Raw genomic sequence first — 57,671 nt, 5'->3', positions numbered from 1 at the left:
TAGGAGATTGCACCACTTTTATGGCTAATTCAGCAACGCCTTCATTCAAATAATTGATATAAATTGGCTCTCTTAATCCTATAAAAGAGGGGAGGTTCTTCGGCTCAGTGGCAGAAGTTAGAATCTTTTTATGGACATTAGGCAAGTTCCAGATAATCTCTTTCATCTCGCCTTCAAAGCCTACTTCCAGAGATTTATCGAACTCATCCAGCACAAGCGTAAGTATATCTGTAACCGGAAAAGTCTCTCGTCTCAGGTGATCTGCAATCCGTCCGGGCGTACCGATTAAGATGGCCGGTCTGTGTTTTAAATCTTCTTTATCTTTAGCACCGGCTCTGCCACCGTAAATGGCATTGGCTTTATAGCCTGTACCCATTTCACGAATTACCTGCTCAATTTGGATGGCCAATTCCCTGGAAGGTACTAAAATTAGAGCTTGCACCTCAGGATTTTGCGGATTGAGCTTTTTTATAATAGGTAATAAAAAAGCAATGGTTTTACCGGTGCCTGTAGGTGAAAGTAGAATAGTTTCTTCAGCATTAGCTATTACCTTCAGGGCTTCCTCCTGCATGGGGTTTAGCTGGGCAATACCCATTTTGGTTAATATTTCCTGCTGATTTTTTACCGATTGTACCATAATGCAAAGCTAGGCTAAATTGGGGAATAGTTATTATAAATATGGTAGCAATGGTTTAAATCACCTATCTATAACTATCCATGTTTATAAGTTGATAGGCTTGTTTGATCGAAAATTATTTTAATAAAGGAGTGTCAAGTCTAAATTATTTGAAAAAGCCTTTAGATTGATGCCTGATTTCTATTTAAGTCAATTTGTCCCCATGATAAAAACTAAAATATATCGAGCAGTTGAAAAGGGCTCACACGGAAGAAGAATGAATGTGGTTTTTGATTATATAATCATGTCATTGATTCTCCTAAGCGTTATTTCTATTATTCTTGAATCTGTTCCTGAAATCAATAGCAAGTTTGGATATCAATTAAGAATATTTAATATTTTTTCAATTGTAGTTTTCTCAATTGAATACTTAATGAGATTGTATGTTTCGGATTTAACTCATCCTTCCACTACAAGATTCAAATCGTATTTGAAATTCATGTTTTCTTTGCAAGGTTTAATCGATTTAATGGCCCTTATACCTTTTTACCTTCCAATGTTAATTAAAATAGATTTGAGATTTTTGAGGGTTCTAAGATTGACAAGGTTCTTGCGTGTTCTTAAAGTCAACAGGTATAATAATTCTTTAAATTTAATAGGGGCGGTCATCAAAGAAAAAAAGCCGGAACTACTTGTTACTGGTTTTGTCACATTTCTGGTACTCTTATTTGCTTCTTTTATCATGTATTATGTTGAAGGAGAGAAACAGCCTGAAGCATTCCCGAATATTTTGGCAACCTTTTGGTGGGCAATAGCCACCTTGACAACTGTGGGATATGGGGATGTATATCCTGTTACCGGCTGGGGGAAATTTATAAGTGGAATAATTGCAATTTTAGGAATTGGAATAGTTGCTTTACCAACAGGATTAATAAGTGCGGGTTTTATGGATAAGATAGGAAAAACCAAACAATCGAACGAATGCCCACATTGCGGGAAAGATATTGAAAATCGAATTCCCTAACTTACATTTTTAAATCAATGCTTATTCGCCAATTGCCCACAGGCTGCATCAATATCCTTACCACGGCTTCTCCTTACATTCACAGTTACATCCTTATTTTCCAGGTAAGAGGCAAATGCATCTAATTTATCGGCTTCAGTATTTACAAAGTCTGCCTGATCAATCGGGTTATATTCAATGAGGTTGACCTTGGCCGGAACATATTTAGTGAACTGCCACAATTCACGGGCGTCCTCTAGTGAGTCGTTGAAATTGTTAAATACACAATATTCAAAAGTAACTCTGTTCTTCGTTTTCTGGTAGTAGTACTGCAAAGCTTCTCTCAGTACCGGCAGGTTATTACTGTCATTAATGGACATGATGGTACTTCTTTTTTCGTCATTGGCGGCATGTAATGATAAAGCTAAATTAAACTTTACATCATCATCAGCCAGCTTTTTAATCATTTTTGAAATGCCGGCAGTTGAAACAGTAATTCGCTTAGGAGACATATGAAGACCTTTTTCAGAAGTAATATGCTCAATGGATTCCAGCACATTTTTGTAATTCAAAAGGGGTTCTCCCATTCCCATATATACAATATTGGTTAATGGCATTTGATAGTGTTCTTCGGCCAGTTCTTTAATCATCACTACCTGATCATAAATTTCGGCAGCCTCCAAATTACGCATTCGCTTAAGATAGCCTGTAGCACAAAATTTGCAGCTTAACGAGCAACCTACCTGTGAAGATACGCAAGCCGTCATTCGGTTTTCGGTAGGAATAAGCACGCCCTCTACTTCATTGCCATCATGCAATCGGAAAGCAACTTTTATCGTACGGTCTCCACTTATTTGTTTTGATGCAATCGTGATTCTGTTAATGCAATAATTAGCCTCCATCCATTCCCTTAAATCTTTTGAAAGATTAGTCATGTCCTCAAAAGTAGCTGCGGATTTCACCCATAGCCATTCATATATTTGTTTGGCACGAAAGGCTTTTTCTCCTTTTTGTGTCAAATCAAGGGCAATTTCTTCCACAGACATCTTTCTGATGTCCTTCTTTGAAAGGTTAACCTCTATAATTTCTTTAGGTAGATGTTGTGCTTTATCCTGCATATGCATTTTGCAAATTTACATTATTAAGCTCACATAAGCAGAAGAGAGAATAAATAGTTCGCAAGGAAGTAAGGAAAGATCAAAATTAGGCAAACAGGTTGATTTCTTTGGCTAAACCCTCTTTATCAACAATGCTTATTTTTTTACCCTTTATCTCAATTAAATTGTCTTTTTTAAATTCTGAAAGTAACCTGATGACTGTTTCAGTTGCAGTGCCCACCATTTGAGCCAGATCTTCACGTGTAAGAGCTATGTCTATTTCAGTATGTTTTTCACCATCAATTCCATATGTGTTTTTTAGCATCAGTAAAGTAGTGGCCAACCTTTGACGCACATTTTTACTGGCCATATCAGCCATTTTTTGTTCCATAACTCCTAAATCATGGCATACGGCCTGCATTAATTTATTTTGAAAGGAAATATCCTTCACAACAAGTTCTGTAAAACTACTTTTTGGGATAAAACACACTTTTGCTTCTTCCAGAATGGTGGCAGAAGAGTTGTAATTTTCTCCTGATAATAGTGCTCTGTAACCTAAGAAGTCACCTGCCTGGGCTAACCTTACAATTTGTTCACGTCCGGAATCATCCGTTTTAAATACCTTCACCTTGCCTTCACTTATGCAAAAAAGCCCCATGGGTAAGGTGCCTTCTAAAAATAATATCTGGCCTTTATTATGGGAGATGGTACTTTTACGCTCTGATAATGCGCAAAGTGCTTCCTGGGGGAGTTCATTAAACATTGATTTACGTCTGCTCAGGCATAAATCACAGGGAATGTTTTTAACTTTTTTTGACATGTCGAGAAAGCTTTTTTTTTCTAAATAAGACAAGTTTATCTTATTACATAAATGTAGCCATATTTTTAAACATATAAAAGGGTGAAAACATTCTCTTCTTAAAGAATTTATGAGTGTGTTTATTTCAAAAGGGGAACTAAACAGGTTATATCAGGCTTCCATGGAAAACAACTATCTTATAAGGCATCAATAAAGTAATTATGAAAAAAGGATTGATTTCAGGAATATTATTAGTGGCAATCGGCACTTTTGTTGTTTACTGGAGTGTAGACCATAGTCCCTATGCACCTTTAGGCGAGCAAGTAAAGGATGTATTTGACTCTAATTCCTATAGAATGAGCGAATTCTGGTACTATACTTCTTTAGTAGTGGGCACTATCATAGCCTTACTTGGTTTGAGAAATATATTGAGAAAGTAATTCTTATGAATGCCTCAATAGTAAAACAGTCTCTCATGGTTAAACCAGGAGATTTCCCCTTATGTTGTATATTCTAAAGCAGCTAATTGAAGAGAGTTAGTGTTTTATTATTAATGGGTTATCTTATTGTGGTGCTATTCTACATTTCCATAAGCTTTGATTATAGCTTGTTTTAAATAAGGATTATCCAGATAAAAATTGATGGTTTTGGCAATTTCTTCCGGCTTTACCCAGGCAGAAAAATCCATGTCAGGCATGCTCTTCCTATTAGAAGGGGTATCAATTATACTGGGGACAATTACCGAACAATTGATACCGTGATTTTTACTATCAGCATTAATTACTTCAGCCAGTGTGAATATTAATTGCTTGGAAAGCCCATAAGCCAACTTGCCTTTTAGTTCATCAATATTAAGAACAGGTTTTGCACCAATCAAAAAGATCTGACCACCTTTTTTCATTTTCGTTAAAAGAGGTTGCACCAAATGATAAGCCGTATCAAAGTTGAGTTTAATTTGGGAATGAATTTCATCGGAGGACGTTTCCTGCAACTTGCCCATGGCAAACCCACCTACAGTCAATACAGCCCCTTGTATAGCCCCCATTTTTGAATACATTTTTTCTACTACATCCTTTGCTTTGTCTGGTTTTGTCAAATCGATGGACTCTTTCTGAATGGGGCGCTTATCCTTCCTGAGTTGATCTTCATTGGCATATAGACCAAATATTTGTTTGCCGGAATTAAGCAAGGTGTCAACTACGGCAGTTCCGAGATTCCCATTTGCTCCACTTACTAGTATATTCATGGTTTACTTATCATTGAAAAAAAACTATATAAAATTTACATTGACTATTAGCTAAATACAGGCTCTAATGAATTTACATAGTAGGCTCTATTTAATATTTTTCAAACACAATTGCATCCGCACGAGCTCCTAAAATTTTCAATAATTCACTGATATCCTTTACCATCTCCTCTGGTCCACATAAATAGAAATTTTGCGAAAAATCCTCAATATGTTTTTTTAAAAACTCCATTCCAATTTTATCATTTTCATGTCCTTCCACATTTTCTTGAGTTAAAGTTGAAATGAAATTATCGTCAAAAATATCCTGCCAATAAGACTCCAATATAACATCTTTAGAAGTTTTATTAGAGAAAATAAGGCTATTTCCGTTAAGCTTGTTCTTTTTTTCCAGATCCTTAAAAATGGAAATGAATGGCGTGATGCCTGCTCCACCTGCTATAAAAGTACCATTTCCTTTATATTGAATAGTACCCACCGGATCGCCTATCTTAAGTTCATCACCAGCTATTAGCCCATTCACCTTATCGGTTACACCATTGTGGTCGCGGTATGATTTGATGGAAAACTGTAAAAAGTCGTCTTCTGGCAGCGAAGTAAAGCTAAAAGGCCTTTTCTCTTCTTTCCAACCTTCTTTATTGATAGCTACTTCGGTAGATTGCCCCGGTTCAAATGCATATTCTTTAGGCTTTTGAGTAGTGATTTCTGTCACATTATGAGTCAAAGACCTAATGTTTGTGATTTTAACTGTATTTGCCATGGTATTTAATTTTTGATAAGAAATAAATAAGGCTTTCACCTGGATTTTCTTTTTTAAAACGTAACAAATGGAAAATGTTTTACAGCTAAAAGGGATATAAGTACAACCGTCTGATTATGAAGCCTAAAGAAATGAAGTGGGTTTTTAGAGAGTAAAGTCAAAAGAAATGAGTATTATTATAATCTGCTTGGGTCAGAAACTAAGTAAATTTACTGTCAAGGAAGAGGAGTTAAAAGGTGGCTAGAGAGATACTAAAAAGCGGTTTGAAAGAGTTGGCCAAAGTTATAGAAGGATGAAGGACAATGAGTACAAAAAAATATTGGATCAATCTCCTGATATCATATGCAGTTTAGATGAAGAAGGAAAGTTCATTTATGTAAATAAAGTGGCACGAAGGGTGCTGGGCTATCAAATAGAAGAAATGATTGGGAATCTTTTTGAAAACTTTGTTTTTGAAGAGGATATAGTAAAAATTCAGGCTGTATTTAATAATCTTAAGAAGGGGGTTCAGGAAGCAAATTCCAAAAACCGGTTTTTACATAAAAATGGCTCACATATTTCACTTTTGTTGTCAGCTCAATGGGATCAGCATGAGCAGATAATGTATTGTGTAGCTAAAGATGTCACAGATACGAATCTTGCATCCTCACAAGCTAATTTCAATAATTTATTTAATTCAAGCCCCAATGCTAAGTGGATATTTAGTCTCATTTCCAATAAAATATATGATGTAAATGAAACAGCTATTGAAAGCTATGGTTACACCAGAGAAGAATTTCTCCAAATGTCAATCACAGATTTCCGATCAATTTCTGAGATTACCAAAGCAAGAAAAGCCTATAGAAGAATAAATAACAAAGCTTCTATTTCACTTGGAGTCTTCACACATCATAAAAAGAATGGCACGGCTATGCGAATGGATGTCTCTGAGCAGATTGTTTGGTACAATGGAGAAGAATGCCGGATGTTGATTTGTAAAGATGCCACAGAAAAGCAACTGATCCGCGATCTTGAAGTGCTGGAAAGGAAAATCATGGAAGATTCCATTCATATTGATTTCAACCTGGAATTGTTGTTGAAAACCTATGTAAAGGGACTTGAAGAGCTTTTTGTTGAGATGAAGGTTTCTGTATTGAAAGTAGAAGACAATAAAATATGGAATCTTGCATCTCCCACATTGCCTCAGGAATATGTAGCATCTATTCAGGGGTTAACAATTGGCCCGGCTGTTGGTTCTTGTGGAACTGCTGCATTTACAAAAGAAAGAGTAATTGTAACTGATATTTCCACTCATCCTTTATGGAAGGATTACAAAGCAGTGGCACTCGCTCACGATTTGAAAAGTTGTTGGTCCCAGCCAATATTTAACTACCAAAAAGAAGTGATTGCTACTTTTGGTATTTATTATGATTCTGTTAAAAAACCCGGAAAATTGGAGTTGGAGGTTTTTAACAGGTCGGCAACTCTTTTGAGTTTGATTCTTGAAAACCATCAAAAGAGCAAAGCCCTCCTTGCCAGTAATGAGCGTTTTAATTATGTGCACAGAGCCACAAATGATGCTATTTACGATTGGGACGTGGAGAACGATTGCTTCTACTGGGGAGAAAGCTTTCAAAGAATATTTGGCCATCAGATGGATACAATCCTGGAATTAAAGGATTGGGTAGCATTAATGTACCCTAATGAACATGAGGAAGCGCAGCCAAAGTGGGATGCATTTATTGCGGATCCTGAGCAAACCAAATGGGCCAGGGAATTCCGTTTGAAAAGGGCTGACGGTAGTTATGCTTATGTGGATGAAATAGGGCATCTCATTCGTGATAAGCATGGGAAACCCAAACGGATGATAGGAGTGCTGAGAGACAGGTCCCAGCAAAAATTGGAAGAACACAGGCTTAAATTAATGGAAAGTGTTATCACCAACACCAATGATGCAATTCTGATTACAGAGGCGGAGTCTTTTGATGAGCCGGGTCCCAAAATTATATTTGTGAATGAAGCCTTCTCTAAAATGACAGGTTATAAAGCCGAGGAAGTAATTGGGAAATCCCCGAGAATACTACAGGGTCCCAATACAGACAAAGCCAAATTAAAGGAGTTAGGAGAGGCAATCCGGAATTGGCAATCATTCCAAATTACCACTATTAATTACAAAAAAAGTGGAGAGGAATTCTGGATTGATTTTTCCGTGAGTCCGGTAGCTGATGAATCAGGAGCGTTTACACATTGGATTGCTATACAGCGTGATGTGACAGAAGAGAAAAAACTTCGTGATCTATTGGAAAATGCTACAAGTATGGCCAGAATAGGCAGCTGGGAGATAGATGTAAAAGCTAAGAAGTTGTATTTCTCAGATATGACGAAGGAAATTCATGAAGTAGCCCGGGATTTTCAACCTCCTTACAATTCCGGAATCGGGTTTTATAGAGAAGATGTAAGGGGAATTGTAAAAGCCCACACTGATGATGCTATTAAAAATAAGTTGTCCTGGGATTATGAACTACCCATTATTACTGCTAAGGGAAATGAAAGATGGATTAGAAGTATTGGAAAGCCGGAATTCAAGAATGGAGAGTGCATCAAAATATTCGGTAGTTTTCAGGATATCCACCAACGGAAAATGGCTGAATTGGAACTGCATAAAGCTTTTGATGATAAAAAGGCCATACTGGAAAGTATAAGTGATGGCTTCTTTTTAGTGGATAATAAATGGATAGTCACCTACTGGAACAAAGAAGCAGAAAAGTTACTGCAAACTCCTAAGAAATCCATCATCAATAAAAACCTGTGGGATGTGTTTAATGATGCAGTTGACCTCCCCTCTTACAATTACTACCACAAAGCCATGCAAGAGCATGTTTCTGTGGAGTTTGAGGATTATTATGACCCAATTAATAAATGGTTTGAAATTAGCGCCTACCCTTCAGGGAAAGGATTGTCGGTTTATTTTAAAGACATTACTGAAAGAAAACAGTCTGAAGCACTTCTTAAACAATCCAACGAACGCTTTGAGAAAGTAACCGAAGCCACCAATGATGCCATTTGGGATTGGGACATTGAAAATGACTCCTTGTATAGAGGTTCAGGATTTAACAAGATTTTTGGTTATGATGTCAGTAAAAAACTACACTCAAAGGATTTTTGGACCGATAAATTTCATCCTGAGGACATGATTAAAATTAGTAGCAGTATTGAAGAAGCAATTGCAGATGAAAATACTAAAAACTGGACTCAGGAATATAGGATTATTAGAGATGACGGACAGACCGCCTTTGTGATTGACAGAGGGGTTATTATTCGTAACTCTACAGGAAAGGCCATCAGAATGGTAGGTGCTATCACTGATGTTACCCACAGAAAGGAGTATGAAAAATCACTTAAGCAACTTAATGAAAAACTTTCCATGAGGGCAAAAGAACTTGCCTTATCAAATATTGAGCTTGAACAGTTTGCATTTGTAGCTTCTCATGATTTGCAAGAACCACTTAGGATGGTGACTAGTTTTTTAACACAATTGGAGAAAAAATACACAGAAGTATTGGACGAGAAGGGGAAGCAGTATATTTACTTTGCTGTGGATGGGGCTAAAAGAATGCGGCAGATTATATTAGATCTCCTGGAGTTTTCCAGAGCAGGCAAGAAAGCTGAAAACAGTGAGAAGGTTGATGTAAAAGAATTAATTGAAGAAGTTTGCCAATTGCAACGTAAATCTATAGAAGAGAAATCTGCCAAGATAATCTCACATAAATTACCCAATGTTTTGCTTAATAAAGCTCCCTTTTTACAGGTGTTTCAGAATCTGATTGGCAATGCACTAAAATATTGTCATCCCGAAATAGCCCCGGAAATTGTTATTTCTGCGAAAGAATCAAAAAACCAATACACCTTTTCCATTAAAGATAACGGAATAGGTATTGAAACTGAATATTTCGATAAAATATTTGTTATTTTCCAAAGGTTACATGCAAGTGAGGAGTACAACGGAACAGGAATGGGGCTTGCTATTGTCAAGAAAATTATTGAACAAAATGGCGGGGAGATTTGGTTGGAATCAATTGTAGGTAAGGGTAGTGTGTTTTATTTTACAATAAGCAAAAAATGATATGAAAAATGTACATCTTTTATTAGTTGAAGATAATGAAGGCGATATCCTTTTGACCAGAGAAGCACTTGAAGGAAGCAAGATCATTAATAAGATAAGTGTGGTGAGAAATGGAAAGGCAGCACTGGATTTCATCTTTAAAAAAGGGGATTTTGAAAATGCCGATACCCCTGACCTGGTGCTGCTTGATGTAAATTTGCCTTTAAAAAACGGACATGAAGTGCTTCAGGCAGTAAAAGAAGATAAATCTACTCAACATCTTCCTATAGTAATGCTAACTACTTCCTCATCTGAGAATGATATTCAGCTTTCCTATAAACACCAGGCAAATTGCTATATTACAAAACCAGTAGATGTAGAAGATTTCTTACATGCTATTCTATCCATTGAAGATTTTTGGCTTAATTTAGTTACTTTGCCAAGGTCGGAATAGTGACTATAACCATTCATGCCAAAGAACAATGCCCCATATAAGCAATAGTTTATATTTTTTAATAATTTATCTGACCATCATCTAATGGGGAAGGATCCATATCCATACAGAATTCTTGTTATTGAGGATAATCCCGGGGATTATCTACTGATACAGGATTATTTGGATGAACACATCCTTTCCCCTAAGATAAAGAATGTGGGTACTTTCAGAGATGCTTTGATGCTACTGTCAGACCCTGAAGCCACCTTCGATATTATTTTACTGGATTTGTCATTGCCTGATAAGAGCAGTGAAGAGTTGATTAACGAAATTGTAAAAATTTCCAAAAAAGTTCCCATTATAGCCCTTACAGGATATAGCGAATTGGCCTTTGCAGTAAAATCCCTTTCCCTGGGCCTGTCCGATTATCTGGTAAAAGAAGAACTCAGCCCCATTATACTTTATAAAAGTATAGTGTACAATATTGAGCGGAACCGCTACATCAAGAAAATTAGATCTTCGGAAAAGAAGTATATGGACTTGTTTCAGATGAGTCCTTTGCCCATGTGGGTGTATGATTCCGAGACTTTAAAATTTTTGGACGTAAATGAATCGGCTGTCCGGCATTATGGCTATTCGGTAGAAGAATTCACTTCCATGTCAATAAAGGATATCAGGCCTAAAGAAGATATGCCTGATTTGGAAAAGGCACTGGAAATTTCAAGAGGAAAAAAAACAGGCTTTTATTATCAGGGAGTATTCCGTCATGTGTTAAAGAATGGTGAAATTATATATGTGGACATACAAAGCAATGTCATCAAATTCAATGAAAGAGATGCCAAAATAGTTTTAGCCAATGATATCACAGACCGGATAATTCATACAAAGACCATAGAGGTGCAGAATGAGAAATTAAAGGAAGTAGCCTGGCTCCAGTCGCATATAGTAAGGGCACCTTTATCAAGGATTATGGGCCTGCTGAATGTTTTGTCTTCCGGTAAGTTAAATGAAATTGAAAAAAAACAATACCTTGGATATGCTATAGATTCAGCCAATGAGCTTGACAGTATTGTGAGGGATGTCGTAAGCAAATCGCAGCAAATCCACTTAGACCCAAAGAAAAATGAGCTTTAGATTGTTATTGATTGATGATGATGAAATCTTTATCATGATGTCCAAATTCATGATTAAGGAGAGTGATTTTCATCCTTCCCCATTGTCATTTGAAGATGGCCTTGCAGCCGCGGACTTCCTGAAGAATAATTACCAACCGAATGATAGATATGTGATATTTTTGGACATTAATATGCCAAAAATGGATGGATGGGAATTTTTAGAATCCATAAAGGAATTTGCCAATCCGTCTAACACTTTTGTTTTTATGGTTTCTTCCTCCACTGATGATGAAGATGTAGCCAAGGCTTGTAAAAATCAATTTGTGCTAAAGTTCATGTCGAAACCCATCTTGACCGACACTTTGATCCAACTTAAGGAAATGCCGGAACTAAAGCAGTTATTTAAAGATGGGAAATAAGATGGGAAATAAGATGGGAAATTGCTATTGAAATAGGTAAGCACTAATTTCAAATTAGATATCCATTGCTCCTTTGAGTTATTATTTATTAATACTATCTTTTATCAAATTTAGAAACCATGTCAAAGGAAAAGTCAGTAAAGAAAGCCGTGAAGAAAGAGCCCACCAAGAATTTAAAGGAAAAAAGGGCTGATAAAAAAGCTAAAAAAGATAGTAAGAAAAGCAATTTTTAAGAATTGATCTCCTTCATTAACAGTGGCCCAAAAAGTGCCCGTATAATTTTATTAAGTTGAGTTCGGTTATTAAGCCAGCTTAATAAAAGGAAAGCACTATTTTCCACAGAGATGATGCAAAACTTTCCAAATTTCAGGAGATTAGACTATTCGATTGTTGGTGTATTTCATCATCAATAGGCAAACACCAAATTTGGAAAGTTTAAGGTTTAAATTAGGGATCCAACTCATTATTAAGCTGTCGATGTTTATTCGGCAGCTTTTTTTCTTCCTCAAAATTCCATCAAGGCAGTAAATCTATGCCGGTTAATAAATAATTCCCTCTTTGCGCACAATAAATTACTATATATTTTAGTTTTTACTAAAAATAGTAGTAATTTTAATGATGGATTCACAACAACATATCAGAGGGAGAGGAGCACAACATCATCCGTCTAACCAGTTCTTAAAACAAGCCATAAGCCTTGAAGAAGATACTGCGATCGATGAATATACTCATTTGGACAAACCGGCCACCCAAATCTTTTATGAATCACCCAGAAAAATTGTCAACAAGGTGACCAGTCCTGATGTGGGGATGGACTACTCCCTCAACCCTTATCAAGGATGTGAACATGGTTGTGTCTACTGCTATGCCAGGACCACCCATGAGTTTTGGGGTTACGATGCAGGACTGGACTTTGAATCAAAAATCATTGTAAAGAAGAATGCGGCATCTTTACTTGAAAAAGAGTTATTGAAGCCCGGTTGGAAGGTGAAGCCAATCGTATTATCGGGCAATACTGATTGCTACCAGCCATTAGAGCAAAAGTTAAGAATCACACGAAGTCTTTTGGAAGTGTTTGCCAAATACCGGCATCCCGTAGGTATCATCACCAAAAATGTTGCGTGTTTAAATGATTTGGATGTGCTTAAAGATTTGGCAGCAGATAATCTGGTACGGGTGATATTTTCCATCACCAGCTTGGATGAAAACTTAAGGGCAAAACTGGAGCCAAGAACAGCCTCAGCCAAAAAGAAACTTGAAGCAATTGAGATACTGAGTCAAAACAATATCCCGGTAAGTGTGATGACCGCTCCCATTATACCTGGTTTAAATCATCATGAAATACCCTCCATAATTGAAGCGGCTACTCAAAGAGGAGCCATAAATGCCGGTTATACGGTAGTCAGATTAAATGGTGCTATCAAAGATGTGTTTTCCAAATGGTTACAAACCCATTTCCCCGATCGTTATCATAAAGTTTGGGCAGGGATTGCCTCCTTGCATGGAGGCGAGGTGAATGATTCTGTTTGGAAAAGTAGAATGAGGGGAGCCGGTCCTGAAGCAGATATTATTAAACAATTATTTGAAGCAGCGAAGAAAAAATATATGGATGGAGGAAAGGAGATCAGGCTGGACACGACAAAATTCAGAAAGGGAGGTAACTATAAGTTGTTTTAAGTTATATGAATTTCAGTTTTTGTTTTCCTGAAAACTGTTGATTGATCTTAAGGATTATTTTATTGAGTTGTTCTTTATCTAATTTGTTGTCATAAAATTCTGCAGAGCATTCAATTACATTTTGGGCAAATTCGTGGATTTCGTCATAATACAATTTCTTTTCATCATCCACATACAGCATTTTTTCCAGGCTTGACAATAAATGCATTAAAACCAAAACATCCTGCTGTCCATATTTTCTAATAGGAACAAACGTTTGATATAAGGTGGCTTTGAAAGTTATAGGTTTTAGGTAAACGCATATATTGGCATTTTCATCCCTTAATACGAGTTGCTGTTTCACCATCATCAATTGAATAAACAAATCAGAAAGTAAATCTATAGCCCTGATGGCGGTTCCGGGATCATTAATTCCGGGGCTTAATGCTTTAATAGCAATTTCTGAAATTTGTTGAAATCCAAAAGAGTAATGATCGGTAATATGCTCTTCAGTATACAAAATAAAATAGGATGCCAACTCCTTCTTTTGTTCATCGTTCAATCTTTTGTTGGTTTTAACATACGGATAATGCTTTACTAAATAAGTACCTACGCTGATCTCTAGTTTAACTATGATCTTGTTTTTATTGCAAAAATCCTTTAAACTGTTAAGCTTTATATGTTTTAAGAAACCTGATGCGTAAGCTTTCTGACTATACCAACCTTCATCTTTAGGTGGACTTATAGGTTCTGTTTCCTCTTTTTTCTCACTTTGATTTCCCTCCTCAATATTAGCTTTTTTAAGTGCTTTACGAGTACTCTCCTTAATATCATTCATTATATTGTCCACCTGTATTTTTTGAGAAATAGAATGAATAAATGAAACAAAAAATACGAGGCAAATTATGGCTAAAATCATGCTAATGAGAATACCAAAGGAAGGAACATGAAAATTTTGCTGAGGAGAGTTAATATTCACTATCATTAGTAAACTATAAATAACAGTTCCCAAAAAGAAGCCCAGTACTATTTGATGAAAACGATTTGATATTAAGCCGGGTAAAACCCGAGGAGATAAGGTGGCTGTGGCTCGGTTTAATACTACCATTACCATAGAGAAACTAAATACCATTAAAGATATAATACTCGCTACTATTGTGCCCAATACTAAGCGTCCATTTTCGGCATCATGCACCAGTGAAATTGATAATTCTTCTTTTATATCCATTAAGAATGGTGAATATTCTATTTGAATAATCAGGATAGAGAAAAGTAAAAAAACAATGGCAAGCATAGCAGGATAAAATGCGATGCTATTAAATATTTTTTTATAAAAAAGCACGAAATAATTAGTCCATCTTTTCATTTGGATAAGTTTAGTTTCACCCCGATATGGTAAGGGCAGGCCATCCCTCGGTTTGGTTCCGAGCACTCGGATGCTCATTTCATATTAATTCCATCACTTTAGTTTTATTCATTTTTTCTCAAAGATATAGGTATAGGGCTTTCTTCCTGATAAATTTTTAGTTCCAGAATGTCAGCTGGCATATTAAAGCCTTCTTTCATGAGCTTATTAATAATGGCTTTCATCACATTGCTTTTCAGAACGGTGATTGACCCCACAAAATCATAGGTGTTAATCCAGAAGAAGATTTTCAAACTGATTGTGCTTGATCCGAATTTGTCTATTGTAACAAAAGGAGTAAAATTTTTTAATTGTACTATGTTATCTAGTGATTTAATGGTTTCCAGGATGACATCAGTTGCTTCTGATATGTCCACGCCATAATCCATCCCTATTACAAATTCATGGCGCATATATCCGTCCTTAGTATAATTAGTAAGAGGGTTTTTAATCATAATAGAATTGGGGATGTAAATGTCGCGGCCATCAATAGCTTTAATATGGGTGTTCCTGAAGCTCATGCTTCTTACTCTTCCCATCATGCTGTTGACTTCAATAATATCCCCGGTATTGAATGGCCTGCTGAAAGCCAGGAAAAATCCTGCTATAAAATTCTCGCCAATATCTTTAAAAGCGAAACCTAAAATTAAAGCTGAAACTCCTGCTCCTGCCAGTAATCCGCCCGCAGCTCTTCCCAACCCCACCTGATTGAAGAAAATAACTATTCCAATGATCAGAAAAAAAAGGAAAATGACCCGGCCAATGTAATTAATGAGCAGCAAATCCTTTGATTTCTTTTTTAACCTGTTCACCACCACTTTTCGAATGGCTATACCAACGGCAATAAAGATTAAGAGCAAAATTACGCCTACAGTAACTTCAGGAAGTCGGTCAAGAATATTAGCCCAATAGCGTTCAAAAGAATCTAAAATTGTTTCTCTCATATATAACTATACTTTTACGAGATAGAAATTAAATAGATAGCACTATTTTCCCAATATGTTCACTGCTTTCCATTAACGCATGGGCCTGGCTAGCTTCTTTCAATGGGAAAGTTTTATAAATAACAGGTTTAATTGCACCGCTCTCAATGTGCGGCCATATATGTTTTTCAAGCTTTTCGGCAATTTCTCCTTTAAAATCTGCAGATCTTGCCCTTAAGGTAGAGCCGGTAATTGTGAGCCTTTTCACCATCACCTTTTTCATATTAATTTCAGATGAGGCATTCTGCATAGCATTAATAATCACCAACCTTCCTTCCGGATTTAATAAGTCAATATTTTTGGCAGTATAATCTCCACCTATCATATCAAGGATAACATCTATGCCCCCTGGTTCAATGGCCCTGATTTCTTTAAGAAAATCATACTTTTTGTAGTTGATAGCTCTTGTGGCTCCGATTTTCTCCGTAAATGCACACTTTTCATCTGTCCCGGCTGTAGTATACACTTTTCCGCCCATAGCTTTCACCATTTGAATGGCAGCCACTCCAATGCCGGAGGTTCCTCCATGTACTAAAAAATGCTCACCTTTTCGGAAAGCAGCTCTGTCGAACACATTCGTCCATACTGTAAAGAAAGTTTCTGGTAGGGCTGCTGCTTCTTCAAAGCCAAGTCCGGCAGGAATAGGCAAGCACTGTTGTTCGGGCGCTGCCACCTCAGAGGCATAACCTCCTCCTGCCAATAATGCGCAAACCTTGTCACCCACTTTCCATCTGCTTACTTTGTCTCCGATCTTGGTGATGATGCCAGCTACCTCAAGGCCGGGAATGTCAGGATCCACACCTTCAGGAGCAGGATATTTGCCTTCTCGCTGAATAATGTCCGGACGGTTAACTCCGGCAGCTTTTACCTCAATTAATACTTCTGATTTACCCAAAACAGGGCTGGGCCGTTCCTGTAATTTTAATACTTCGGGTGCTCCTGGTTTGGTAATGATGACTGCTTGCATGTGGGTAAATTTAGTGAATATATAGTTTAAGGGGAAGTTGAAAGAGTAATATATACGGGTGAGCCATGCAGCATAAATCTCCCCTGAACCTTCTTTGGTTTTGAGCCTGATTCTTTGGCAGACCATTCCCACATGCTCTTTAGTTAATTCAGCATACTTGTATCCATCTTCTAATACTTACATCCGACCATTTTGTTGGTATTTTTTTCCTATCTTCATTAATTGATCGGGCAAACAATATTTTTTGTTTATGAATAGCAACAATTTTTGGGCACTATTTAATCATAGTTCGGATATTATATTTGCTCTCTCAGCAGATCATAAGTTTAAGGCTGTCAATCCAGTATTTGAAAACATCTTAGGCTGTCAAAAAAAGGCTGTTCTTAATCATTATTTGTCAGATTTTATCCCTCAGAACAAGACAGAATCACTCAATGAAATTTTTCAGGAATTATTGCGAAATGACGAAATCAATGAACTTACTCTTGAATTTATAGTACAAGGACACGATCGATATGAATTAAAGGGATGTGCATTTTTCAATAGAATAGACAAGGAATTTTACTTTCTCCTTAAAAAGACACATTTACCACAAACTTCTTATCCTATTGGTGCATTTAGTGAAGAACTTATTCGGCAATTGCCCAATCCATTTTTTCTATTTAATCAATCAGGTAAATTCCTGTTATGGAATGAAGCCTTTGAAAAAGTAACTGGCTATACCCCTGAGGAAATAAATAGCTTACCTCTATTAAACCTTTTTCCACCTTCATACCAACTACTCATTCAGGAACATATACAAATAGCCCTTGAGAAAGGGGAAACCACTTTAAATGCTCCGGTTTTATCAAAGAAAGGTGAGAAAATCCCTTATTCTTTTACAGCTGCCAGCATCCATTATTATGGAGAAGCCTGTGTATTTGGTACAGGTTTAGATATAAGTGAGCATCATAACCTCTTACAGGAGAGAAGTTTGTTAATTAACAATACAGATGAAGCGTTTTTACTCATTGATGACCAATTGAAAATTGTTACTTACAATCACCGAATGGAATTTCACTATCATCAATTATATGGTAGTCCCATAGAAAAAGGAGCCACCTTTAGAAGCCTTCCTTTACCTGGTCATTCTGAAGCTCTAAAGAAAATTGTTGAAAATGTATTTAAAGGCAAACCACAAATTGCCCGATTTGCAATTCCTGAAAATGAGGGAGGGGAAAAGATATTTGAGCTTCGCTTTAAACCCATTAAGTCAGATGCTATAAATGGTATATTTTTAACCACAACGGATATTACTGCTGAACATCAGGCTAATAAAGCCCTGAAGGAAAGCGAAAAAGCTTTGAAGGACAGCAATGAACGTTTTGAGTTGATTATGCAAGCAGGTTCAGAATGTATTTGGGATTTCAACCCCTTGACTAATGAACTTTTCTTAGGGGATGGGTACCGAAGGATGTTTGGTCTGGAGCCTCAAACTTTGCAGGAAAATAAAAGCTTGAACGATAGTTTTATTCATCCTGACGATCGGGATGCTTTTATCCAAAGTTTAGACAATGTATTAAATAATCCACAAATCAATAGTTGGGAGGGCACTTATCGTTTCCGTAAGAAAGATGGCGCCTATGCCCATGTGAAAGACAAGGCGATTATCCTTCGTGATAAAAAAGGGAACCCGACCCGAATGCTTGGTGCTATGCAAGACATAAGCACCCAATATTTCCATACTCAGTTAGAGGAGTTGGAAAAAATAGTCATGGAACAAAGCATGGCTACCAATATTGAAATAAGGGAGGTGCTTGAAACTTATATACATGGTCTCCAACTGCTATTTCCCGGAATGAAAGCTTCCATTATGGAAATCCGCGAAAGTAAATTGCAGAACCTGATATCCCCTTCTTTGCCAAAGGCCTATATTGAAGCGATTAGTGGAGAGGAAATAGGGCCAAATGGAGGATCTTGCGGGACCGCAGCATTTTTAAAACAGAAAGTGATAGTAGTAGATATTCAAAATGATGAAAGATGGAGCAATTATAAGGAGTTGGCATTAAAATATCAATTAGGTGCTTGTTGGTCCCAACCAATTTTCAATATAGAAGGAGAGGTAATTGCCACTATTGCCAATTATTACAGCGAGCCACGTACCCCTACCGAAAAAGAAGAACATTGTATAGAACGTGCTCAGAGATTGATCTCCATTATTTTCCAAAAGTTTTCTTACCTCGAAAAAATACAGCAAAGCAATGAACGGAATGACATCATCAACAAAGCCACAAATGATGCCATTTATGATTGGGATGTAAAAAAAGATATCTTCTACTGGGGAGATGGATTCCAAAAAATCCTTGGTTTTCAGCCGCACAAAGAAAACTTTAAAATAAAAGATTGGGTAGAGCTAACCCATCCTATTGACAGGGAAAGAAATAAAATTAAATGGGAAACCTTTTTGGCAGATCCGGATAGAAACAAATGGCAAAAAGAATTTCAGTTCAGGCGCAATGATGGTTCTTATGCCTATGTTGAAGAAATCGGATATTTAGTAAGAGATAAGGCAGGAAAGCCAAAAAGAATGATAGGGGCTTTACGGGACAGGAGCAAAGAAAAACTGGATACATTGCAAAAACAAATTAATGCAGATGTTGCCCTTCTTTTTAAATTAGAAGGAGCTTTGGATACCATCTTACCAAAAGTTTTAAGTTACCTGGCCAGAATTGGCGAGTTTAGTATGGCTGAAATTTGGCTTAAAAGCCAGATAGATAATGAGCTCAAATTATATGCAAAATATGCAGCCAACAAAAAAGCGGAAATGTTTTACCGGAATGTGAAAGATTTAGTTAGCCTTGATGTTAATGAGGGCTTGCCAGGCCATGTGTTCAATAATAAAGCCACTACAATCTTAGATCAACTAGAAAGCAACAAGACTTTCGCAAGAAAGATAGCAGTGAAAAATACCGGCTTAAATTCTGCTATTGGGGTACCTCTATTCCATAACAATGACATTATTGGAACATTAGTTCTTGCAAGTGAGCTCAGTGCCAAAAAACTGGAAATTTTTAGACGTGTGTTCTCATCACTGGAAAATAATTTAGGAGCCGAAATTAAAAGAAAGCAACAAGAAGAAGAGCTTCATGCTTTTTTTGAGTATGCCCCTGATATAATAGCTATTGCTACAACTGATGGATATTTTGCTAAGGTAAACCCTGCTTTCTGCAAATTGTTGGGCTATTCCGCAGAAGAACTTACTTCACAACCTTTTTCTAATTTCCTACACCCAAATGACTTGGATGGTACCATTAACGAATATATTGAGACAATCACCGGTGCACGGAGGGTTAATAATTTTATTAATAGATACAGCACAAAATCAGGAGCTTATGTATGGATTTCCTGGAATTCATCTTCTGCCTTTGGTGAGGACAACTATGTTTTTGCTTATGGAAGAGATGTGACAGCCTTGTTGGAAATACAGGAATCGTTGGAAAATGCCACCAAGCTGGCACGGGTGGGGAGCTGGGAGGTGGATTTAATAAATGACGTGACATTCTGGTCATCCATGACCAGGAAAATCCATGAGGTGCCGGAAGATTTCAAAATCAATATGGAATTGGCTATGAATTTCTATAGAGCTGACATTCGGGATCAAGTGAACAGTATAGTATCAGAGGCCATGGAAAGTGGTAAATCGTTCGATTTTGAGATGCCAATTATTACAGCTAAAGGACGTGAACGCTGGATTAGGTCAATAGGTAATGTTGAACTTGTAGAGGGAAAGTGTGTGAGAATATTTGGTAGTTTTCAGGACATTCATGAACGGAAAGTAATAGAACTACGGCTAAAAAATATCTCTAACAATGTTCCGGGCGTATTGTTTCAATACCATTTACGCCCGGATGGAAGTGATGAATTGAATTTTGTAAGTGAAGGTTCTAAAGAGGTGTGGGGCTTTACTCCTGAAGAGTGTATTGCTGATATTGATAATGTTTGGGGAGGGATTAAACAAGGCGGAGAGGTTGAGATGGTAAGACAATCTATTATGGAATCTGCCAAAAACCTTACTAGATGGCGTGCAAGATGGCGGTATGTGAAGCCAGATGGAGCTATCTGTTTCCATGAGGGGTTTGGTAATCCTTATAAAATGGCCGATGATACTATAGTCTGGGATTCTATTATTACAGATATTACTGACTTGCATGAATTGGAAAGGTTGGCCGAAAGAACTTCAAAAATAGCCCGAATTGGAAGCTGGGAACTGGATTTAAAACAAAAAGACCAGCAGGAAATGTACTGGTCCTTAATGACCAGGCAAATACTTGATGTAGATGAAAAATATAATCCTTCTTACACCGGTGGACTCGAGTTTTGCACTTCAAAAAGCAGGAAAATACTACGGAAAGCAGTTGATAAAATAATTGCCACAGGAGAAGAGTTTGATTTGGAACTATTGACCAAAACAGCTGGTGGCAATAGTAGATGGGTTCGTTGTATAGGAAACTCCGAAAGAGTGGGAGGCAAGTGTACAAAGATATTCGGAAGTATTCAGGATATACATTTACAAAAATCTGCGGAAGAGCAAATTCTAAAATCTAATTTAGTACTTGAGAAACATGCCAAAGAATTAGCCCATTCCAATGCTGAACTGGAACAATTTGCCTATGTAGCTTCTCATGATCTGCAAGAGCCTCTAAGAATGGTCACAGGCTTTTTGACACAACTTGAGAAAAAATATGGCGACCAACTAGATGACAAAGCACTTCAGTATATTGATTTTGCTGTGGATGGAGCTAAAAGAATGAGGCAGATTATTTTGGATTTGCTAGATTTCTCAAGGGCAGGTCGTTATGAGGGAAAATTGGAATCCGTTAATATAAAAGAAATTATTGAAGAGGTGAATCAATTACAACGTAAAGTAATTGAGGAGAAGAAGGCCACAATATATTTCGATAAACTACCTACTATTGATGGACATCGTCCCCCTTTATTGCAGGTATTTCATAATTTGATAGGCAATGCTTTAAAATATTCTGAAGCGACTGTAGCTCCTGAAATTAATATTAAGGCAAAAAAACTACCAGCTTACTGGCAATTTTCAGTAGCAGACAATGGAATAGGGATTGATCCGGAATATTATGATAAAATATTTGTCATATTTCAACGATTGCATAATAAAAACGAATATGGTGGCACGGGCATGGGGTTATCAATCGTTAAGAAAATCATTGAAAACATGGGAGGTAAAATATGGGTGGAATCCAGACGGGGGAAAGGAAGTACATTTTATTTTACTGTACCTAAATTAATTCAACCATGAAAACTATACAAATATTGCTAGTAGAAGATAATGAAGGAGATGCTTTCCTTGCTAAGGAAGCAATGGAAGACAGCAAAATCCCCAATGTGCTATACGTGGTTGAAAATGGACAGGAAGCACTGGATTTTGTATTTCAAAGAAGTTTATTTGAAAACAGTCCGGTGCCTGATTTGATCCTGTTGGATATCAATTTACCCATTAAAAGTGGGCACGAAGTTTTAAAGGAGGTAAAAACAAGTTCTACCAAAAATCACATCCCTGTTATTATCCTCACTACCTCTTCCGCACAAAGAGACATAGATCTGGCTTATCAATACCATGCCAATTGCTATATTACCAAACCTGTAAACGCTGAAGAGTTCATCATGGCTGTTAACAAAATAGAGCAATTTTGGAATAACATTGGTACACTTCCTCCTAAATAGTATAAATGGTGTTTCCCGTCAGAGGTAATCCCTGATTTCCAGGAGGGGATAAAGCTTTCTTTTTATTAAATTAAGAGTAATATCTGTCGTAAAACAGTTTTAAGGAATTTATCTTTCTTCAGATTTTATTACCCCTGGTTTGTTAAAAAAGCTGTTTAATCGAAAAAAGACCTTTTCTCATGTAAGGTTTTCATTAATATTTTCGCTTATTTTGTGTGTTTTTCATCGAAATAATTAACTTCCCTAGAATTTAATACAAACAATAAGTAAAAACTGATAAAATGGCTAAACTCAAGAATATTATCATGCAACTTTCTGATGCTGATTATCAAGCAATTTATGATTCTCTTTCCACAGGAGGTGCTGATAAATCCGCCTATTTATTAAAATCAATGCGTGAAAGCTATTCCGGTGATCATACACTAATGAATGAGCTTGAGGTGAATACAAATGCCTATTATACTTTGCGCTCCCGCCTAAATCAAAAAATTGAAGAGTACTTACTCCAACAAATGGAGAACCCACGTACTGATATTCTTAAAAAAGTAGCTAATATCAATGAAATATTGTTTACCAAAAAGAAAGCTATTGCTATTGCCACTCTTAAAAAATTGGAAAAGGAGTTAATAGATTATGATTTGTCCAATGAACTGACAGTAGTATACAAGGCCTTAAAAAAGCTACATCATAATACAGAAGAGTACTTCCAATATAGTCAATTGTACAATAAGCATGTGGCTTATATGTTGGCTGTTGACAAAGCAGAGGATTTGCTTAGTAGCTATTTTATAAAATTTGGAAATTACTCGCTCACAGGTGACAGCGTAAATAAGCTTGAGCTCGAACTTCTTAACAAAGAAATGGCAAATATTTGCCGTTTATATGACTCTCACAGGCTTTACATTTATAAAAACTGTATGAATGTATACCACAGGTTATTTGTTGAAGAGGATGAATCAAATGCTGATCTCGAACCGATAGAAGACATACTAAACAAGGCAGAGGAAATATTTGCATTGTATAGCCTTGACTCTATCTACTTCCACCTAAAATTGGTATATGAGTTTCTCAAGCTGGAATATTATAACCATTACACATTATATAGAAAGGCAGACAATTATTATGAAGAAGTAAATGAATCTTGTGATACTTTCCTGTCCAATTTTACACTTTATACCTACCCTGCCCAATTTTTAATTACCAAAATAGAAAGAAAGAAAAGACAGCCAGAAGGATTGCCATTATCAGAAGAGAATCAAGCTATTTTCCAGGATTTTGAACCTGACAGAGATAATTTACCACAGTATATCACTTATGTCACCTATCGTGCTTTAAGTTGTTATTTCGATAATAAATTTGACGAGGCGGCCAAATGGTTTAATAACCTGCTCAATGATGTGAGCCTGAAAAAATACCAGAACTCACAATTGGAGATTAAGACACTTTTGGCACTGCAGTATTGCCTGGTAAAAGATTATGAATTATTCAATCAACTCATCAACAGCATACAGCGTCAAATCAGGATTTTAGGAAAAGATAATTGCGTGAATATCCAGTTATTGAATAAAATCATGAAAATATCACTCAGTGAGTCAAAGCGAAATAAGCGGGAGAAAATTGGAGAAATGGCAAAGGTTTTCAATTCTTTGAAACCCGAGCAACATTTCTCTCCAACTTTGTTAATAAATATTAATGATGAACTAATTAATAAATTAGTATAGTGAAAGCGGACTTATTTTTATATTGATAAGTCCGTTAAGCTTTCCTGTGAAAGTGGTTTGTTTAAATATTTTTTAACAGCTTCGTATTTTTTAGATTTGCTTACATCCTGAGGGTTGATAGAAGAAGTAAGCATAATGATCTTACACTTATTGATGGTGGTATCTTTTAATTTGTTGAACTCTTCCAGAAACTGGAACCCATCCATTAATGGCATATCAATATCTAAAAATATCACATCAGGAAGAACACTCTCTACAACATCCTTTTCCAACTGCTCAATATTTTTCAAAAACTCAATAGCACTTTTTGCACCTGTATGGGTGTAGATATAATCAGATAGTCGAGCTGCTTCAACCATTTTTTGATTTATCAGATTATCAATTTCATTGTCATCAATCAGCATGACGGAGTGATATTTACTCATAATTAAGAGGTTTTATTTAGATGCTTTAATTTAGTAAAAAAACAACAAAGGATAAAAACATTTCAATATATGAAATGCACCTGAATATTCAGGTGCATTTTCAAAAAAAAATTATAAATCAAATTTTATGCCTTGTGCCAAAGGTAATGAATCCCCATAGTTCAATGTGTTGGTTTGACGCCTCATATAAGCTTTCCAGGCATCAGAACCTGATTCTCTTCCTCCACCAGTCTCTTTTTCACCACCAAAGGCTCCACCAATTTCCGCACCGGACGTACCAATATTTACATTGGCAATTCCACAGTCGGAACCAGAACCTGATAAAAATTGATGTGCCTCGCGCATATTGTTAGTCATAATAGCAGAAGAAAGCCCTTGCCTTACTCCATTTTGAAGTTTGATCGCATTATCAACTCCACCGCTATATTTCATTACGTATAAAATAGGGGCAAAAGTTTCTTCCTGCACAATTGAATAACTATTGTCAGCCTCAATAACAGCGGGCTTCACATAACATCCGCTTTCATAAGCTTCACCTGAAAGTACTCCTCCTTCAATAATTACTTTACCCCCTTCTTCTTTAGCTTTCTCAATTGCTTTTTCATAAGCTTCTACAGCTTGTTTGTCAATTAATGGCCCCACATGATTTTTTTCATCTAATGGATTACCAATTTTTAACTGCTGATAAGCACCTTTCATTTTAGTGATTAACTCATCATAAATATCTTCATGAACAATTAATCTTCTTGTAGAAGTACATCTTTGACCGGCAGTACCCACGGCACCAAATACACCGCCAATTAATGAAATTTTCAAATCTGCATCAGGCGTAATAATCATAGCGTTATTCCCACCTAATTCTAAAATAGATTTTCCTAAACGGGCGGCAACAGCTTGTCCCACTATTCTTCCCATTCTTATAGAGCCTGTCGCTGATATTAATGGAACTCTTTCGTCATTAGTCATCCATTCACCTACTTTGTAATCGCCATTGATCAAACATGAAATTCCTTCCGGTAAATCATTGTCTTTTAAAACCCCAGCAATAATGTTTTGACAGGCAATACCTGTAAGTGGAGTTTTTTCTGATGGTTTCCAAACACATACATCGCCTGCTACCCAAGCAAGGGCAGTATTCCAACTCCAGACAGCTACAGGAAAGTTGAAAGCAGAAATAATGCCTACTATCCCTAAAGGATGCCATTGTTCCTGCATGTGGTGTTCCGGCCTTTCCGATTTAATAGTTAAACCATGTAATTGACGGGAAAGCCCTACAGCAAAGTCACAGATATCAATCATTTCCTGCACTTCACCTAAGCCTTCTTGAAAGGATTTACCCATTTCGTAAGAAACCAATCTGCCTAATGGATCTTTTAGCTCTCTTAATTTCTGGCCAAATTGTCTCACAATTTCACCTCTCATAGGGGCAGGTGTTGCGCTCCATGTTTGAAAAGCTGATTGGGCTTTCTCAATAACTTTATCGTAATCTTCTCTTTTAGTAATACCTACAGAACCTATTTCGGCTCCATCTACCGGGGAGATAGAGGATATTGACTCCGATGATTCCATCCATAGGTTTCCGGTTGAAGTTCCTTTGTTGTTCTTTTTGACACCTAATTGTTCTAACGCCTTAGCGATGCCGTACTCTTTCTGAATGTTCATAAATTATGTATTTCTTAAAAAAAACTGTTTGATTAATAATTACTTTTTTAGTGAGATTATTAATAGCCACAAAAATGAGGTTTTTTGAATGATATAAAAAGAAAAAAGGCATCTGATACTGATGCCTTTTTGAATCTCTTTTCAAAACCCATTGCGATGGGTAATTATTTATTACCAACCCATACCATAGTAAGCTTTGGTTCCATCAGGATATACGCCTTCAATCAATATTCCCCCTCTTTTGCTTTGCAGAATTCTGCTAAGTTCTTCCGTATTTTGAACCGTAACTTTATCAATTGCTGTAATGACAAAACCTTCTTTTACCCCAATCTCTTTCCACTTGCCATCGCCTACTTCTGTAATTTTAACTCCCCCGTCAATGTTTAATTGATCTTTTTCTTCCTCACTAATATCTTCTATCACAGCGCCCTCGATTTTTGTTGTTACATCAGGTTTTATTTCAGCCAATGTATTCTCTACATTTTGTAAAGTTACCTCTACATTGTTCTTTTTACCATTCCTGACATAGGTAACTTCTATCTTATCACCAGGGCTATTCCGAGCCACATATTCCTGAAGCTCCGAAACAGTGCTAATATTGTATTCTCCAATGCTGGTAATGATGTCCCCTTGCTTTAAGCCTGCCTTGTCTGCAGCGCTTTCAGGTCCCACCTGAGCAATGTAAACACCAGCAGTTAAATCGATATCTTCGCTTTCAAGTCTTGGGTCATTTAAATTAAGAATGCTTACTCCCAACATAGCTCTTTGAACCACTCCATATTCTTTCAGATCATTTACTACTTTACTAACCAAGGTAGCTGGAACCGCGAAAGAGTAACCTGCATAGCTCCCGGTTGGAGTGGCAATAGCTGTATTTATGCCAATCAACTTACCTTTGAGATTAACCAAAGCTCCTCCGCTGTTTCCAGGATTCACGGCAGCATCTGTTTGTATAAAGGATTCAATTCCGTATTGATTTTGCGCATTCAGAATATTGATGTTTCTTGATTTTGCACTTACTATGCCAGCAGTTACAGTTGAAGTAAGATTAAAAGGATTGCCTACCGCCAATACCCATTCTCCTACTTTCGTGTGGTCAGAATTTCCAAACTCTACGAATTGCAGATCCCGGGCATCAATTTTCAATAATGCCAAGTCTGTGTTTGGGTCAATGCCTATTACATCTGCGGTATAACTCCTATTATCATAAAGAATGACTTCCAGCTTACTGGCATTTTCAACTACATGGTTATTGGTAACAATATATCCATCAGGTGAAATAATAACCCCTGAACCGGAAGATTGCGCTTTTCTTTCGAATTGTCTGCCTCCCTGATCTCCATAAAAATCACGGAAGTACTCTTCAAAAGGAGATCTTGATCTGGGCTGACTGCGGGTAATCTCCGCTCTTATATGGACTACTCCTTTTGTTACTTGTTCTGCTGCATAAATAAAATTAATGCCCTCTGGAACAGAATATTCTGTTTCATCGAGGAAACTGGATAGCTTTGCATTGCTTTCCTGGATTTCTTCAAAGGTTTGATTTTCTTGTGATGAAGAGTTTAAATACATAAACCCACCTATTGCAATCAAAGCACTTAAAAATGATGCAATCAATACACCTAAAAAAAATTGTTTCTTGCTTAACATGTTATTTGTTTTTGATCCCTATTCATTTAATAATCTGCCATACTAAAATTAAAAATAACTTTCAGACTTGTATAGTAAATCTCTTTTCTCCCTCTGAAAAATAAAGTAGGAGAAAGATTAAACTTGAACCCCGAATGTTACTTTAAGTCTATATGAAGTTGGCGGATATATGGTTAACACATCTATCAACGCTTTGGTTTGTTCAGTTATTTCTTTTTTAAAGAATAAGGGGCTCATGGAAAGCCCCTTTTATTTGAAACGATAATTATTTGATTTGGATGGTTTTTTTGAGCTCTTTTTTCTCATCTTTTGGAATGATTACTTTCAATATCCCATCCTGATAACTTGCCTCAACTTTATCCTCTAGAATGTTATCCGGCAAGTAGAATGTTCTGCTGAAAGCTCCGTATTTTGTTTCTACAGAGTGATAGTTCTTTCCATCCTTTTCATTCTCAAATTTTCTCTCTCCGGAAATAGTTATTTTTCCATCTGACATGTCAATGTTGAAATCAGACTTCTTCATTCCCGGCACTGCAACTGAAAGCTCGAATTCTTTTTTTCCCTCCGCAACATCTACTTGCGGATTGAAGCTTTCCATTTCTTTGTTAGCATTAACAAAGGATTCGTTAAAAAAGCGATCTAAAAAATTAGAAAAGCTTCTGTTTGCTACATTGGGTAATCCCTGATCATATTTTATAAGTGTCATAACTGATAAATTTAAGGTTTAACATTTTTATAAAGGGATAGTAAATTTTGTACCATTCTTGAAAATGGCTCAAAATCACCCTCGATTAATGACATTATGTCTACTTAGTGACTGATTTTCCCTATAATCAAGTCATTATGTCATTATTCAGTAGTTGTGGTCATTTGATAGGTGAATGCATTAATAGAGTATGAGTTGATTAGCCGAAAATATATTTAAATATTTTCAAATTGTATTTGCAAAATATGAAAGGGACTGCTATGTTTGCATTCCCAAAAGGGACATTCCTCCTTAGCTCAGCTGGTTAGAGCATCTGACTGTTAATCAGAGGGTCCTTGGTTCGAGCCCAAGAGGAGGAGCAAAGCCATCTGAAAAGATGGCTTTTTTTATTTAAGCCTTTTCAGAATGGATAAATACTACGTCTATATCCTTTATTCGGTTAAAATTGACAAATACTACGTTGGCTATTCTCGGACTCCGGAGAAGAGGTTGGTCTTTCATAACTCCTCTTTTAATAAAATATGGTCCAAGAAGGGGCAGCCATGGGAGTTGAAAACCACTATTCCCTTTGCTTCAAAAACAGAAGCCATGGTGGTAGAGAGGAAAATTAAAAGCTTTAAAAGTAGAACGGCAATTGAAAGTATTATTAATAAAGGTTGGAAAGGATGATGTGCTTCCTTAGCTCAGCTGGTTAGAGCATCTGATCCCGCTTGAGCGGGAAGGGTCCTTGGTTCGAGCCCAAGAGGAGGAGCAAAGCCATCTGAAAAGATGGCTTTTTTTATTTAAGCCTTTTCAGAATGGATAAATACTACGTCTATATCCTTTATTCGGTTAAAATTGACAAATACTACGTTGGCTATTCTCGGACTCCGGAGAAGAGGTTGGTCTTTCATAACTCCTCTTTTAATAAAATATGGTCTAAGAAGGGGCAGCCATGGGAGTTGAAAACCACTATTCCCTTTGCTTCAAAAACAGAAGCCATGGTGGTAGAGAGGAAAATCAAAAGCTTTAAAAGTAGAACGGCAATTGAAAGTATTATTAATAAAGGTTGGAAAGGATGATGTGCTTCCTTAGCTCAGCTGGTTAGAGCATCTGATCCCGCTTGAGCGGGAAGGGTCCTTGGTTCGAGCCCAAGAGGAGGAGCAAAGCCATCTGAAAAGATGGCTTTTTTTATTTAAGTCTTTTCAGAATGGATAAATACTACGTCTATATCCTTTATTCGGTTAAAATTGACAAATACTACGTTGGCTATTCCCGGACTCCGGAGAAGAGGTTGGTCTTTCATAACTCCTCTTTTAATAAAATATGGTCTAAGAAGGGGCAGCCATGGGAGTTGAAAACCACTATTCCCTTTGCTTCAAAAACAGAAGCCATGGTGGTAGAGAGGAAAATCAAAAGCTTTAAAAGTAGAACGGCAATTGAAAGTATTATTAATAAAGGTTGGAAAGGATGATGTGCTTCCTTAGCTCAGCTGGTTAGGGCATCTGATCCCGCTTGAGCGGGAAGGGTCCTTGGTTCGAGCCCAAGAGGAGGAGCAAAGCCATCTGAAAAGATGGCTTTTTTTATTTAGACTCTTTCAGAAAGGATGAATATTATGCCTGCATCCTCTATTCGCTTAAAATTGACAATATTACATTGGTTATTCCTGAACTCCGGTGAAGCGGTTAGGATTTCAGAACTCTTCACTTAACTGAATCTTGTATAATATAAAAGAGGTCAGCCCTGGAAATTGAAAACCTCTATTCTTTTTGATTCAAAAACAGAAGCCATGGTAGTTGAAAAGAAAATTAAAGACTCTAAAAGCAAAAGCGGCTATTCAAGAGTTATTAGTAAAGGCTGAAGAGGTGAACTCCCTTTCTAAAAGAGGAATTATCAATTGCGAGATTCTGTTTGACTGAATCTGTAGTACCTATCAATCTAAAGTGGCCCTTTGCATAATTGGGAAAATACCCGCATCAATCTTCTGGTGTGAGGAGAATGGTTGTGTGTAGGGTTGTATCATAATAAAAATAAAAAGGGCTGAATTTCTCAGCCCTTTTGTACTTAAATAAATATGAATCCGTCTTTTCAGGCGGAGTTTTTAATTAAATTTTCTTCACTTATTAATTCAAAATATTTTTCAAATAAAGCTTTAGAAATGAGTTTACTTTCCTGACCATATCCCCAATTAGGACTTACTTCAAATAATCCATTGTAAGCTCTTCCCTCGTAGTAGTCAGTCACTTTAAAACCCTTTAAGCCATCCAATTGATCCGGGATTTTATTGCACTTAAAACTTATCCTATACCTATCCATAACCGTATTTTTTAAGTAGTATTTAACACAAAATTACTTCTATAGACCAAATAACATGCCAGATGGTTGGAAAAACTCTTAGGAAAATCGACTAGTGGCTCTTTTTTAAGGATAAGGAGAGGTACAATTGTAGACAGTTAGTTAGTTTCTTAATTTTAAAAACAACCTGATATTTTACACCTTGTAAGGTATTAACTCTTGTTAAATTAGTGACAAATCATATTTCTATAGGGTGCTTAGAAATTTTATTATATACCTTTGCAAGCATGAAATTTAATGACCTACTACTTAAGTTTCTTATTTGGCGAGTAAAGCATATTAATACAAAGAATTTTGTGTTAATCACCAGCGGGGTAATTGGCCTTATTGCCGGACTGGCTGCTGTTGTATTAAAAGAGGGTGTTCATATAATCCAAAAGGCCCTGACCAGGGATTTTCAGCAGGATCTTGCAAACTACCTTTATTTAAGCTACCCCTTAATTGGGATTATATTAACAGTTTTATTGACTAAATATATCCTGAAAGAAAAGTTGGGACATGGGATTACAGATATTCTCTATACCATTTCCAAGAAATCAAGTATAGTAAAGAGAACTAAAACTTTTTCCAGGATGCTCACTAGTGCACTGACGGTAGGCTTCGGGGGGTCGGTAGGATTAGAGGCTCCAATTGTAGTAACAGGCTCTGCTATCGGCTCTAATATTGGCCGTCTGGTACACCTCAGTTATAAGCAGCGAACACTATTAATTGGTTGTGGTTCGGCCGGAGCTATTTCAGCTATATTTAATTCCCCTATCGCAGGCGTTATTTTCAGTATTGAAGTCATTTTGTCTGAAATTACTATTAGTTCCTTTATTCCTTTACTGATAGCTTCTGTGGTTGGCACTCTGGTGTCACTCACTTTATTAGGGGATGATGTTTTATTTTCCTTTACGTTAACAGAGGGGTTTACTGCAGCTGATACTCCATTCTATTTGTTTCTAGGTGTATTCACGGGCTTGGTTTCCCTTTATTTTACCAGGGTGGTAGGAAAAGTAGAAGGTCTTATCAAAAACGTGAAAGGAGATTTGAACCGTGCTTTGGTTGGTGGAGTATCTTTGGGTTTTTTGATTTTTATTTTACCCCCACTATATGGAGAGGGCTATGAAACCATTACTTTTCTACTAGAGGGAAATGCTACTAATTTATTAAACAACAGTCTGTTTTTTAGCGAAATCAATTCAGTTTTCTTTATAGCATTGTTTGTTATTGCCATATTATTAGTAAAACCTGTAGCCACGGCCCTTACTATAGGTTCTGGTGGAAGCGGAGGAATATTTGCCCCCTCTTTGTTTATAGGAGGTATCACAGGATATCTTTTCGCTTATTTAATTAATATACTTGAAATTGCCGAACCTTTGAGTACCAGTAATTTTACTTTAGTAGGAATGAGTGGTGTAATGAGCGGAGTGTTGCATGCACCACTTACTGCTATTTTTCTAATAGCTGAAATAACCAGTGGCTATACACTTTTTGTGCCTCTTATGATTGTTTCTGCTATTTCTTATAGCACAATATCATATTTTGAGAAATATTCCCTTTACACTAAGCCCTTGATAGAAAAAGGAGACCTCATTTATCACGACAAAGACCGGCAGGTACTGAGCTTAATTGATCTCAAAAAGATTGTAGAAACAGATTTATTAACCATCAATCCAAATGCCACACTCGGAGCCCTTGTGGACCTGGTGCGTTTCTCAAAACGTAACATCTTTCCTGTAGTTAATGAGGAACAACAATTGGTAGGAATAGTGACTCTTGATGACATTCGGGAAATTATGTTCGATCCTGAATCACGAAAAAATATAATTGTTAACACGTTAATGCACAGCCCTCCCACTCATGTTTCAAGTAAAGAGAGTATGCAATCGGTAATGATTAAATTTGAAAACACGGGAGCGTGGAATTTACCAGTAATAGATGATGGTAAATATATTGGATTTGTTTCCAAGTCACGAATATTCAATGCTTACCGTAAAAAGCTTATCCGCCAACAAATAGAATAAGACAAAATAACATTTATTACATAAGTGTGTAAAATGATTTTTCTTATCCTCTTTTAATTAAGTAGCTGAATCACTGACACTTGTCCACAATTCTTTTCTTCAATAGAAGGCGTTTAACTTGCTGTATTACTGACTGTTATGACTTGTTAATAATTAATTGTGGATAAGTTTAACAGATTGTGGATAAATAAAGCTTTGAAAAGTTGATTCTTTATTTTGTGAAAATTAGGCCCTTTGGTCATTCTGCTGATGTAATATATTTTTAAAAATATTATCTTTTATTTTAACCAAATGATTGATAAGTAAAAGCGATAAATAGGTAATACTCAAGTTAACATTAAGTGAATTTAACCAACATTAATCAAATGTTTACTTTGGTTAACAAAGTTTTACTACAATTCATAACTACATCACTTTGAAAATGGAATGTAAAAAGAAAAGAGTAGGTATTCCTGATTATTGAAATAGTGCAATTTTCGTTTACTCCCCTTTGATGTGGGTAAGAGCTGCTTCAATTATTGTATCCACGCCATTAGCTTTATCCAGTGGGTTCAACTCCACTGTAATATCTGGTTTTACACCAAATTCAATGTTGTGCCCTCTCGCATCGATGGTCCTTGTTGCAGAAAATCTAAATCTCCAGCCATTAGGTAATTCATTGTTTACCGGTAAGCCACCCCCACCACCTGTTTGGTCACCCATTATGGTAACATTTGGCAAAAAGCTCATCATGCTAGCAAAAAAGTTGGCAGAGCTATAACTACTTCTATTGGTCAATATTACTATAGGTTTTGTAAAGATATAATCTTCATCTCCTTCAAATTCTATGAATTTTTCCTCGGGGCCGGTAAAATTATCATGGGCAGGCCCATTTTTATAATACCAATCTGCCACTTTGGTTTTTTCATCTGCAAATCTGTTAGCGATTGTAAAAGCATTGCTAATACTTCCGCCTCCGTTATTTCTAATGTCAATAATTATTCCCCCAACAGGTCCCTCCAAACTATTGATTTCCTGCCTTAGAAATTTCAAGAGAATATAATCCAATAAGGAGGTGCTTACACTTGAACTGAAGCTTTCATAATACATATAGCCAACTGAATCAATTATAGTATTATGGATAGGGCCGGAAATCTGATAATCCTCGCTGGGTACCAAATAATTTCTTTCAATAATATCAAAGTCAAAGTTAGAGTTGTAATCCAAATACCACTCCCAATTTCTTGAGAGATCAATTCCTGCAGAAAGATTAACATGACCATCTTCCAATACAAACAACATTTCAGCTAGTACATTAAAAAGTTCTATGCTGTTCCTTGCGCTTTTTGCTTTTGATCTGTAATCAGTCCTGGCTTTTTCCCAATCTATATCCTTATCAATGAAAAAAGAATATTTTTCGTCAATTGTATTCCATAAATGATCAAAAACTTCAAGGTTGGATGGTTCCGGCTCTTCACTCATGAAAATGCGCTCGCAACTCGAAAAACTGAATGAGGAAATTAACAAGCCTATGTAAAATACTTTTTTCATAACTTCAAAAATGTGCTAATCATCAAACCGTGTTCCCCTGTTCTAATTGGATTCAATGCATTATAAGACTCAAACATCCAAAAATAATCAAGTCTTAAGGCATTCCCGTTTTTAAAGGAATAAAGTAGATATGTTTGGGCAGACAATCTAAAATAACTCCCAAGGCTTACTACTTCTCCCTTTTTTAAGTAATCGAAAAACTTGATTTCGTCCTGGTTAACAGAAGCCGGAAAACGCGTTGAGGCAAATAATGGCCTTGTGGCATAAGTAACAAGTGGTAGTTGCGAAAACATTCCTATTTCAAAATCCCGCTTCCAAAGCTGGAATGGCCTTTTTATGAGAAGAGCAGGAGCCAGTGAGAAGCGTGTTTCCACATGTTGCTTATTATTGGTGTAGGATAATTTGTCCCTCAAAACCCATCTGCCCAAGCCACTAATTCCAGGCAAAATCTTTAACTTTTTACCCGATTGATTTTTCAATTGAAAAAAATGCTGATACAAACCTTCTAATCTGAAAGTATACATATCCGTGCCATTAATACTATTATTTGGATTATTGAAATCAAATCGTGCTGTTGATTGAGCAATGCTTCTTGATGTTTCATGAAGATGGCCCAAAACTACTCCTCCACCTATACCTTTGTACAGCAGAGGAGAAATTCCCTGATCAATTATATTTACATAGCTCCCGCCTAAGCCCGTTATGAAATGGGTATTTCTTAATGGCGGCACAGTTTCCTCCACTTGTGCAAATAAAGAAGAGCTCGCCAAAAAGCTTACAATAACAGAAAGTATAAGTCTTTTATTCAAAATCTACAATAATCTGGTTTCTTAATAAATCATCCAACGACTCCCTTTTACGGACTAATTGGTCTGTGCCATCATGCACTAATACTTCTGCCGGTCTGTACCTGGAGTTATAATTAGAGGCCATGGAAAAGCCATAGGCTCCTGCATTTTTTATGGCAATTATGTCTCTCTCTCTCACTTCTGAAAGTTTCCTGTCTGTGCCGAAGGTGTCCGTTTCGCAAATATAGCCTACCACAGTATAAACTCTTTGTGTGGCAGAAGGATTGGATATGTTTTCGATAGTATGGTAGGCATCATACATCATGGGTCTTAGTAAATGGTTCATTCCAGTATCTAAACCGACAAAAACTGTAGCCGGTGTGGTTTTAATTACATTTACCTTAGATAAAAAATAACCTGCCTCACTTACAATGAATTTCCCCGGTTCAAACCATAGTTCCAGCTCCTTGCCACGTGCCTTGCAAAAATTCTTGAAGCTTTTGCTCAATTCCTTGCCAAGCATTTCAATATCAGTGGTAACATCTTCTTCTTTATAGGCCACTTTAAAACCACTGCCAAAATCAATGAATTCCAAATCGGAAAAATCCTCAGCCACTTCAAAAATAATTTCTGTTCCCCTTAGAAAAGCTTCCGGATTCAGAATATCTGAACCTGTGTGTATGTGCAAACCTATTACATGGATGTTATAAGTCTCAATCACCCGAAGCAAATGACGCATCTGAAGGATTGAAATGCCAAATTTAGAATCTATATGCCCGGTGGAAATCTTAGTATTGCCCCCTGCCATGATGTGCGGATTGAGCCTTACGCAGCATGGTACGGTGTTCTTATATCTATGGCCAAATTGCTCTAAAATAGAAATGTTATCAATATTGATAGTAAGTCCTAAATCTACAGCTTCAATAATTTCATCAATAGAAACACAATTAGGTGTATATAGAATATCTTTTGGATCAAATCCGGCCTTCAAACCTAAATAGGCTTCCTGAATGGAAACCACATCCAGACCTGCGCCATGTTTTTTGATCCATTTCAGTACAGAAATATTGCTTAATGCCTTAGTAGCATATTTTAATTTCAGATTGACACCAGTAAAAGCATCATTTAGCCTTTTGATTTGACTTGCAATCTTGTCGGCATCGTACACATATAAAGGTGTACCGTATTTCTGAGCTAATTCAACTAAATATTGATTCTCCACTGAACTTTTGTGATTTATTAAATGCTAATTTTTTCGTAAAAATGTTCCAAATCTTCGGGTTTACCAAATACAATAATAATGTCCCCTTTTTTAGGGGTGGTTTCAGGTCCTATTTGTGTATTCAATTCCAGGCCTCTCTTTATACCTATAACAGTAACTCCAAAGTTCTTGCGAATGTTGGTTTCAGAAATCGGCTTGTTCGTGATTTCAGAATGATCTCTTTCTATTTCATAGCTGGCAGTGGTCAGGTCAGGGAATTCCTCAGTGATTTTTTGCAAAGGATTTCTTTTCAGTACGCCCCTAAGCATTTCGTAATTATCAGATCTGATACCTCTTATAAACTCTTTAATTTTCTTTTGGGGGACTAAGTATTGATTCAACACCCGGGTAAAAATTTCCACAGAAGTTTCAAATTCCTCAGGAATTACTTCGTCTGCCCCTAATCGTAGGTTCTCCTCCACTTCCGTAATAAAACGGGTTCTAACGATAATATGTACTGTGCTACTGATCATTCTGATGTTGGAGATAATCCTTCTAGTGGCAATAGTATCAGAAATTGCAATTACTATCACTTTAGCTTTGTGAACGGACAAACTCTTTAAAACATCTGGCTGAATAGCATCTCCATAAATAATTGGCTCTCCCTCCGCTTTATGTTTACGTATGGTTTCGGTGTTTAACTCACTAATGATATAAGGAATCCCAACACTCTTAGCAGCTTTGGCCACATTTCGTCCGTTTAGCCCAAAACCTATGATAACAATGTGCTTGTCCAGGTCCTCATTTTCCACACTCGTCTCCACGCTGGTATCGGAAAAGGTGAAAAATACTTTCTGGGTTTGCTCTCCTAGCTTTGTCGCAATTTTATTACTGGCAATTTTGTCAGCCCATTTTCCGGAAAAGCCAATGATGATAGGGGTAATACCCATGGAGAACAAGGAAACGGAAAGAAAATATTGATTGATATTATCAGAAATTAAACCATAGGTAAGACCCACTGTGGCTAAAATAAAGGCAAATTCTCCAACCTGGAACAAGGACAAACCTATACGTAAAGATGTACGTGCAGGATAGGCCAACATTGTACCGGCAAATGTGGCAATTATTCCTTTTACAATGATAACAGCCATAGTCAACGCTACTATGATCAGGAAGTGGTCGGCCACAAAGAAGATATCCAACAACATTCCTATTGAAACAAAGAAAAAGGAAGTGAACAATTCATGAAAGGGTAAAATATTACTGGCGGCCTGATGGCTATATTCCGATTCTGAAATAATAATACCGGCTAGGAATGCTCCTAAAGCCAAAGAAAGCCCTAGAAATGAGCTTAGCCATGCAACTGAAAAACATACCAAAACCACTACCAAAACAAACATCTCTTTACTTTTGGTCTTTGCAATTTGATAAAACAACCAGGGGACTATATACTTGGCACTTACCAGAACAAATGCAATAAGCAAAGCTGCTTTAACCAGCATACTTAATATTTCTAACCATATATTTGATGATTCTCCTGCCAAAAGAGGTGTAAATAGCATCATAGGCACTACAATGATATCCTGAAATATTAAAATCGCCAATATCGTTTTCCCATGAGGCGTGGCTGTTTCCCCTTTGTCCTTCAAAATATTCAAAACAATAGCAGTACTACTTAGGGAAAAGATAAATCCTAAAAATATAGCGGAATTTAATTCAAACCCAATATTGTAAGCTACTAAAGAAACCACCAATACTGTAGCGAATACCTGAATAGTACCTCCAATAAATACAGCTTTCTTAATGGAGGCCAAACTCTTTATGGAAAATTCAATTCCGATAATAAATAGCAGAAGAATAACACCAATTTCAGCAAATACCCTTACTCCTTCAGTAGCATCTATCATTTGGAATCCGTAAGGGCCGGCAATGATACCGGTAATTAAAAAACCAATAATAGGGGGCACTTTTAATCTCCTGAAAAGTAATATCACGAAAATGGCCAATCCTAAAATGACAACAATATCACTTAGTATTGGGATTTCTACATTGGCTGCTAAAATCATTCATTTAAACTTTAAACTAAAACTAGAAAATAATAATTGATAATTAACCTTAAGAAACAAAATTATACGCAGTTGCATGGAAGGATTATTAAATAAACCTCACCTTATTTCCTGCTAATTATTAAGTAAAATATGAATTTTGATGATCCTATAGATGCTATTCCTATCATACTGTACTCTTATCGGAAAGTATGGTTGCATGGTAAATACCTGAACTGGCAAGAGAGGAATTCACAATAAAAGAGTATAATAAATTTTCACTTAAGCCTAAATAAATAATGGCTTAGTGATGAGTATTAATGGAGTTGTCTCATGGTATTCATAACACCAGAGAACAAGGAAGTAATTATACTTCTTTTCAAATCACATCCATGGCTGGTTTTTCCAAGGGAAAAATCATATAGAAGATTACTCCCTCTCCCGGCTCGCTTTCAACTTTTATTACCCCTCCCATTTTTTCTATTTGGCTTTTTACAACATACAACCCAATCCCTTTTCCTTCTTCTGAAAGGGTGAATTTTTTATACAAACCGAAGATTTGGTGACCAAATTGCTCAAGATCAATGCCAAGGCCATTATCCTTAAAAACAACAGTTAATTTTTGTTGGTCTACGGTGGAGCAAACTTCTATTAAGCATTTTTTCTTCTTGTTTCTAAACTTAAGAGAGTTACTAATTAGTTGTCTGAAAATATCGTCAAAGTAATCTCCCTGAGCCAGAAATGAGGTTGCTTGAGAGAAGTCTGCGGATATTAAAGCATTGGCTTCCGAAATTTCGCTTCCTAATTCTACTTTCACTTTGTCTAATTGTTCCTTCAGGTCTACTTCCTCATAACTGTGTTCAATAGAAGTTTTAATTTCCAGAATACTATGAAGGTCATTAACCACATCATCTAAATCTTCTGAGCTTTGTTTGACCATACTTAGCACATAAGATTTTTCCTTTTCATCACTCAATTTTCCAAAAATTTGGGTCAACCCCAGCAATCTTGCTATTGGTGCACGGATATTATGTGAAATGGCATATGTAAACTGTTCCAACTGAGTATTATACTGCAGCAGTTGATTATTGGAATCCCTGAGTTCCTTGGTCTGCTTTTTAACCTCTCTTTCCAAATCATTGTTGTAGGATTTGAGCTTTTCATTTTGGCTCTTTATGATACTTTGAGCCTCAGTGAGTTTTTTATTATGCTTGTCCAGCTCAATGGTTTTAAAGTTTAATTGGTCATTTATGGCAGAAAGCTCATCGTTCTGGGCCATTATCTCACTATTCATATTGTTAATAATGGAGTTTTGCATAGTAAGTTCCCGACTCTTTCTTATTCTATACCTAATAATAAACAGGACAAAAATCAGTACAATTACTAATAGGCTGACAATAAACCAGGCCAGCATTATATTTTTTGTTCCCAGCTCCTTTTCTTTTTCCAATAACTCTATTTCATTTTTTCTTTTGGCGATTTGTAAATCTTGAAGTTCTTTGTCTTTTTGCAGCATATCAATCAGTTGTTTCTGTTCAATTTTTTCTGATTGTTGCTTTGTAAGGGCAAGTAGATGTTCCACTTTATCTTTCTCTAACTGTTGATTTCTATAGCTAATATTTTGCATCTCTTGTTGCTGCTTTAGCATTTCAATTTCGTTAAGTTTGATTTTGAGTTCATTTTCGCTTCGATCTTGCTCAAGTTGCGTTTGACGAAGCTTAAATTCTTGTCTTTCTTTTTCCTTTTCTTTTTCTGTCAATAGCAAGCTGATTTCACTGGCTTTCCTTTCTACATTTAATTGATAATCCAGCAATAACTTGTTGCTCTTTCTTTCCCTTTCCATTAGGTCTTCCTGTAGATTACTATACAGTTTATAGTGCAATTTGAATCCAGCTATGTCATTTTTTTTCAACATCACTTCAGTCATTACCTTGTAGGTGGTAACCAAAATATTGTCAATCTCTTCATTTGAATCCAGCTTAGTCAGTATATCAATAGCTTCTTTGGCATTTTTCAATGCGTTGTCTGTTTTATTGCTAATTAATTCATAAGCAGCCAGATAGTTCAGTGTTTGGGCAATCTTTAAAGGGTTGTTGCTTTTTTTTCTTAATTCTAATGCTTCATTTAAGAACTTTTGTGCCAATGACATCCTGCCAATACTTGCATTAGAAACTCCCATATTTATCAAAATAGCAGCTTTGTTCTCGTCACTCAATGCTATATTTTCCTGCATGATAAGTTCATAGCCCTTATTAAAAAATATTATAGAAGTATCAGTCTCTCCTATAGCATTGTAAATAAACCCCAAATTATTATAGGCCAATGTTGTCCAAAGGTGATTGTTCTCTTCATTAGCAATTTTTATAATCTCCAAATTTGTATCAATCGCTTCTTCATATGACTTTAAATGAACATACACATCGGCCAGGCTTTTCAAGATTTTTATGTATTCTATTCGATCGGTCTTTAAAGTCTCATTTTTCAATAATTCATTATAAACTTCTCCTTCACGTTCATAATCTTTCAGTTGATTATAGCAAAATGCCAAACTTTTAAGTATGGGGACTTCGTCAAATCTGTTTTCATTATTCCCCAGCTCAATAGCGTCTTTATAATATTCGATAGCCTTGGAATAAGCCTGTTCTGACTGGCATATTGAAGCGAGGTTGATTAATAAACTTAAGCGTTCATTGTCATTCTGGGCTTTTTCATAGGCGGATAAAAGAGAGTCTAATGATTGGGCATGCAAGGAACCCATGGTGGTAAATATAACCACCATAGATAGAATAATACGTTCAATATTGCTTCCCCAACCTCTCATTAATAATATTTAAATTAATAATAATTTTTGATCTAAAGGAAGAAACTTTTTTTTAAGTAATTATTCCTTTCACTATTTAGCTTCATTTTCATTTTATTACCCCGATTTATAAACGCAGTACCCATCATAAATATCTGATTTAGTGCAGTTTGAATGTTTATTGAGCAGGATATGATCTTCTTATTTAAAGCTTTTCACCGTTTCAATAAGCGAATAGGCTACAGGTCAAATCAAAAGATCCATAAATCATCCATTTTTGTACTTTAAGTAGTTTCTATGTTTGATTTTTTCTTACTCTATCGTGAATTTATGGAATAAAATATTTATATTCAATTAAACGACTAAACAATATATTATCACTGCATATGGATATATAGTAAAATGAAAGTGTGTTTTTTCGACTAAACTCAGAATATTATACACGAACAACAAAGTTTATCCTATGTAGAAAGAGAAAATTATAAAATGTATGTATATACATGTAATTCATAATTTTTTTAATATGACGTAAACTAAAAAATAAATGCTATGAAAAAACTAATCTGCATTCTCCATTGTGTTCTTTTGATTTCATTTAGTCTTTCCGCTCAGGATGTTCAGGAAGAAAAAAATACAGAAGAGCCACCTTACATTCTATCTCTTGAAGAGTTAATGGATATATCTGTGGTAACAGCTTCCAAATTTGAGCAACCCATTAAAGATGCCCCCAGCACAATTTCACTCATAAGCCGGGATAAAATAATAAAATACGGTTGGTTAAGTGGGAATGAAATATTGTCCAGATTGCCTGGGTTTTCGATTTCCCAGGATTATGATCGTAAAACAGTGAGCTCCAGAGGAGTTTATGAAGGCTGGAATAATAATCACCTACTTATGCTCATAGATGGTGTCCCTATGAATGATAATATGTATGGTACTGCATTCACCTGGGAAATTACTCCTTTGGTTTTCATGCGTTCAGTTGAAGTTATACGAGGTCCCGGCTCAGCATTGTATGGCTCTAATGCTACAAATGGTGTAATATCGTATAATACACTTTCAGCAAAAGATCTAAAGAAAAAAGCTGAAATACGTTATAGAGTAGGGAATCAGGGAACTCATGTTTTTGACTTACTAACAGGCCATGAGACTGAACATGTGTCTTTTGTATCAGCATTTAACTTTTACCAAACAAATGGACACAACTACAAAAGCCTTGATGCATCTGATGATGAAGAGCATACAATTAATGAAAGCCGATCGAATTACTATTTATTTAACAAAATCGAAGGGAAAGGTAATTTAGAAGGATTCTCTCTCCAGCATCATGAGCAAGCCTGGGAATATACTACTGGTCATGGGTGGTTGTTTCACGTTCCTGATCAGCCAGAGAACATGAATGAAAACAGACGATTAATTTCCCTCCGTTACAAAACTCCTGACCCAAGCAAAAAATTTAATCATGAGTACCTTATGCGATACCAACGCCACGGAGTGGACTGGAATGTTCGTCTTTTCCCAAATGATTTCACTTCAGGTGGCGTTAATTATCAATATGGTCTAACGGAATTACTTAACACGCATACTTCTGATATATTTTCAAGAGTTCAGTGGAGTTACGGAGCAGACAACAAGTCTTCAATATTGGGAGGAGTAGAACATTCCTATTTTTTCTATGGTGGGGATGATCTTCATTTTAGCAATGCAAATCTTAATGGCGATTTCGGACCTACTACAGGCAATCAGTTTATAGAAGTGGGTGAATATTTTGCTTTTCTCAACAGGCATCCCATGCACAATCTTGGTATCTACGGCCAATATACCTCTCCTAAATTTGGCGATAAATTCCAGGCTACACTGGGAGTAAGATATGATTTTGCATCATTTATGTTTAATGATATTTATTATGATGGGCCTGGAACACCCGAAGATGAGCAATTGTCATTTGATAAACTGAGTCCCAGGTTGAGCTTGGTTTACTCTGTTAACAAGAAGCTAACATTGAAAGCCATGGCAGGACAGGCATTCAGAACACCTTCACCATCTGAATTATTTGGCTCCAACACCTACCTTTTAGGCTCTAACATTAGGGAGCTAAGGCCTGAAGTGATTACCACTATAGAATTTGGCAGCGATTTACAATTGACCCAAAATTTAAATTGGCGGTTCAATGCCTTCAGTACTAAATTCGAAGATCAAATTGCTTATAGCGTTTCCAATTTTAATCTCAGCACAAACTTATATTCTCTCACAACAATTGGGATAGAAAATGAAATACATTTTAAAGTGGGAAAACTGGATGGTTTCTTAAACCATTCTTTTGTTGAACGTATTGATGAGGTAATAATAGATCCAACCATTTCGGAAAGCAAAGACAAGCTTACGTGGGTACCACAACAATTAGGAAACCTGGGAGCTAATTATAGCTTTTCTCAATTCACTTTGTCGATGCAAGTGCATTGTCAAGGTTCCGTGGAAAGAAGAGATTCAGACAGGGACGCATCGGCTGATTCCAAAAGAGGGGCAAGTGTAGGAAGTTGGGCTAGCCTGGATATGCGGGCGGCTTACCAGCCTTTTGATTTTCTTGAAATTGGCCTTGTTGGTACAAATCTTACCAATACAAAAGGTAAACTTTTGAAAAACAATCTATATGCATTCGATTACCAAATTGCAGGACGCTTTATCCTGTTGGACATCCGATTAATGCTTTGATTAATGAGTCATAAAATGAGTAAAATTAACTGTTAATATTTTTTAACTAAACTACTAGAAATATGAAAAAGATATACTGTATTACCCTAAGTATGCTTTTGTTCTCTATTGCTCTTTATTCGCAAGAAAAGTCGGAGAAAAAAGCTGTTGAAGAGCCACCATATATCCTCTCTCTTGAAGAGTTAATGGATATATCTGTGGTAACTGCCTCCAATAAGGATGAACAATTAAGTAAAGCACCTGCTACAATTATCGTTGTTACTAATGAGGAAATCCAGGAAAGAGGATATCTGGAACTATACGATGTACTGAATGACCTGCCGGGGTTTGACCTGTCAAGGGCCTTTGGAGATGATGATCATTATGCTTATGTAAGAGGGTACCGTAAAACAACCAGTGATCAAATGCTCCTGATGATTGACGGTATCATTATGAACCATCTCTACAACAACAATATGAATGCTTATGCACAATACCCATTGTCAAATATCAAGCAAATTGAAGTTGTTTACGGACCTGCTTCTGCCATATATGGCCCAAATGCTTTTTCTGGTGTAATCAACATGATCACCAAAAAAGATGGAGAAAGCGATGTGAGGATTTCAGTGGGACAAAATAATACTAATATCATTGACATGCACTTGTCAAAGAAAACCGAAGACTTATTGATCAACTTTACCGGAAGGCTCTATCAAAGTGATGGGCCTGATTTTTCCGGCAGAACATCCATGATGGAAGAGGAATTGTTTACTGACCCTTATTTATGGGGAGCTTTTTCCCAAACAAACTTTACAGGGAACAAGAGTCCTACTGCCAGTAATTTTATCCACCCAACTATTTCGTTCAAGGGACTTACAGTTGGTAATATAGGCTTCTTTCACGAGTCAGGACTAGGGTCGGAATTTGCAGGAGGAACCACCCTTAATGCCGGAACCTGGCAATTCAAGGAAAATACTACCTATGCAAAATATGAAACAGGAAATGATAATCTGACAAGCAAAACACTAATCAAATACAGGAGAAGTGACATTCCCGGAAGCTCCACTTTTCTTTGGAGGTGGTTGAGTCAGGATGTGGATTCCTTTACATTGAATCCGGGTGAACAATATGTAGTAAACGGAAGTGATACTGTAACAAACACTACAGGCAATAGTCAGGATTATACCACTGATGTTAATTATCAGTATGCAGACTACTGGCAAGCCAACAATGCCAGCTACTCTTTGTTTCAGGACTTTGCTTATACGCCTAACGATAAAGTGACCATTAACTTTGGTTTGAAATATGAAAGAAGGGTACTAAACCGTGATTATGTAATTAATACTAATGAAGTGGCTCATACCTATGTATTTGCTGCTGAAGATATTGATAGAAATAATCCTTTAAACCCGGCAGTTACTGGTTCTTTTCCTTTCCCGGCCAGGCCGGATGATGCCACAATTGATCAACACAATCATAATACATTGGTTGACCGTGGTGCTTACTTACAAACTCGTTGGGAAATCATGAGCAACCTGACTTTCTTTGGAGGGTTACGCTTTGATCATAATTCTGTATGGAAAGAAGTATATAGCCCAAGAATTGGTTTGGTTTATCAACCCATTCCAGGTTTAGTTACGAAAGCTTTCTGGGGAACTGCTTTTCTTGAGCCTTCAGCAAGAATTTTATATGGTGGATGGCAAGGTAGTTTATCAAATGATAACCTGGTGCCGGAAAAAATGAGAACCTTTGAAGTGAGCGGATCTTATACCAAAGGTAATTTTTCCGGAGGCTTAAATGCTTTCTACAATACTGCTCCGGATGCTATCGGGCAGGGAGCGGGGAAAGTTCCTATAAACTTAGGAGAAAGAAGAATGACAGGAGCGGAATTGAGTGGAAAACTTTTGATTCGAAACTACAGTTCCTTTTTATCAAGGTTAAGAGCTGACCTTTATGTGTCTTATATTAAATCAGAAGAGGATCTTACTGGAGATGGAAGTTTTGTTGAAACAGGAAATATGGCTCCTGTTAAAGTACGGTTTATTTTAACCTCTTACTTAATGGACAACCTGGTGGTTAGTTTTCAAAACAGGTATATCAGTGAAATAAAAACCGTTTCAACCAATCCTTTGGGAACCATTGATGCACATTTTGTTAGCGATGTCAACATCCAATACAAAAATCTCTTGACTGATGGGCTTTCTTTTGGTGTGAAAATCTATAATTGGATGAATGTAGATTACTTTCATCCAGGCTACCGCGCTGGAGATGCCGGTGAACAAGGTGTAAATCATGCTTTGTTTAACACAAGCTGGTACAGCTCAAGACTCCCGCAACCTGAGCGAACAATTATGTTTAATATAGGATACAATTTCTAGGGTTTAAGTTAATTATCTTGTATCCAAGGACCAGAGGAGGTATCTCTTTCTGGTCCTTTTTTTAATCTTCTCCAATATGCAATTCTTCCCCCTTTTTCTGATCAAAGCCATTTTTGGTATTAATCCTGTAATTAACCCTTAAATTAATCAGGTAATCTGCAAAAGCTGCATCACCATGTCTATTATTGGCTTTGTCCCACGTACTTTTGATTCGGTTTCTATACACAGCTGCGGGGATACTCAGGTTGAAATTGAATCCATTGGACATAAACCCCAAAGAAGGTTCGTGTTTTCAATTATGCCGTCATTCCACCGTCAACAGGATTAACAGTTCCAGTGATAAAACTACTGTCATCACTACCCAAAAACAGCATCAGTTTCGCAACCTCTTCATTTGTAGCATAGCGCTGTAAGGGGATGCTTTGCTCGAACCCTTTCTTAGCTTCAGCTCCGGCTCCCGGTGCAAAACCTTCTTCCAAAGAGCGCATCATTCGGTTATCTACAGGAGAAGGGTTAACTGTATTGACACGTATTTTATATGGAGCTCCTTCCAGAGCTGCCGATTTCATCATGCCAATTACCGCATGTTTGCTGGTGACATAGGGCAATACATTAGGAGTGCCCATAAGCCCGGCTACTGAAGAGGTAATAATAATACTTCCACCATTTTTATTTTTTTTCATAATGGGAAATACATTCCGCAAACCATAAAATACCCCTTTTATATTCACATCCACCACCTGATCAAATACATCAAGTGGATAATCTTCCAGAGGAGCTACTTTACCTTCAACTCCCGCATTATTATAGAAAATATCAATCCCACCCATTTTATCCACAGCATATTGAACATATTTAGCGACTTCATCTTCCTTCCTTACATCTGCTTTAAAAATATACAACTTGTCGGAGGCCAATTCCTTACTAGCTGCTTTAAGCGTTTCTTCTTTTAAATCAGTGATTAAAACGCTGGCACCTTTTTCCAGTAATGCCTTAGCTAAAGCCATTCCTATAGCCCCGCTTCCTCCTGTAATGACTACTCTTTTATTTTTCATGGTTTTATGTTTAGTTCTTAACATAATTAACGTTCTGAATATAAGTATGTTAATGACTTAGATCATGAATAAAAATGATTTTAATAGCTAAAATTGTCTTCAATTCAATAAAAAAAACCACACTATCACGGATCAACTCCATTGATAGGTGGTTTTTTTATAATTATTCAGCTACTTGACTTATTCTAAATCTTTCAGCAGTAATTCTACTGTTTTAGCCAGCTGGCTGTCCTTTCCTTCAATCATTTCACCCGGCATGTTTTTTACTTTCACGTCAGGCTCCAATTGCTGGTTCTCCAGGTAATTACCTTCCATATCCGTAACTCCTACCTGAGGAATACCAAATACTAAATTTGGATTGATCTGGCTTTCCCACCATACGGCCGTTGTAGTACCTGGCACTGGCATACCTACAATTTTGCCAATATTTAAAGCGCGGTAAGTTACAGGGAAGAAATGTGCATCAGAATAATTGCCTTCGCCTACAATTACTGCTGAAGGTTTCTGCCATTTGCCTTGAGGCTCAGAGCCAATATGTTGTCCGCGAGGCATCAGTTTTACGTATTGCTCACCCGATAATAAAGTGGCTAAATCATCATGTAGCCATCCACCACCATTAAATCGGGTGTCCACAATCACAGCTTCTTTGTCATTATATCTGCCTAGTAATTCAGAATACACTTCTCTAAAGCTGGAAGAATTCATTCCCCTCACATGTACATAACCCAAACGGCCATTTGATAATTTCTCTGTAGCTTCCCTTCTTGACTTTACCCATCTTTCGTAGCGTAGGTTATTTTCCTCACCTAAACTAATTGCTTTTATTTTTACCGATTTAGTCTGTTTGCTTTGAGCATCTTCTATTTCCAATACTACTGTTTTACCTTCTTTATGATTAAGCAATGGAATATAATTAGCTTTTGCAGCTATGGTTTGCCCATCTATTTTTCTGATAATACTACCTACACTGATATTCTTGCCGGACGTAGCTAAAGGAGATTTATCCATAATTTCAGCAATTTTTATTCCTGCACCAGTGTAGTACAGATCTTCATAAATACCCAAAGCGGCAGTTTGATCTCCTTTGCTGTCGCGATGGTAATATCGGCAGCCGGTATGGGAACCATTTAACTCGCCTAAAAGCTCTGACATTAATTCTGCAAAGTCCCTATCGTTATTGATATGTGCTAATTTAGGCAGGTAAGCTGCTTTCATTCCCCCCCAATCTACACCGTGTAAATCTTCCTTATAGAATTTCCTTACTACTTGCCTCCACATATGTTCAAAGATATAGGCGCGCTCTGCATCAGCATCCAAATACATTTCTGCAGCATAGCTCACCCCCTTGGTTTTGCCATCTTCTGTTTTCACCTGGGAAATGCTTCCACCTGCCATCACATATATATATTCTCCTTTTTCATCCATTACCATTGAAGCACCGCCTCCTTTAAAGTTGCCAATGGTTTTGGTAGATTTTTCACGGATATTCAATTCCCATAAATCCACACTATTATCTCTTGAAGCTAGATAATATAATTTTTCACCATCAGGTGAAACCACCATACCCGACAGAAATGAAGAGGAAATTGTCAGTTTTTCTACCCTGTCTTCTAAATTGTCCCATTCAATTTTAACAGGTTTTATGGTGTCATTCTTATCTTGCTCTTCTTTTTTGGATTTCTTTTTCTTATCCTCCTCAGTATCTTTTTTCTCCTTTTCTTTTTCTTTTTCCTGTTCTTTCAGTAGCTCATATTCATCCTTGCTTAATTGTGCACGGTCGTAAGCTTCTTTTGTGAGATACATGGCATATACATCTCCCTGTGAGCCCCAGCTTCCATGTGAACGAAAGCCTTCACGATCTGAATAGTATACAAGTGCTTTGCCTTCCATTACCCACTGCGGGGCTCCTTCCGAATAACCACTTTCTGTTACATTTTTCACTTCCTGAGTTCCATCTGCTTTTACCAACCCTACTTCAGAAACCCACCTTTTTTTATCCAAAAATTCTACTGCAAACCATTGGCCATCGGGTGACCAGTCATAGTATTGATCACCATCAGAGTAAGAGTAATTTTTATCACCCGGTAAAACAGTGCGTGATTGGCCACTTGCTAAGTTCAATACTTTTAAAGTAGTTCTGTTGCTTAGGTAAGCTACTTCTTTCCCATTAGGGGAGTATTTAGGCTGAAAAGTTTCCTCTTCGTTGGCCACTAAAGCCTTTTCTTCCAGTAATGTGGAAGCATAAAAATAAGGTTCATCCTCATTTTTTATTTTGGTTTCATAAATATTCCAACTTCCATTTCGCTCAGCTGCATAAATGAGTTTTTTGCCATCCGGATGAAAATGTACAGATCTTTCCTGTTCAGGAGTGTTGGTGATACGCTTGGTCATTCCGCTTTCTGTGCCGGTAACAAATACTTCTCCTCGGATGATGAAAGCGATTTCTTTTCCATTTGGGGAGAGAGCCATCTCTGTGGCGCCAGAGCTCATTTTCTCTAGCTGGGTTACTACTTCCTGCTCATAAGGAATTTGTATACTTACCTTTTTTGGCGTTTCACCTTCTTTTATAGTATAAATTTCACCATGGTAGGTAAAACATAAAGTGCCTTCATCTGAAAGGCTTAAAGAACGAACAGGGTGGGTATCAAATTTAGTGATTTGAATGGCAGATTCGGAGTTGCCAGGCTTCATTTTCCACACATTAAAAGTACCTGTTCTTTCACTAAGGAAGTAAATATGTTCCTTATCGTTGGCCCAAACAGCTTCACGATCTTCGCCTTCAAAATCTGTCAATTGCTTATGAGACTTATCATCAGCATTGTATAACCATATATCTCTTGCAATTGAGGAGGTATGATGCTTTCTGAAATAATCTTCGTAGCCTTTAAGATCCATATAAAGCCATTTGTTACCATCTTTATTCACTGAAACAGCCTGTAAAGGAATGGAGATCTGCATTTTTGGCATATCTCCGGAGAAGTTTACGCTATACAATTGAGAAAACATTCCATAGGGAAACTGCGAATTCTCCACGTTCATTTTTCTTCCTGAAGTGAACAAAATAGATTGGCCATCAGCAGTAAAACTTTCCGGCACATCATTGGCAGAATGAAATGTGAGTCGTTTAGCTTTCATGCTTTCAGAATTGTATAAAAACACATCAAAATTGCCATGCCGGTCGGAAGCAAAAGCAATATGCTTTCCATCAGGTGACCAAATTGGTTTGTATTCATAGCTATTGTTAATACTTATGGGTATGGCTAAAGGCACATCTTTGCTTACAGAATAAATATTGCCCTTATAAGAAAATGCTATTTCCTTTCCATTGGGTGAAATGCTGGCATAACGCATCCATTCTGGCGTATTTTGTGCCAAAAGGGCTAATGGCAACATGTGAAAAATAAGTAAACCGAGTATTTTTTTCATAATTAGATGATTACTTGTTTTAACAGTTTGTGGTCTTAAGATAGTGATTATTTTTAGTGGCAATAAGTTGTATGTGAGGAAAGGTAAAGTTTTAGTTTGAAATATGCTTATTAAGATAGAAGAACTGAATAAAATTTAAATCCTGAAACAAGTTTTACATAGACTATATATGATGGTTGCCAAAAAAACAGACTCAATCCTCACGAATTTTCTCTTTAATTTCATATTAGTTATTATACTACATTGGTATGTCCTGGCAATTAAAGTAAATGATTCTTCTAGATATCAAATTAATCATCTGTAAACTACTAATTCCTAATGTTTTATAGCTTTAAATCAATGCTTATATTTTTTTTATCATAAACAGCAGTTAATTCTGGATAGTCACGATCATTAAATTGAATGTCGGATTGAATTTGAAGGGTTTATTTATATTTCTTTCCTATTTTGAAAAACTCCTCCTTCTATTAGTTTAGCTTCCTGAATCCCCTTAATTTTGGGCAAAGTTTATAATCATGTCCGATAGATATAATCAGCGAGGGGTTTCTGCCTCCAAAGAAGATGTACACAATGCCATTAAAAACCTTGACAAGGGGCTCTTCCCTCAAGCTTTTTGCAAAATAGTGCCAGATCATTTGGCTGGAGATGATGCTTATTGCACCATTATGCATGCAGATGGGGCAGGAACTAAATCTTCCCTGGCTTATATGTATTGGAAAGAGACGGGAGATATTTCTGTTTGGAAAGGCATAGCCCAAGATGCCATTATCATGAATATTGATGATTTGCTTTGCGTGGGTTGTACGGACAAAATATTGCTTTCCTCTACCATTGGCCGAAACAAAAACCTGATTCCGGGAGAAGTAATTTCTGCTATCATTAATGGTACAGAAGAGGTTTTGCAAATGTTGAGAGAACATGGTGTGAACATCATCAGCACTGGTGGGGAAACGGCCGATGTAGGTGACCTGGTGCGTACCATTATTGTGGATAGCACAGTGACAGCCAGAATGAAACGATCGGAGGTAATTTCTAATGATAACATAAAAGCAGGACATGTAGTAGTTGGTCTGGCCTCTCATGGTAAAGCCACTTACGAAACTGTTTATAACGGAGGCATGGGTAGCAATGGATTGACTTCTGCCCGACATGATGTTTTTGAGAATTCCCTGGCACAAAAATACCCGGAGAGTTTTGACAACTCCATCCCCAAAGAGATTGCTTATATGGGATCCAAGAAATTGACAGACCCGGTAGACAGTGTACCGCTGGATGCCGGAAGGTTGGTGCTTTCCCCTACACGAACCTATGCTCCGGTAATCAAAAAAGTGTTGGAAGAATTACCTGGCAAAATAGCAGGTATGGTTCATTGCAGTGGAGGTGCCCAAACAAAAGTGCTTCACTTTGTAGAAGGTTTGCATATCATTAAAGACAATCTTTTCCCTACGCCCCCTCTATTCAAAATGATCCAGGCAGAATCTGACACGGATTGGAAAGAGATGTACAAAGTTTTTAATATGGGGCACAGAATGGAGCTTTATATAGAGGAAAAAGATGCGGAAACAATAATTGCCATCGCAAAATCCTTTAACATTGGTGCTCAAATTATTGGTAGGGTGGAAGCTTCACTCCACAAGCAGGTAACTGTTAAAGGTGAGCATGGGGAGTTTGTTTATTAAAGTAGAAATAGTAAAATAAGCAGTTTGTAGTTTTGTATTTAAGGCTAACTCAATTCGGTATTAAATTAAATGTTGTTGAATTAATAGTATTGTTATAGTAATTAAAGCAATTGAAAGAACTAGTGAGAAGATTCCTTTAGCAATGTTTCGCTTTCTCTCTTTCGTCATTTTTTCTCTGATTTTCCTCAGGTCTTCTTTGCTGGCGGATTTGTAGGTGTATTTTCTTTCTGCTTTATTATATACTTTTAGTTCCTGCCGAATCTCAAACAGAGATTGTCTTTTGAGAATAGCTCTGTTGTTGGCCAGAGACTTATTCATAAAATCCATCATTCCAAATCCGCTCATAATGTTTTTAATATTTCCAGAAACTAATGATCACTAAACAGAATAGTGTTCTGTAGAGATGTTTACCTTCAATATAAAATTTTTTTCTAAACCTACCAATTGGATAGTTTCCTAAGATCGGAATATTATTTATTCCATTCTAGATTCAGAATGTTGATCCATGCGAGAATTGCACCAGTTTAGTTTTCTTATTTAAAAAAATGCAAAAATCTTTATTAAGACATCTAACTAATTAAATATTTTGTTAAAAACTTAATTATGAGGGCAGTGTTTTTAAATATTCAGCTTCAGATTGAAAGAACCTACTCGAAATCTTTATAGGCAGTAATAGTTTTATAGAATTTAAGAGGCTGCTGAAATTACTTCCAGCAGCCTCTTAAATTCTAAAATCAATTTAATTATCCCCTCGGATCCAATACCTGATTTATTCTATTCACCAAATCCTGTAAGTGGTAACGAGACATTTGATCTGTCTGTCTGGATAATCCTCTATTAATCTCTGTTCTTAAATCCAATAGATTTCCTCTTGATAAAGAAGAAATATCAGTTGTTCTCACATCCTTATCATCAGAATTGGCCAATTCTCCCAGATGCTCAACAAAAGTTTTCTGAAGGTTTCTGCGGTAAGTATCAATAACAGCACCTGTTCGTAATTCCTTAAAAATACCTGTTCGCAAATCTCCCATTAATACGGTAGCGGCATAAGCGTTATTTGCATTAAGTGCTTCATTTTCCAGTACTCTTTTCATACGGTCTTTAGAAAGTAAATTTGATAAAGTACGGTTCTGTAAAGCTTTAATTCTATCTACAATGCCTTCTTCTTCTATCCTATTTAAAATGGCCGGATCAATAATCCATTCCGGGGTTTCAAACAGTTGCTTATTCAAAAATTCAACGGCTCTTTTTTGTTTGTCAAGGCTCGCATGAGAATAAACCACACCCTCTTCATCAGAAGTTTTATAATACTCATAAATACCTCCAACATTCGCGGTCACATGACCCATATAGCGATTGTACTGTCCGACTACATTATTATATAATTCTTGCAGTTCATCATAATTCTTACCGTCTTCCACACCCCAAACCAATAATTTATCTTTGATTCTTTTCAGATTTTCAATGCCCAATTCCGAGGCAAGCATGGAGTCGTCACCAATGTCTTCCGTTTGAGCAGACGGATCAGTGGGATTGCCCCTTTGTCTGCCATATCTATATAGTGGGTTGCCTGCTTTCTCCAATATCCAGTTATTAAGAGTTTCTTCTTCCTGATCTGGATTAGTGATGTTGGCAATAGGGCGGTAACCATATTCAATAGACCAGTCATCATACTCACCTACTTTAGGAAAGAAGTTAGTGACACCATCACCTGGTTGCGCTACATAATTAAACCTTGCGTAATCCATAATGGAAGGAGCCACACCGTGTGTTTTCATAAATTCCGCAGACCGTAAAGAATCAATAGGATAGGCTACACTTGACCCCATATTGTGAGGCAATCCTAAAGTATGTCCTACTTCATGGGCGGCTACAAATCGTATTAATTCCCCCATCAAATCCTCTTCGAATTTGATTTTTTGCGCTTCCGGGTTTACTGCAGCAGTCTGGATAAAATACCAGTTTCTTAACAAGTTCATTACATTATGGTACCAAAGTATATCACTTTCCAATATTTCTCCGGTGCGAGGATCATGTACATGCGGCCCTTGTGCATTTTGGATATCTGTGGCAATGTAGCGCACGACAGAATACCTCACATCTTCAGGACTCCAATCAGGGTCTTCCTCAGCTGTAGGAGCGTCTTTTGCAATAATAGCATTCTTCAAACCTGCTTTTTCGAAAGCTGGCTGCCAATCTTCAATACCTTGTTTAATGGCCTTTCTCCATTGCAATGGTGTGGCTGGGTCGATATAATAAACAATAGGTTTTACCGGTTCAACAATCTCACCTCTGTTAAAAGCCTCCCAATCTGATGGCTCCAATCTCCACCTTGTAATGAACCTGTTTTTGGCCGCTTTTTGCTCATTTTTGGAATAGTCAATTTGTTGAATAGAAAAATAGCCAACTCTATCGTCATGGTTTCTTGGAACCATTGGATCGCTCGGCAACAGAATAAATGACTGGTTCATTTCTATGGACAAAGCACCTGTCAATTGATTGTCAGGAATTTCAGTTCCTTTATAGGTCAATATATGTCTTACTTCCACATTTTCAGGAAATGCTTTGCCCCACATAACTAATGATCGACTTTTATCCACTCCGGAAATTTTGAAATCTTTCCTTTGAGAATCATAGATAGCACCAATCATGGGAATATCAGTCGTAAAGAAATCTTCAATGTTGATTACATAAGTGCTTGAATCTTTGCCTAAAGCCTCAATTTTAAAACTGTGGATAACAGGTTCAAAATTATTGTTCCTGACAGATTTATAAATAGGGTCTTTCTCATCGGCTACTGAATTATAGGAGACGGACCGTACTAAAAGCTGATGGTCTTTTTTCTGAAACCTGATTACCTGCTGTGGGCGGGATTTCATTCCGGCACCTCCAAAATTTAATCCTTTTACATGTCCTGAGATACGGGAAACAACTAATATTTCCTTATCAAGAAGCTTTTTTGATATCTCAAAGTAATATTTCTCATCTACTTTATGAAAAGTAAACAAACCCTCGTCTGATACTGCTTCTTTAGTAATCACTTCTGAGTATTTCTTAAAAGGGGATTTGCTTTTTGATGCACCTTCTTTCTTAGGTGCTTCATCTTTCTTTTTGCTAAACAGTTGTGCAGAGGACTCTCCGGGAGAAAATCCTATAATACACAACAGTGCAATACTTAATGTTAGTTTTTTCATATATGTATAAACATTTAATTCACAAGCCAAAATAACAAACAAATGGGGGTTAATGTTCTTTTTTTAAATTGAATTCCATGAACGGAAAAATAACCTTATGTATTTTAAATAAAATGGTTCGCTGTTTTTAAGTTTTTGTATTGTTGGAGAAGAATGCTATTATAAAAAGCTTTGTTATAAATGAATTAAAGGTTAGATTTGCACCCTGAAAGAACAGAGCATTCATTTTATCATAAATAATTAAATATGGCAAATATTGGTAAAATTACCCAAGTAATTGGCCCGGTAGTAGATGTGAGTTTTGAAGCTGAGGGCTCAAAACTACCTAACATTTTAGATGCATTTAAAGTAACCAAAGGCGATGGTACCGTTATCGTTTTGGAATGTCAACAACACCTTGGTGAGGACAGAGTAAGAACCATCGCAATGGATGGTACAGAAGGACTGACCAGAGGAATGGATGTAGTTGATACCGGAACACCAATATCAATGCCTACAGGAGATGATATTAAAGGTAGACTTTTCAATGTAATTGGAGAGGCTATTGATGGTATTAGTCAGCCGGAAGGTAAAACAAGATTACCTATCCACAGACAAGCTCCTAAATTTGAGGACTTAACTACTTCATCAGAAGTATTATATACTGGTATTAAGGTAATCGATTTGATTGAGCCATACTCAAAAGGTGGTAAAATTGGATTGTTTGGTGGTGCCGGTGTTGGTAAAACTGTATTGATTCAGGAATTAATTAACAATATTGCAAAAGGCCATGGAGGTCTGTCTGTATTTGCAGGTGTGGGTGAAAGAACTCGTGAAGGAAATGATTTGCTTCGCGAAATGTTGGAATCCGGCATTGTAAAATATGGAGAAGGATTTATGAAATCCATGGAAGAAGGAAGCTGGGATTTGTCTAAAGTAGATAAGGAAGCTTTAAAAGAATCTAAAGCCACTTTTGTTTTCGGACAAATGAACGAGCCTCCGGGAGCGCGTGCAAGAGTAGCACTTTCAGGATTGACTTTAGCTGAATACTACAGAGATGGTGATGGAGACAGTTCTGCACAAGGAAAAGATATTCTTTTCTTTATCGATAACATTTTCCGTTTCACTCAAGCAGGTTCTGAAGTGTCGGCTCTTTTAGGTCGTATGCCTTCAGCAGTAGGTTACCAGCCGACATTGGCCACAGAAATGGGGCAAATGCAAGAAAGGATTACCTCTACAAAAAATGGTTCAATTACTTCAGTTCAGGCAGTATATGTGCCTGCGGATGATTTAACTGACCCTGCTCCGGCAACTACTTTCTCTCACCTTGATGCAACTACGGTATTATCACGTAAAATTGCTGAGTTAGGAATTTACCCTGCTGTGGATCCATTGGATTCCACTTCAAGAATTTTGGAAAGAAGTGTGGTAGGAGACGAGCATTATGACTGCGCACAGAGAGTAAAAGAGATTTTACAACGTTATAAAGAACTACAGGATATTATTGCCATTTTAGGAATGGATGAATTATCTGAGGAAGACAGACAAACTGTTTACAGAGCCAGAAGAGTTCAAAGATTCTTGTCGCAGCCTTTCCACGTAGCTGAGCAGTTTACAGGATTGAAAGGGGTATTGGTAGATATTAAAGATACTATCAAAGGTTTCAATATGATCATGGATGGTGAGTTGGATCACTTGCCTGAATCTGCTTTCAACTTGAAAGGAACTATTGAAGAAGCCATTGAGGCAGGAGAAAAAATGTTAGCGGAAGTTTAATTCATCAGTCTTTTTAACAGATTCACATGTATTTAGAAATAATCACTCCGGAAAGAAATGTTTTCAAAGGAATTGTGGATTCAGCCACCTTCCCGGGAAGCGATGGTTCTTTTCAGGTATTAAATAACCACGCCCCAATGATCAGTTCATTGGCAAAAGGTAACTTAACCTATACTACAGGTAAAGAGGAAAAAACCATCATTGTAGATGGCGGTGTGGTTGAAGTGCTCAATAACAATATTGTGGTATTGGCAGAAAAAGTGATTGAATAGCAGGTAAGTTAAAATTTATATATCAAAAAGCCGGTTGACA

The 57,671-nt window shown here is 36.8% G+C and carries 42 protein-coding genes and 4 tRNA genes (1 of these 46 running past the window's edge); 23 read left to right on the top strand and 23 right to left on the bottom strand.

Features of this window, described 5'->3' with window-relative positions:
• A protein-coding gene (locus tag JKA74_RS12040; protein ID WP_201431446.1) for a DEAD/DEAH box helicase crosses the window boundary here: on the bottom strand, positions 1 to 637 show its 5' portion. Its footprint begins 683 nt before the window's first position; only the first 637 of its 1,320 coding nucleotides appear in the window; its start codon is at positions 635 to 637; its stop codon lies beyond the left edge, outside the window.
• Between the two features lie 202 nt (positions 638 to 839).
• Between JKA74_RS12040 and JKA74_RS12035 the strand changes: the two genes are divergently transcribed.
• Positions 840 to 1,640 carry an ion transporter gene (locus tag JKA74_RS12035; protein WP_201431445.1) on the top strand — a complete coding sequence of 267 codons (801 nt, stop codon included), beginning with the start codon at positions 840 to 842 and terminating at the stop codon, positions 1,638 to 1,640.
• A 14-nt stretch (positions 1,641 to 1,654) separates the two neighbouring features.
• Here JKA74_RS12035 and rlmN read toward each other — a convergent pair whose 3' ends face one another.
• Together rlmN and JKA74_RS12025 are read right to left on the bottom strand one after the other, a co-directional pair.
• Positions 1,655 to 2,737, bottom strand: a complete 1,083-nt coding sequence (gene rlmN / locus JKA74_RS12030) for a 23S rRNA (adenine(2503)-C(2))-methyltransferase RlmN (protein WP_201431444.1) — start codon at positions 2,735 to 2,737, stop codon at positions 1,655 to 1,657.
• A gap of 85 nt (positions 2,738 to 2,822) precedes the next feature.
• Positions 2,823 to 3,536, bottom strand: coding sequence for a Crp/Fnr family transcriptional regulator (locus JKA74_RS12025; protein WP_201431443.1), 714 nt, complete (start codon positions 3,534 to 3,536; stop codon positions 2,823 to 2,825).
• A gap of 200 nt (positions 3,537 to 3,736) precedes the next feature.
• On the opposite strand from JKA74_RS12025, the gene JKA74_RS12020 reads away from it, so the two are divergent.
• Positions 3,737 to 3,955 (top strand): hypothetical protein, encoded by a 219-nt coding sequence (locus JKA74_RS12020; RefSeq protein ID WP_201431442.1) that lies wholly within the window; start codon positions 3,737 to 3,739, stop codon positions 3,953 to 3,955.
• Positions 3,956 to 4,089: 134 nt separating this feature from the next.
• Here JKA74_RS12020 and JKA74_RS12015 read toward each other — a convergent pair whose 3' ends face one another.
• Positions 4,090 to 4,761, bottom strand: a complete 672-nt coding sequence (locus JKA74_RS12015) for an SDR family NAD(P)-dependent oxidoreductase (RefSeq protein ID WP_201431441.1) — start codon at positions 4,759 to 4,761, stop codon at positions 4,090 to 4,092.
• A gap of 91 nt (positions 4,762 to 4,852) precedes the next feature.
• A complete protein-coding gene (locus JKA74_RS12010; protein ID WP_201431440.1) occupies positions 4,853 to 5,521 on the bottom strand; it encodes a ferredoxin reductase domain-containing protein in 669 nt (222 codons plus the stop codon).
• 292 nt (positions 5,522 to 5,813) lie between these two features.
• Here JKA74_RS12010 and JKA74_RS12005 point away from each other — a divergent pair, with 292 nt between their 5' ends.
• The 5 genes from JKA74_RS12005 (at position 5,814) to JKA74_RS11985 (ending at position 13,249) form a co-directional block, all read left to right on the top strand.
• Positions 5,814 to 9,623, top strand: a complete 3,810-nt coding sequence (locus JKA74_RS12005) for a PAS domain S-box protein (RefSeq protein WP_201431439.1) — start codon at positions 5,814 to 5,816, stop codon at positions 9,621 to 9,623.
• Position 9,624: 1 nt separating this feature from the next.
• The gene (locus JKA74_RS12000) at positions 9,625 to 10,056 is read left to right on the top strand and encodes a response regulator (RefSeq protein ID WP_201431438.1); all 432 of its coding nucleotides are present in this window, start codon (positions 9,625 to 9,627) and stop codon (positions 10,054 to 10,056) included.
• 84 nt (positions 10,057 to 10,140) lie between these two features.
• Positions 10,141 to 11,172 carry a response regulator gene (locus JKA74_RS11995; RefSeq protein ID WP_201431437.1) on the top strand — a complete coding sequence of 344 codons (1,032 nt, stop codon included), beginning with the start codon at positions 10,141 to 10,143 and terminating at the stop codon, positions 11,170 to 11,172.
• A complete protein-coding gene (locus JKA74_RS11990; RefSeq protein WP_201431436.1) occupies positions 11,162 to 11,572 on the top strand; it encodes a response regulator in 411 nt (136 codons plus the stop codon). Before JKA74_RS11995 ends, JKA74_RS11990 begins: the two co-directional genes overlap by 11 nt.
• Before the next feature lie 615 nt (positions 11,573 to 12,187).
• A complete protein-coding gene (locus JKA74_RS11985) occupies positions 12,188 to 13,249 on the top strand; it encodes a PA0069 family radical SAM protein (RefSeq protein WP_317193595.1) in 1,062 nt (353 codons plus the stop codon).
• Position 13,250: 1 nt separating this feature from the next.
• On the opposite strand, the gene JKA74_RS11980 is transcribed toward JKA74_RS11985, so the two are convergent.
• The 3 genes from JKA74_RS11980 to JKA74_RS11970 form a co-directional block, all read right to left on the bottom strand.
• Positions 13,251 to 14,594 carry a DUF2254 domain-containing protein gene (locus tag JKA74_RS11980; protein ID WP_201431435.1) on the bottom strand — a complete coding sequence of 448 codons (1,344 nt, stop codon included), beginning with the start codon at positions 14,592 to 14,594 and terminating at the stop codon, positions 13,251 to 13,253.
• Between the two features lie 104 nt (positions 14,595 to 14,698).
• Complete coding sequence (locus JKA74_RS11975; protein ID WP_201431434.1) at positions 14,699 to 15,577, bottom strand: mechanosensitive ion channel family protein; 879 nt, start codon at positions 15,575 to 15,577, stop codon at positions 14,699 to 14,701.
• A 28-nt stretch (positions 15,578 to 15,605) separates the two neighbouring features.
• Positions 15,606 to 16,583 carry an NAD(P)H-quinone oxidoreductase gene (locus JKA74_RS11970; RefSeq protein WP_201431433.1) on the bottom strand — a complete coding sequence of 326 codons (978 nt, stop codon included), beginning with the start codon at positions 16,581 to 16,583 and terminating at the stop codon, positions 15,606 to 15,608.
• A gap of 250 nt (positions 16,584 to 16,833) precedes the next feature.
• On the opposite strand from JKA74_RS11970, the gene JKA74_RS11965 reads away from it, so the two are divergent.
• The 3 genes from JKA74_RS11965 (at position 16,834) to JKA74_RS11955 (ending at position 24,034) form a co-directional block, all read left to right on the top strand.
• Complete coding sequence (locus tag JKA74_RS11965; RefSeq protein WP_201431432.1) at positions 16,834 to 21,888, top strand: PAS domain S-box protein; 5,055 nt, start codon at positions 16,834 to 16,836, stop codon at positions 21,886 to 21,888.
• A complete protein-coding gene (locus JKA74_RS11960) occupies positions 21,885 to 22,313 on the top strand; it encodes a response regulator (protein WP_201431431.1) in 429 nt (142 codons plus the stop codon). Before JKA74_RS11965 ends, JKA74_RS11960 begins: the two co-directional genes overlap by 4 nt.
• A 281-nt stretch (positions 22,314 to 22,594) precedes the next feature.
• Positions 22,595 to 24,034: a protein kinase family protein gene (locus JKA74_RS11955; protein ID WP_201431430.1), complete on the top strand. Its 1,440-nt coding sequence runs from the start codon at positions 22,595 to 22,597 to the stop codon at positions 24,032 to 24,034.
• A gap of 17 nt (positions 24,035 to 24,051) precedes the next feature.
• Here the strand turns inward: JKA74_RS11955 and JKA74_RS11950 are convergent, their stop codons facing one another.
• From JKA74_RS11950 to JKA74_RS11935, 4 genes are all read right to left on the bottom strand, one after another.
• Entirely contained in the window at positions 24,052 to 24,459 is a 408-nt protein-coding gene (locus JKA74_RS11950; RefSeq protein ID WP_201431429.1) for a response regulator, read from the bottom strand.
• A gap of 111 nt (positions 24,460 to 24,570) precedes the next feature.
• The gene (gene amaB / locus JKA74_RS11945; protein ID WP_201431428.1) at positions 24,571 to 26,121 is read right to left on the bottom strand and encodes an L-piperidine-6-carboxylate dehydrogenase; all 1,551 of its coding nucleotides are present in this window, start codon (positions 26,119 to 26,121) and stop codon (positions 24,571 to 24,573) included.
• A gap of 171 nt (positions 26,122 to 26,292) precedes the next feature.
• A complete protein-coding gene (locus JKA74_RS11940) occupies positions 26,293 to 27,771 on the bottom strand; it encodes a Do family serine endopeptidase (RefSeq protein WP_201431427.1) in 1,479 nt (492 codons plus the stop codon).
• A 265-nt stretch (positions 27,772 to 28,036) separates the two neighbouring features.
• Entirely contained in the window at positions 28,037 to 28,477 is a 441-nt protein-coding gene (locus JKA74_RS11935; RefSeq protein WP_201431426.1) for an Hsp20/alpha crystallin family protein, read from the bottom strand.
• A 285-nt stretch (positions 28,478 to 28,762) separates the two neighbouring features.
• On the opposite strand from JKA74_RS11935, the gene JKA74_RS11930 reads away from it, so the two are divergent.
• The 7 genes from JKA74_RS11930 (at position 28,763) to JKA74_RS11900 (ending at position 30,014) form a co-directional block, all read left to right on the top strand.
• A tRNA-Asn gene (locus tag JKA74_RS11930) sits at positions 28,763 to 28,836 on the top strand.
• A 46-nt stretch (positions 28,837 to 28,882) separates the two neighbouring features.
• Positions 28,883 to 29,146, top strand: a complete 264-nt coding sequence (locus JKA74_RS11925) for a GIY-YIG nuclease family protein (RefSeq protein WP_201431425.1) — start codon at positions 28,883 to 28,885, stop codon at positions 29,144 to 29,146.
• A 3-nt stretch (positions 29,147 to 29,149) separates the two neighbouring features.
• Positions 29,150 to 29,230, top strand: a tRNA-OTHER gene (locus JKA74_RS11920).
• 44 nt (positions 29,231 to 29,274) lie between these two features.
• Positions 29,275 to 29,538 (top strand): GIY-YIG nuclease family protein, encoded by a 264-nt coding sequence (locus JKA74_RS11915; RefSeq protein ID WP_201431425.1) that lies wholly within the window; start codon positions 29,275 to 29,277, stop codon positions 29,536 to 29,538.
• A gap of 3 nt (positions 29,539 to 29,541) precedes the next feature.
• Positions 29,542 to 29,622, top strand: a tRNA-OTHER gene (locus JKA74_RS11910).
• Between the two features lie 44 nt (positions 29,623 to 29,666).
• Positions 29,667 to 29,930 carry a GIY-YIG nuclease family protein gene (locus tag JKA74_RS11905; protein ID WP_201431425.1) on the top strand — a complete coding sequence of 88 codons (264 nt, stop codon included), beginning with the start codon at positions 29,667 to 29,669 and terminating at the stop codon, positions 29,928 to 29,930.
• Between the two features lie 3 nt (positions 29,931 to 29,933).
• Positions 29,934 to 30,014 (top strand) — tRNA-OTHER (locus tag JKA74_RS11900).
• A gap of 530 nt (positions 30,015 to 30,544) precedes the next feature.
• Here JKA74_RS11900 and JKA74_RS11895 read toward each other — a convergent pair.
• Positions 30,545 to 30,772, bottom strand: a complete 228-nt coding sequence (locus tag JKA74_RS11895) for a hypothetical protein (protein WP_201431424.1) — start codon at positions 30,770 to 30,772, stop codon at positions 30,545 to 30,547.
• A gap of 266 nt (positions 30,773 to 31,038) precedes the next feature.
• Between JKA74_RS11895 and JKA74_RS11890 the strand changes: the two genes are divergently transcribed.
• Positions 31,039 to 32,817 (top strand): chloride channel protein, encoded by a 1,779-nt coding sequence (locus JKA74_RS11890; RefSeq protein ID WP_201431423.1) that lies wholly within the window; start codon positions 31,039 to 31,041, stop codon positions 32,815 to 32,817.
• Between the two features lie 480 nt (positions 32,818 to 33,297).
• Here JKA74_RS11890 and JKA74_RS11885 read toward each other — a convergent pair whose 3' ends face one another.
• The 5 genes from JKA74_RS11885 to JKA74_RS11865 all read right to left on the bottom strand — a co-directional run bounded on the left by JKA74_RS11885 (position 33,298) and on the right by JKA74_RS11865 (position 41,202).
• Positions 33,298 to 34,347, bottom strand: a complete 1,050-nt coding sequence (locus JKA74_RS11885; RefSeq protein WP_201431422.1) for a S41 family peptidase — start codon at positions 34,345 to 34,347, stop codon at positions 33,298 to 33,300.
• Positions 34,344 to 35,156: a hypothetical protein gene (locus tag JKA74_RS11880; RefSeq protein WP_201431421.1), complete on the bottom strand. Its 813-nt coding sequence runs from the start codon at positions 35,154 to 35,156 to the stop codon at positions 34,344 to 34,346. Before JKA74_RS11880 ends, JKA74_RS11885 begins: the two co-directional genes overlap by 4 nt.
• Complete coding sequence (lysA, locus tag JKA74_RS11875) at positions 35,149 to 36,357, bottom strand: diaminopimelate decarboxylase (RefSeq protein WP_201431420.1); 1,209 nt, start codon at positions 36,355 to 36,357, stop codon at positions 35,149 to 35,151. The genes JKA74_RS11880 and lysA overlap by 8 nt, the downstream gene beginning before the upstream one ends.
• 17 nt (positions 36,358 to 36,374) lie before the next feature.
• On the bottom strand, positions 36,375 to 38,402 hold the full coding sequence (locus tag JKA74_RS11870; RefSeq protein ID WP_201431419.1) for a cation:proton antiporter domain-containing protein: 2,028 nt from the start codon (positions 38,400 to 38,402) through the stop codon (positions 36,375 to 36,377).
• Between the two features lie 358 nt (positions 38,403 to 38,760).
• The gene (locus tag JKA74_RS11865) at positions 38,761 to 41,202 is read right to left on the bottom strand and encodes a tetratricopeptide repeat-containing sensor histidine kinase (RefSeq protein WP_201431418.1); all 2,442 of its coding nucleotides are present in this window, start codon (positions 41,200 to 41,202) and stop codon (positions 38,761 to 38,763) included.
• 528 nt (positions 41,203 to 41,730) lie between these two features.
• Here JKA74_RS11865 and JKA74_RS11860 point away from each other — a divergent pair.
• Positions 41,731 to 43,893 carry a TonB-dependent receptor plug domain-containing protein gene (locus JKA74_RS11860; protein WP_236587753.1) on the top strand — a complete coding sequence of 721 codons (2,163 nt, stop codon included), beginning with the start codon at positions 41,731 to 41,733 and terminating at the stop codon, positions 43,891 to 43,893.
• A 62-nt stretch (positions 43,894 to 43,955) separates the two neighbouring features.
• Entirely contained in the window at positions 43,956 to 46,250 is a 2,295-nt protein-coding gene (locus tag JKA74_RS11855) for a TonB-dependent receptor plug domain-containing protein (RefSeq protein ID WP_201431417.1), read from the top strand.
• Between the two features lie 61 nt (positions 46,251 to 46,311).
• Here JKA74_RS11855 and JKA74_RS11850 read toward each other — a convergent pair whose 3' ends face one another.
• From JKA74_RS11850 to JKA74_RS11840, 3 genes are all read right to left on the bottom strand, one after another.
• Positions 46,312 to 46,518 carry a hypothetical protein gene (locus tag JKA74_RS11850; protein ID WP_201431416.1) on the bottom strand — a complete coding sequence of 69 codons (207 nt, stop codon included), beginning with the start codon at positions 46,516 to 46,518 and terminating at the stop codon, positions 46,312 to 46,314.
• A 28-nt stretch (positions 46,519 to 46,546) separates the two neighbouring features.
• Positions 46,547 to 47,305, bottom strand: coding sequence for an SDR family NAD(P)-dependent oxidoreductase (locus JKA74_RS11845; protein ID WP_201431415.1), 759 nt, complete (start codon positions 47,303 to 47,305; stop codon positions 46,547 to 46,549).
• A 180-nt stretch (positions 47,306 to 47,485) separates the two neighbouring features.
• Entirely contained in the window at positions 47,486 to 50,731 is a 3,246-nt protein-coding gene (locus tag JKA74_RS11840; protein WP_236587751.1) for a S41 family peptidase, read from the bottom strand.
• Positions 50,732 to 51,246: 515 nt separating this feature from the next.
• Here JKA74_RS11840 and JKA74_RS11835 point away from each other — a divergent pair.
• The gene (locus JKA74_RS11835) at positions 51,247 to 52,410 is read left to right on the top strand and encodes an AIR synthase related protein (RefSeq protein ID WP_201431414.1); all 1,164 of its coding nucleotides are present in this window, start codon (positions 51,247 to 51,249) and stop codon (positions 52,408 to 52,410) included.
• A gap of 60 nt (positions 52,411 to 52,470) precedes the next feature.
• Here the strand turns inward: JKA74_RS11835 and JKA74_RS11830 are convergent, their stop codons facing one another.
• The gene (locus JKA74_RS11830) at positions 52,471 to 52,755 is read right to left on the bottom strand and encodes a hypothetical protein (protein ID WP_201431413.1); all 285 of its coding nucleotides are present in this window, start codon (positions 52,753 to 52,755) and stop codon (positions 52,471 to 52,473) included.
• Positions 52,756 to 53,153: 398 nt separating this feature from the next.
• Positions 53,154 to 55,604, bottom strand: a complete 2,451-nt coding sequence (locus JKA74_RS11825; protein WP_201431412.1) for a zinc-dependent metalloprotease — start codon at positions 55,602 to 55,604, stop codon at positions 53,154 to 53,156.
• Between the two features lie 246 nt (positions 55,605 to 55,850).
• On the opposite strand from JKA74_RS11825, the gene atpD reads away from it, so the two are divergent.
• Both atpD and atpC read left to right on the top strand, forming a co-directional pair.
• The gene (atpD, locus tag JKA74_RS11820) at positions 55,851 to 57,359 is read left to right on the top strand and encodes a F0F1 ATP synthase subunit beta (protein ID WP_201431411.1); all 1,509 of its coding nucleotides are present in this window, start codon (positions 55,851 to 55,853) and stop codon (positions 57,357 to 57,359) included.
• 26 nt (positions 57,360 to 57,385) lie between these two features.
• On the top strand, positions 57,386 to 57,631 hold the full coding sequence (atpC, locus tag JKA74_RS11815) for an ATP synthase F1 subunit epsilon (RefSeq protein WP_201431410.1): 246 nt from the start codon (positions 57,386 to 57,388) through the stop codon (positions 57,629 to 57,631).
• Positions 57,632 to 57,671: the final 40 nt, after the last annotated feature.

Source organism: Marivirga aurantiaca (genome assembly GCF_016679925.1).
In the GTDB taxonomy this organism is placed as follows: domain Bacteria; phylum Bacteroidota; class Bacteroidia; order Cytophagales; family Cyclobacteriaceae; genus Marivirga; species Marivirga aurantiaca.
This window is presented reverse-complemented; position numbering and strand designations above follow the sequence as displayed.

Coding starts and splice junctions, on each gene's coding strand:
- JKA74_RS11925 (WP_201431425.1), top strand. CDS start 28,883: ATGGATAAATACTACGTCTATATCCTTTATTCGGTTAAAATTGACAAA.
- rlmN (WP_201431444.1), bottom strand. CDS start 2,737: ATGCAGGATAAAGCACAACATCTACCTAAAGAAATTATAGAGGTTAAC.
- JKA74_RS11865 (WP_201431418.1), bottom strand. CDS start 41,202: ATGAGAGGTTGGGGAAGCAATATTGAACGTATTATTCTATCTATGGTG.
- JKA74_RS12005 (WP_201431439.1), top strand. CDS start 5,814: ATGAAGGACAATGAGTACAAAAAAATATTGGATCAATCTCCTGATATC.
- JKA74_RS11935 (WP_201431426.1), bottom strand. CDS start 28,477: ATGACACTTATAAAATATGATCAGGGATTACCCAATGTAGCAAACAGA.
- JKA74_RS12015 (WP_201431441.1), bottom strand. CDS start 4,761: ATGAATATACTAGTAAGTGGAGCAAATGGGAATCTCGGAACTGCCGTA.
- JKA74_RS11895 (WP_201431424.1), bottom strand. CDS start 30,772: ATGGATAGGTATAGGATAAGTTTTAAGTGCAATAAAATCCCGGATCAA.
- atpD (WP_201431411.1), top strand. CDS start 55,851: ATGGCAAATATTGGTAAAATTACCCAAGTAATTGGCCCGGTAGTAGAT.
- JKA74_RS11995 (WP_201431437.1), top strand. CDS start 10,141: ATGGGGAAGGATCCATATCCATACAGAATTCTTGTTATTGAGGATAAT.
- JKA74_RS11950 (WP_201431429.1), bottom strand. CDS start 24,459: ATGAGTAAATATCACTCCGTCATGCTGATTGATGACAATGAAATTGAT.
- JKA74_RS11965 (WP_201431432.1), top strand. CDS start 16,834: ATGAATAGCAACAATTTTTGGGCACTATTTAATCATAGTTCGGATATT.
- atpC (WP_201431410.1), top strand. CDS start 57,386: ATGTATTTAGAAATAATCACTCCGGAAAGAAATGTTTTCAAAGGAATT.
- JKA74_RS11890 (WP_201431423.1), top strand. CDS start 31,039: ATGAAATTTAATGACCTACTACTTAAGTTTCTTATTTGGCGAGTAAAG.
- JKA74_RS11985 (WP_317193595.1), top strand. CDS start 12,188: ATGATGGATTCACAACAACATATCAGAGGGAGAGGAGCACAACATCAT.
- JKA74_RS11905 (WP_201431425.1), top strand. CDS start 29,667: ATGGATAAATACTACGTCTATATCCTTTATTCGGTTAAAATTGACAAA.
- JKA74_RS11870 (WP_201431419.1), bottom strand. CDS start 38,402: ATGATTTTAGCAGCCAATGTAGAAATCCCAATACTAAGTGATATTGTT.
- JKA74_RS11980 (WP_201431435.1), bottom strand. CDS start 14,594: ATGAAAAGATGGACTAATTATTTCGTGCTTTTTTATAAAAAAATATTT.
- JKA74_RS12010 (WP_201431440.1), bottom strand. CDS start 5,521: ATGGCAAATACAGTTAAAATCACAAACATTAGGTCTTTGACTCATAAT.
- JKA74_RS12035 (WP_201431445.1), top strand. CDS start 840: ATGATAAAAACTAAAATATATCGAGCAGTTGAAAAGGGCTCACACGGA.
- JKA74_RS11840 (WP_236587751.1), bottom strand. CDS start 50,731: ATGAAAAAAATACTCGGTTTACTTATTTTTCACATGTTGCCATTAGCC.
- JKA74_RS11885 (WP_201431422.1), bottom strand. CDS start 34,347: ATGAAAAAAGTATTTTACATAGGCTTGTTAATTTCCTCATTCAGTTTT.
- JKA74_RS11955 (WP_201431430.1), top strand. CDS start 22,595: ATGGCTAAACTCAAGAATATTATCATGCAACTTTCTGATGCTGATTAT.
- JKA74_RS11860 (WP_236587753.1), top strand. CDS start 41,731: ATGAAAAAACTAATCTGCATTCTCCATTGTGTTCTTTTGATTTCATTT.
- JKA74_RS11990 (WP_201431436.1), top strand. CDS start 11,162: ATGAGCTTTAGATTGTTATTGATTGATGATGATGAAATCTTTATCATG.
- JKA74_RS12020 (WP_201431442.1), top strand. CDS start 3,737: ATGAAAAAAGGATTGATTTCAGGAATATTATTAGTGGCAATCGGCACT.
- JKA74_RS11940 (WP_201431427.1), bottom strand. CDS start 27,771: ATGTTAAGCAAGAAACAATTTTTTTTAGGTGTATTGATTGCATCATTT.
- JKA74_RS11855 (WP_201431417.1), top strand. CDS start 43,956: ATGAAAAAGATATACTGTATTACCCTAAGTATGCTTTTGTTCTCTATT.
- JKA74_RS11830 (WP_201431413.1), bottom strand. CDS start 52,755: ATGAGCGGATTTGGAATGATGGATTTTATGAATAAGTCTCTGGCCAAC.
- JKA74_RS11845 (WP_201431415.1), bottom strand. CDS start 47,305: ATGAAAAATAAAAGAGTAGTCATTACAGGAGGAAGCGGGGCTATAGGA.
- JKA74_RS11825 (WP_201431412.1), bottom strand. CDS start 55,604: ATGAAAAAACTAACATTAAGTATTGCACTGTTGTGTATTATAGGATTT.
- JKA74_RS11850 (WP_201431416.1), bottom strand. CDS start 46,518: ATGTCCAATGGATTCAATTTCAACCTGAGTATCCCCGCAGCTGTGTAT.
- JKA74_RS11975 (WP_201431434.1), bottom strand. CDS start 15,577: ATGAGAGAAACAATTTTAGATTCTTTTGAACGCTATTGGGCTAATATT.
- JKA74_RS11915 (WP_201431425.1), top strand. CDS start 29,275: ATGGATAAATACTACGTCTATATCCTTTATTCGGTTAAAATTGACAAA.
- JKA74_RS12025 (WP_201431443.1), bottom strand. CDS start 3,536: ATGTCAAAAAAAGTTAAAAACATTCCCTGTGATTTATGCCTGAGCAGA.
- JKA74_RS11835 (WP_201431414.1), top strand. CDS start 51,247: ATGTCCGATAGATATAATCAGCGAGGGGTTTCTGCCTCCAAAGAAGAT.
- JKA74_RS11960 (WP_201431431.1), top strand. CDS start 21,885: ATGAAAACTATACAAATATTGCTAGTAGAAGATAATGAAGGAGATGCT.
- amaB (WP_201431428.1), bottom strand. CDS start 26,121: ATGAACATTCAGAAAGAGTACGGCATCGCTAAGGCGTTAGAACAATTA.
- JKA74_RS12000 (WP_201431438.1), top strand. CDS start 9,625: ATGAAAAATGTACATCTTTTATTAGTTGAAGATAATGAAGGCGATATC.
- JKA74_RS11970 (WP_201431433.1), bottom strand. CDS start 16,583: ATGCAAGCAGTCATCATTACCAAACCAGGAGCACCCGAAGTATTAAAA.